The sequence below is a fragment of the Shinella zoogloeoides genome (assembly GCF_033705735.1).
GTDB classification, from domain to species: domain Bacteria; phylum Pseudomonadota; class Alphaproteobacteria; order Rhizobiales; family Rhizobiaceae; genus Shinella; species Shinella zoogloeoides_A.
In genome coordinates, this window is sequence record NZ_CP131130.1 from 3,354,040 (window position 1) to 3,406,861 (window position 52,822).

General features: G+C 65.8%; 57 protein-coding genes (2 of these 57 running past the window's edge). 27 read left to right on the forward strand and 30 right to left on the reverse strand.

Annotation, left to right across the window (positions count from 1 at the left end; all coding sequences use genetic code 11):
• Positions 1-274, reverse strand: the start of a protein-coding gene (locus ShzoTeo12_RS16495; RefSeq protein ID WP_413251106.1) for a methyl-accepting chemotaxis protein. It extends 1,289 nt beyond the left edge of the window; the window shows 274 of its 1,563 coding nt (coding positions 1-274); the start codon lies at positions 272-274; its stop codon lies beyond the left edge, outside the window.
• Between the two features lie 151 nt (positions 275-425).
• On the opposite strand from ShzoTeo12_RS16495, the gene ShzoTeo12_RS16500 reads away from it, so the two are divergent.
• Positions 426-1,151: a sulfate transporter family protein gene (locus tag ShzoTeo12_RS16500; protein WP_318910463.1), complete on the forward strand. Its 726-nt coding sequence runs from the start codon at positions 426-428 to the stop codon at positions 1,149-1,151.
• Here the strand turns inward: ShzoTeo12_RS16500 and ShzoTeo12_RS16505 are convergent.
• A complete protein-coding gene (locus ShzoTeo12_RS16505) occupies positions 1,134-1,562 on the reverse strand; it encodes a VOC family protein (RefSeq protein WP_318910464.1) in 429 nt (142 codons plus the stop codon). The two genes, ShzoTeo12_RS16500 and ShzoTeo12_RS16505, sit on opposite strands and share 18 nt — an antisense overlap.
• Positions 1,563-1,699: 137 nt before the next feature.
• Here ShzoTeo12_RS16505 and ShzoTeo12_RS16510 point away from each other — a divergent pair, with 137 nt between their 5' ends.
• Complete coding sequence (locus ShzoTeo12_RS16510) at positions 1,700-2,272, forward strand: TetR/AcrR family transcriptional regulator (protein WP_318910465.1); 573 nt, start codon at positions 1,700-1,702, stop codon at positions 2,270-2,272.
• On the opposite strand, the gene nth is transcribed toward ShzoTeo12_RS16510, so the two are convergent.
• Complete coding sequence (gene nth, locus ShzoTeo12_RS16515) at positions 2,262-3,026, reverse strand: endonuclease III (protein ID WP_318910466.1); 765 nt, start codon at positions 3,024-3,026, stop codon at positions 2,262-2,264. The genes ShzoTeo12_RS16510 and nth overlap by 11 nt on opposite strands.
• A gap of 69 nt (positions 3,027-3,095) precedes the next feature.
• Between nth and ShzoTeo12_RS16520 the strand changes: the two genes are divergently transcribed.
• Entirely contained in the window at positions 3,096-3,596 is a 501-nt protein-coding gene (locus ShzoTeo12_RS16520; protein WP_318910468.1) for a DUF2244 domain-containing protein, read from the forward strand.
• 71 nt (positions 3,597-3,667) lie between these two features.
• Positions 3,668-4,540: a bifunctional helix-turn-helix domain-containing protein/methylated-DNA--[protein]-cysteine S-methyltransferase gene (locus tag ShzoTeo12_RS16525; RefSeq protein WP_318910469.1), complete on the forward strand. Its 873-nt coding sequence runs from the start codon at positions 3,668-3,670 to the stop codon at positions 4,538-4,540.
• A 52-nt stretch (positions 4,541-4,592) separates the two neighbouring features.
• Here ShzoTeo12_RS16525 and ShzoTeo12_RS16530 read toward each other — a convergent pair whose 3' ends face one another.
• From ShzoTeo12_RS16530 to mepA, 6 genes are all read right to left on the reverse strand, one after another.
• Positions 4,593-5,228: a 2,3-bisphosphoglycerate-dependent phosphoglycerate mutase gene (locus ShzoTeo12_RS16530; protein ID WP_318910470.1), complete on the reverse strand. Its 636-nt coding sequence runs from the start codon at positions 5,226-5,228 to the stop codon at positions 4,593-4,595.
• Positions 5,229-5,252: 24 nt separating this feature from the next.
• The gene (gene dapB, locus ShzoTeo12_RS16535; RefSeq protein ID WP_318910472.1) at positions 5,253-6,071 is read right to left on the reverse strand and encodes a 4-hydroxy-tetrahydrodipicolinate reductase; all 819 of its coding nucleotides are present in this window, start codon (positions 6,069-6,071) and stop codon (positions 5,253-5,255) included.
• Between the two features lie 18 nt (positions 6,072-6,089).
• On the reverse strand, positions 6,090-7,883 hold the full coding sequence (locus tag ShzoTeo12_RS16540) for an ABC transporter ATP-binding protein (RefSeq protein WP_318910473.1): 1,794 nt from the start codon (positions 7,881-7,883) through the stop codon (positions 6,090-6,092).
• Between the two features lie 117 nt (positions 7,884-8,000).
• Positions 8,001-9,026, reverse strand: a complete 1,026-nt coding sequence (locus tag ShzoTeo12_RS16545; RefSeq protein WP_119257245.1) for a glucokinase — start codon at positions 9,024-9,026, stop codon at positions 8,001-8,003.
• Positions 9,027-9,087: 61 nt separating this feature from the next.
• On the reverse strand, positions 9,088-9,468 hold the full coding sequence (locus tag ShzoTeo12_RS16550) for a methylglyoxal synthase (protein ID WP_203317140.1): 381 nt from the start codon (positions 9,466-9,468) through the stop codon (positions 9,088-9,090).
• Between the two features lie 158 nt (positions 9,469-9,626).
• Complete coding sequence (gene mepA / locus ShzoTeo12_RS16555) at positions 9,627-10,697, reverse strand: penicillin-insensitive murein endopeptidase (RefSeq protein ID WP_318910476.1); 1,071 nt, start codon at positions 10,695-10,697, stop codon at positions 9,627-9,629.
• A 181-nt stretch (positions 10,698-10,878) separates the two neighbouring features.
• On the opposite strand from mepA, the gene ShzoTeo12_RS16560 reads away from it, so the two are divergent.
• From ShzoTeo12_RS16560 to ShzoTeo12_RS16580, 5 genes are all read left to right on the forward strand, one after another.
• Complete coding sequence (locus tag ShzoTeo12_RS16560; protein ID WP_318910478.1) at positions 10,879-12,729, forward strand: extracellular solute-binding protein; 1,851 nt, start codon at positions 10,879-10,881, stop codon at positions 12,727-12,729.
• A gap of 151 nt (positions 12,730-12,880) precedes the next feature.
• On the forward strand, positions 12,881-13,957 hold the full coding sequence (locus tag ShzoTeo12_RS16565) for a microcin C ABC transporter permease YejB (protein ID WP_119257249.1): 1,077 nt from the start codon (positions 12,881-12,883) through the stop codon (positions 13,955-13,957).
• Positions 13,957-15,096 carry an ABC transporter permease gene (locus ShzoTeo12_RS16570; RefSeq protein ID WP_318910480.1) on the forward strand — a complete coding sequence of 380 codons (1,140 nt, stop codon included), beginning with the start codon at positions 13,957-13,959 and terminating at the stop codon, positions 15,094-15,096. Before ShzoTeo12_RS16565 ends, ShzoTeo12_RS16570 begins: the two co-directional genes overlap by 1 nt.
• A complete protein-coding gene (locus ShzoTeo12_RS16575; RefSeq protein ID WP_318910482.1) occupies positions 15,093-16,727 on the forward strand; it encodes an ABC transporter ATP-binding protein in 1,635 nt (544 codons plus the stop codon). The genes ShzoTeo12_RS16570 and ShzoTeo12_RS16575 overlap by 4 nt, the downstream gene beginning before the upstream one ends.
• A gap of 14 nt (positions 16,728-16,741) precedes the next feature.
• Positions 16,742-17,701, forward strand: coding sequence for a glyoxylate/hydroxypyruvate reductase A (locus ShzoTeo12_RS16580; RefSeq protein WP_318910483.1), 960 nt, complete (start codon positions 16,742-16,744; stop codon positions 17,699-17,701).
• A gap of 228 nt (positions 17,702-17,929) precedes the next feature.
• Here ShzoTeo12_RS16580 and ShzoTeo12_RS16585 read toward each other — a convergent pair whose 3' ends face one another.
• Complete coding sequence (locus ShzoTeo12_RS16585) at positions 17,930-18,106, reverse strand: hypothetical protein (protein WP_318910485.1); 177 nt, start codon at positions 18,104-18,106, stop codon at positions 17,930-17,932.
• Between the two features lie 189 nt (positions 18,107-18,295).
• Here ShzoTeo12_RS16585 and ybaK point away from each other — a divergent pair, with 189 nt between their 5' ends.
• Entirely contained in the window at positions 18,296-18,769 is a 474-nt protein-coding gene (ybaK, locus tag ShzoTeo12_RS16590; protein ID WP_318910487.1) for a Cys-tRNA(Pro) deacylase, read from the forward strand.
• Positions 18,770-18,830: 61 nt separating this feature from the next.
• Entirely contained in the window at positions 18,831-20,069 is a 1,239-nt protein-coding gene (locus ShzoTeo12_RS16595; RefSeq protein WP_318910489.1) for an aminopeptidase, read from the forward strand.
• A gap of 79 nt (positions 20,070-20,148) precedes the next feature.
• On the opposite strand, the gene ShzoTeo12_RS16600 is transcribed toward ShzoTeo12_RS16595, so the two are convergent.
• Positions 20,149-21,045: an EamA family transporter gene (locus tag ShzoTeo12_RS16600; protein ID WP_318910490.1), complete on the reverse strand. Its 897-nt coding sequence runs from the start codon at positions 21,043-21,045 to the stop codon at positions 20,149-20,151.
• An 83-nt stretch (positions 21,046-21,128) separates the two neighbouring features.
• Between ShzoTeo12_RS16600 and ShzoTeo12_RS16605 the strand changes: the two genes are divergently transcribed.
• Positions 21,129-21,611, forward strand: a complete 483-nt coding sequence (locus ShzoTeo12_RS16605) for a MarR family transcriptional regulator (RefSeq protein ID WP_318910491.1) — start codon at positions 21,129-21,131, stop codon at positions 21,609-21,611.
• Here ShzoTeo12_RS16605 and ShzoTeo12_RS16610 read toward each other — a convergent pair whose 3' ends face one another.
• The 3 genes from ShzoTeo12_RS16610 to ShzoTeo12_RS16620 form a co-directional block, all read right to left on the reverse strand.
• Positions 21,612-22,202 carry an NAD(P)H-dependent oxidoreductase gene (locus tag ShzoTeo12_RS16610; RefSeq protein WP_318910493.1) on the reverse strand — a complete coding sequence of 197 codons (591 nt, stop codon included), beginning with the start codon at positions 22,200-22,202 and terminating at the stop codon, positions 21,612-21,614.
• Positions 22,203-22,209: 7 nt separating this feature from the next.
• Complete coding sequence (gene xseA, locus ShzoTeo12_RS16615) at positions 22,210-23,790, reverse strand: exodeoxyribonuclease VII large subunit (RefSeq protein ID WP_318910494.1); 1,581 nt, start codon at positions 23,788-23,790, stop codon at positions 22,210-22,212.
• Between the two features lie 62 nt (positions 23,791-23,852).
• The gene (locus tag ShzoTeo12_RS16620; protein WP_413251157.1) at positions 23,853-25,673 is read right to left on the reverse strand and encodes a hypothetical protein; all 1,821 of its coding nucleotides are present in this window, start codon (positions 25,671-25,673) and stop codon (positions 23,853-23,855) included.
• A gap of 126 nt (positions 25,674-25,799) precedes the next feature.
• On the opposite strand from ShzoTeo12_RS16620, the gene ShzoTeo12_RS16625 reads away from it, so the two are divergent.
• Genes ShzoTeo12_RS16625 through ShzoTeo12_RS16635 form a run of 3 tightly spaced genes read left to right on the forward strand, consistent with a single transcriptional unit; the run spans position 25,800 to position 27,885 of the window.
• The gene (locus ShzoTeo12_RS16625) at positions 25,800-26,792 is read left to right on the forward strand and encodes a glycosyltransferase (protein ID WP_318910497.1); all 993 of its coding nucleotides are present in this window, start codon (positions 25,800-25,802) and stop codon (positions 26,790-26,792) included.
• A gap of 23 nt (positions 26,793-26,815) precedes the next feature.
• On the forward strand, positions 26,816-27,523 hold the full coding sequence (locus ShzoTeo12_RS16630) for a class I SAM-dependent methyltransferase (protein WP_318910498.1): 708 nt from the start codon (positions 26,816-26,818) through the stop codon (positions 27,521-27,523).
• Positions 27,520-27,885, forward strand: coding sequence for a transporter (locus ShzoTeo12_RS16635; protein ID WP_318910499.1), 366 nt, complete (start codon positions 27,520-27,522; stop codon positions 27,883-27,885). The genes ShzoTeo12_RS16630 and ShzoTeo12_RS16635 overlap by 4 nt, the downstream gene beginning before the upstream one ends.
• Here the strand turns inward: ShzoTeo12_RS16635 and ShzoTeo12_RS16640 are convergent.
• Positions 27,875-28,660, reverse strand: a complete 786-nt coding sequence (locus ShzoTeo12_RS16640; protein WP_318910500.1) for a helix-turn-helix transcriptional regulator — start codon at positions 28,658-28,660, stop codon at positions 27,875-27,877. The genes ShzoTeo12_RS16635 and ShzoTeo12_RS16640 overlap by 11 nt on opposite strands.
• 124 nt (positions 28,661-28,784) lie before the next feature.
• On the opposite strand from ShzoTeo12_RS16640, the gene ShzoTeo12_RS16645 reads away from it, so the two are divergent.
• The 4 genes from ShzoTeo12_RS16645 (at position 28,785) to ShzoTeo12_RS16660 (ending at position 32,173) form a co-directional block, all read left to right on the forward strand.
• Positions 28,785-29,195 (forward strand): hypothetical protein, encoded by a 411-nt coding sequence (locus tag ShzoTeo12_RS16645; RefSeq protein ID WP_318910502.1) that lies wholly within the window; start codon positions 28,785-28,787, stop codon positions 29,193-29,195.
• Positions 29,196-29,324: 129 nt separating this feature from the next.
• A complete protein-coding gene (locus ShzoTeo12_RS16650; RefSeq protein ID WP_318910503.1) occupies positions 29,325-30,350 on the forward strand; it encodes a histone deacetylase family protein in 1,026 nt (341 codons plus the stop codon).
• A gap of 130 nt (positions 30,351-30,480) precedes the next feature.
• Entirely contained in the window at positions 30,481-31,356 is an 876-nt protein-coding gene (locus tag ShzoTeo12_RS16655) for an EamA family transporter (protein ID WP_318910505.1), read from the forward strand.
• 151 nt (positions 31,357-31,507) lie between these two features.
• The gene (locus tag ShzoTeo12_RS16660) at positions 31,508-32,173 is read left to right on the forward strand and encodes an OmpA family protein (RefSeq protein WP_119257264.1); all 666 of its coding nucleotides are present in this window, start codon (positions 31,508-31,510) and stop codon (positions 32,171-32,173) included.
• Positions 32,174-32,271: 98 nt separating this feature from the next.
• Here the strand turns inward: ShzoTeo12_RS16660 and ShzoTeo12_RS16665 are convergent, their stop codons facing one another.
• Positions 32,272-33,096, reverse strand: coding sequence for a lipo-like protein (locus tag ShzoTeo12_RS16665; RefSeq protein ID WP_318910506.1), 825 nt, complete (start codon positions 33,094-33,096; stop codon positions 32,272-32,274).
• A gap of 119 nt (positions 33,097-33,215) precedes the next feature.
• Here ShzoTeo12_RS16665 and mbfA point away from each other — a divergent pair, with 119 nt between their 5' ends.
• A complete protein-coding gene (gene mbfA, locus ShzoTeo12_RS16670) occupies positions 33,216-34,199 on the forward strand; it encodes an iron exporter MbfA (RefSeq protein WP_318910507.1) in 984 nt (327 codons plus the stop codon).
• A gap of 182 nt (positions 34,200-34,381) precedes the next feature.
• Here the strand turns inward: mbfA and pheT are convergent, their stop codons facing one another.
• The 6 genes from pheT to infC all read right to left on the reverse strand — a co-directional run bounded on the left by pheT (position 34,382) and on the right by infC (position 40,267).
• Entirely contained in the window at positions 34,382-36,808 is a 2,427-nt protein-coding gene (pheT, locus tag ShzoTeo12_RS16675; protein ID WP_318910509.1) for a phenylalanine--tRNA ligase subunit beta, read from the reverse strand.
• A gap of 22 nt (positions 36,809-36,830) precedes the next feature.
• Positions 36,831-37,916 (reverse strand): phenylalanine--tRNA ligase subunit alpha, encoded by a 1,086-nt coding sequence (pheS, locus tag ShzoTeo12_RS16680; protein WP_318910510.1) that lies wholly within the window; start codon positions 37,914-37,916, stop codon positions 36,831-36,833.
• Positions 37,909-38,772: a serine/threonine protein phosphatase gene (locus tag ShzoTeo12_RS16685; RefSeq protein ID WP_318910512.1), complete on the reverse strand. Its 864-nt coding sequence runs from the start codon at positions 38,770-38,772 to the stop codon at positions 37,909-37,911. The genes pheS and ShzoTeo12_RS16685 overlap by 8 nt, the downstream gene beginning before the upstream one ends.
• A gap of 85 nt (positions 38,773-38,857) precedes the next feature.
• The gene (gene rplT, locus ShzoTeo12_RS16690) at positions 38,858-39,262 is read right to left on the reverse strand and encodes a 50S ribosomal protein L20 (RefSeq protein WP_119257270.1); all 405 of its coding nucleotides are present in this window, start codon (positions 39,260-39,262) and stop codon (positions 38,858-38,860) included.
• A 38-nt stretch (positions 39,263-39,300) separates the two neighbouring features.
• On the reverse strand, positions 39,301-39,504 hold the full coding sequence (rpmI, locus tag ShzoTeo12_RS16695) for a 50S ribosomal protein L35 (protein ID WP_024270153.1): 204 nt from the start codon (positions 39,502-39,504) through the stop codon (positions 39,301-39,303).
• A gap of 226 nt (positions 39,505-39,730) precedes the next feature.
• On the reverse strand, positions 39,731-40,267 hold the full coding sequence (gene infC / locus ShzoTeo12_RS16700; protein ID WP_119257271.1) for a translation initiation factor IF-3: 537 nt from the start codon (positions 40,265-40,267) through the stop codon (positions 39,731-39,733).
• A 234-nt stretch (positions 40,268-40,501) separates the two neighbouring features.
• Here infC and ShzoTeo12_RS16705 point away from each other — a divergent pair, with 234 nt between their 5' ends.
• Both ShzoTeo12_RS16705 and ShzoTeo12_RS16710 read left to right on the forward strand, forming a co-directional pair.
• The gene (locus ShzoTeo12_RS16705) at positions 40,502-41,320 is read left to right on the forward strand and encodes an alpha/beta hydrolase (RefSeq protein WP_413251107.1); all 819 of its coding nucleotides are present in this window, start codon (positions 40,502-40,504) and stop codon (positions 41,318-41,320) included.
• A gap of 112 nt (positions 41,321-41,432) precedes the next feature.
• A complete protein-coding gene (locus ShzoTeo12_RS16710; protein ID WP_318910515.1) occupies positions 41,433-42,041 on the forward strand; it encodes a transglutaminase-like cysteine peptidase in 609 nt (202 codons plus the stop codon).
• 211 nt (positions 42,042-42,252) lie between these two features.
• Here ShzoTeo12_RS16710 and lepA read toward each other — a convergent pair whose 3' ends face one another.
• Both lepA and ShzoTeo12_RS16720 read right to left on the reverse strand, forming a co-directional pair.
• Positions 42,253-44,085: a translation elongation factor 4 gene (gene lepA / locus ShzoTeo12_RS16715; protein WP_119257273.1), complete on the reverse strand. Its 1,833-nt coding sequence runs from the start codon at positions 44,083-44,085 to the stop codon at positions 42,253-42,255.
• A gap of 61 nt (positions 44,086-44,146) precedes the next feature.
• Positions 44,147-45,394, reverse strand: a complete 1,248-nt coding sequence (locus ShzoTeo12_RS16720) for an MFS transporter (RefSeq protein WP_318910517.1) — start codon at positions 45,392-45,394, stop codon at positions 44,147-44,149.
• A 141-nt stretch (positions 45,395-45,535) separates the two neighbouring features.
• Here ShzoTeo12_RS16720 and ShzoTeo12_RS16725 point away from each other — a divergent pair, with 141 nt between their 5' ends.
• Complete coding sequence (locus tag ShzoTeo12_RS16725; RefSeq protein ID WP_318910518.1) at positions 45,536-46,114, forward strand: helix-turn-helix domain-containing protein; 579 nt, start codon at positions 45,536-45,538, stop codon at positions 46,112-46,114.
• Between the two features lie 8 nt (positions 46,115-46,122).
• Positions 46,123-46,650, forward strand: a complete 528-nt coding sequence (locus ShzoTeo12_RS16730) for a GNAT family N-acetyltransferase (protein ID WP_318910519.1) — start codon at positions 46,123-46,125, stop codon at positions 46,648-46,650.
• Here the strand turns inward: ShzoTeo12_RS16730 and ShzoTeo12_RS16735 are convergent, their stop codons facing one another.
• Positions 46,651-47,637, reverse strand: a complete 987-nt coding sequence (locus ShzoTeo12_RS16735) for a Gfo/Idh/MocA family oxidoreductase (RefSeq protein WP_318910521.1) — start codon at positions 47,635-47,637, stop codon at positions 46,651-46,653.
• A 173-nt stretch (positions 47,638-47,810) separates the two neighbouring features.
• Here ShzoTeo12_RS16735 and ShzoTeo12_RS16740 point away from each other — a divergent pair, with 173 nt between their 5' ends.
• Together ShzoTeo12_RS16740 and ShzoTeo12_RS16745 are read left to right on the forward strand one after the other, a co-directional pair.
• Positions 47,811-48,761, forward strand: coding sequence for an aldo/keto reductase (locus ShzoTeo12_RS16740; RefSeq protein WP_318910522.1), 951 nt, complete (start codon positions 47,811-47,813; stop codon positions 48,759-48,761).
• A 2-nt stretch (positions 48,762-48,763) separates the two neighbouring features.
• Positions 48,764-49,207, forward strand: a complete 444-nt coding sequence (locus ShzoTeo12_RS16745) for a GNAT family N-acetyltransferase (protein WP_318910523.1) — start codon at positions 48,764-48,766, stop codon at positions 49,205-49,207.
• Here ShzoTeo12_RS16745 and ShzoTeo12_RS16750 read toward each other — a convergent pair.
• On the reverse strand, positions 49,198-50,094 hold the full coding sequence (locus ShzoTeo12_RS16750; protein WP_318910525.1) for a LysR family transcriptional regulator: 897 nt from the start codon (positions 50,092-50,094) through the stop codon (positions 49,198-49,200). The genes ShzoTeo12_RS16745 and ShzoTeo12_RS16750 overlap by 10 nt on opposite strands.
• Entirely contained in the window at positions 50,091-50,243 is a 153-nt protein-coding gene (locus ShzoTeo12_RS16755; RefSeq protein ID WP_318910526.1) for a hypothetical protein, read from the reverse strand. The genes ShzoTeo12_RS16750 and ShzoTeo12_RS16755 overlap by 4 nt, the downstream gene beginning before the upstream one ends.
• Here ShzoTeo12_RS16755 and ShzoTeo12_RS16760 point away from each other — a divergent pair.
• Positions 50,242-51,240, forward strand: coding sequence for an aldo/keto reductase (locus ShzoTeo12_RS16760; RefSeq protein WP_318910528.1), 999 nt, complete (start codon positions 50,242-50,244; stop codon positions 51,238-51,240). The genes ShzoTeo12_RS16755 and ShzoTeo12_RS16760 overlap by 2 nt on opposite strands.
• A gap of 4 nt (positions 51,241-51,244) precedes the next feature.
• Here ShzoTeo12_RS16760 and ShzoTeo12_RS16765 read toward each other — a convergent pair whose 3' ends face one another.
• From ShzoTeo12_RS16765 to ShzoTeo12_RS16775, 3 genes are all read right to left on the reverse strand, one after another.
• The gene (locus ShzoTeo12_RS16765) at positions 51,245-51,454 is read right to left on the reverse strand and encodes a hypothetical protein (RefSeq protein ID WP_245424848.1); all 210 of its coding nucleotides are present in this window, start codon (positions 51,452-51,454) and stop codon (positions 51,245-51,247) included.
• 121 nt (positions 51,455-51,575) lie between these two features.
• Positions 51,576-52,322, reverse strand: coding sequence for a F0F1 ATP synthase subunit A (locus ShzoTeo12_RS16770; protein WP_318910530.1), 747 nt, complete (start codon positions 52,320-52,322; stop codon positions 51,576-51,578).
• Between the two features lie 278 nt (positions 52,323-52,600).
• Positions 52,601-52,822 carry the end of a pyridoxamine 5'-phosphate oxidase family protein gene (locus ShzoTeo12_RS16775; protein WP_318910531.1) on the reverse strand. It continues 501 nt past the right edge of the window, so the window shows 222 of its 723 coding nt (coding positions 502-723); its start codon lies off the right edge, out of view; it ends in the stop codon at positions 52,601-52,603.

The window sequence follows — 52,822 nt, forward strand, 5'->3', positions numbered from 1 at the left end:
CCGCCAGCGCGCCGATCTCGTCGCTCCGGTCGGCATGCGGAACGGCAGCATCCGTATCGCCTGCGGCAAGGCGCTTCGAGGCTTCGGCAAGCTCGTCGAGCGGCCTTGCGACACGGCGGTTGACGAGGACCATGCCGGCAAGGGCAAGGCCCGCACTGGCGGCGAGCAGGGCCCAGCGGGAGGCGCCGCCGTCGACGATGCCCTGCAATCCGCCCAGGACGACCATGAGGACGAAGAGCGCAGGCACGAGCCTGCCGATCCGGACATTACGCATGACGGTTCCCTGATTTGTCGCGCACGGCTGCGTGCGGGTGCGCGGGAGTCTAGGAGCGGTCCTTTAACGGGGTCTTAATGGAGGCTCTGCACGCGCGCCTTGCCGGGGGCTTTTCCACACCCTACATGCGAAGGCCGAACAGGAGTTTTCGATGATCTTCGACGCCGTCCGGCTTTCGCTCGCCAATCTCTTCGCGCCCGAGACGCGCAGCGTCTTCTGGAAGGTCCTCGGGCTCACCGTCCTGGCGCTCGTCGTGATCTGGTTCGGGCTGCGGGAGACCTTCATCGCCTTCGCCTGGCCCTGGTTCGAAGGCGCGATGATGCCGAACCTGCCGGATTGGGCGGGCTGGCTCACCTTCGTCTTCGGCGTCGTCGCCAGTCTCGGCCTTGCGCTCGGCCTCGCTCTGCTGCTCGCCCCGGTGACGGCGATCATCGCCGGCTTCTTCCTCGACGATGTCGCCGAGGTCATCGAGACGCGCGATTATCCGGGCGAGGCCCAGGGCACGGCGCTGCCGCTCGGCCAGGCCATCGCGGGATCGATCAAGTTCCTCGGCGTGGTCATCCTCGGCAACCTGATCGCCCTGTTCCTCCTGTTCATTCCGGGCGTGAACCTCGTCGCCTTCTTCCTCGTCAACGGCTACCTGCTCGGCCGGGAATTCTTCGAATTCGCCGCCATGCGCTATCGCGCGCCTGCCGAGGCGCGGCTGTTCCGCGCCAAGCATGCCTCCACGGTCCTCCTCGCCGGCTTCGTCATCGCCGCCTTCCTGGCGATCCCCATCGTCAACCTGATGACACCGCTCTTCGCGGCCGGCCTGATGGTGCACCTCCACAAGGCGCTGAGCCGCAAGGACCGGGACTTCTCACTGCGGCAGGGCTGATGCGTCGTACATTGCCGCATAGTCGGCGCTCGGCGGGATCGGCGTGATCACGTCGATCATCACGCCGTTCGGATCGGCGGTGATGAAATGGCGCTGGCCGAAATCCTCGTTCTTGATGGCAACAAGGATCGGCAGGCCGGCGGCGCGCACGGCGTCATGCACGGCGTCGACATCCTCCACCTCGAAATTGAGGAGAAGGCCGGAGACCGTTTTGCGCCGGCCGGCGGCCGGAATGGTCTCGTGGTTGCGGTCGAGCACGGCGAGGGTCACCTTCTCGTCCTCGCGGGACTGGAGATGGATGTACCAGTCGCTGGTGAAGAGCGCCTCGAAGCGGAAATGCGCCGTGTAGAAGGCGGCGGTGCCGGCGACGTCATCCGTCATGATCACGGGATAGTAGCTGGTCGTCTTCATCTCTTTACCCTTTCTGCCTGGCGCAATTCCGGACGAAAGCCGCTGCACGCTTTTGCTGGATTTGCCTTTGGAAAAAACATACAGTCTACATGTTTCTATTAATTAACATACATGCAGATTGTATGTAAAGAGGCGACATGGCACGCAGCAACAAGGAACGCACCGAGGCGACGCGCCTCGCCCTGATCGAGGCCGCCCGGCGGCTTTTCGTGGAGAAGGGCTATGCGGAAACGGCGACGCCCGACATCGTTGCGGAAGCAGGAGTGACGCGCGGTGCGCTCTACCACCATTTCGAGGACAAGAAGGCGCTGTTCCGCGCCGTGCTGGAGCACGAAGCGCAAGCCGTGGCGGCGCGGATCGAGACGGTCTCGCTGCCGGCCGGCTCGCCGCGCGAAGCGCTGCTTTTCGGCGCGTCAGCCTATTTCGACGCGATGGCCGAGCCCGGTCGCACGCGTCTCCTGCTGCTCGAAGCACCTGCCGTGCTGGGCTTTTCGGGCGCTGGCGCAATCGACCGGGACAATGCCGAGGATACGCTGAAAGAGGGGCTGTCCGCCCTGCTCGGGCCGGATATCGAAGCCGCAAGGCTTGCGGCGCTGACCGGCCTGCTCTCCGCCGCCTTCGACCGCGCGGCCATCGCCATCGAGGCCGGCGGCGATCGCAAGGTCTACGAGGCGGCGATCGCCGATCTCCTCGACGGGCTCAGGGCGTAGGGCCGAACAGCTGCGGGGGAAGCTCGACCAGCGGGGCGGGCACATCGCAGGTCTTTTCCGGCGACTTGCAGAGATCGGCGATGACGCAGTGCTCGCATTCGGGCCTGCGCGCCTTGCAACAGTACCGCCCGTGCAGGATCAGCCAGTGGTGGGCGTGGTAGAGATATTCGTCCGGGATGATGCGCATCAGCTTGTCCTCCACCTCGTCCGGCGTCTTGCCGGGGGCGAGGCGGATCCGGTTGGCGATGCGGAAGATATGCGTGTCGACCGCCATCGTCGCCTGGCCGAAGGCCATGGAGAGCACGACATTGGCCGTCTTGCGGCCGACGCCGGGCAGCATCACCAGCTCCTCGCGGGTGCGCGGCACCTCGCTGTTGAAGCGGTCGACGAGCATGCGGCTGAGCGCGATGACGTTCTTCGCCTTGTTGCGGTAGAGCCCGATGGTCTTGATGTACTCCCGCACCTTCTCCTCGCCGAGCGCCAGCATCTTCTCCGGCGTGTCGGCGACCTTGAAGAGGGCGCGCGTCGCCTTGTTGACGCCGGCATCGGTCGCCTGTGCGGAAAGCGCGACGGCGACGACGAGCGTGAACGGGTTCACATGCTCCAACTCGCCCTTCGGCTCCGGCCGCTGGATGGAGAAGCGGCGGAAGATCTCCTTCAGCTCGGCCTGCGAATAGAGGTTCTTCACCGGCGCGGACGCCTTGCGGCGCGGCGGCGCCGAGGGCGCTTTCTTCCGGGTCTTCACGCTGTCCATGATGCCTCCGATGCGAGCCCCCGCAAAACCGCTACACAGTCCCGCGCGGCTTGCTTATAATCAAGCGTCATGACCCAAGGCAACGCCGACATCACGATGAACGACCTGCCGGTCTTCTCCGCCGAGCTGCATCCCTATCGCTCGCTGGGGCGGAACGGGCATCGTATCTTCTTCCTCATCGCGGGCGCGCTCAGCGTCGCCCACATGGCCGTCTTCATGATCTCCGGCGCCTGGCCGGTGGTCATGTTCTTCGGGGCGGATTTCCTCATCCTCTTCGGCGCCTTCTGGCTGAACAACCGGGCGGCCAGGGCAAAAGAGATCGTTTCTCTCTCGCGCACCAGCATCTCGATCCGCAAGATCACGCCGTCCGGCAAGGAAACGGAATATGCCTTCAATCCGTTCTGGGCGCGCTTCCTCGTCTCGCGCAAGGCGAAGATCGGCATCACCGCCATGCATGTGCGCGGCAACGGCCGGGAGACCGACGTCGGCACCTTCCTGCCGCTCGACGATCGCGAGCGCTTCGCCTCCGCCTTTTCCGGCGCGCTGGCCCGGGTAAAGCGCGGCTACTAAGCTAAGTCCCGCAGGAAACGGGTGGCCGGCACGCCGGGGGCGTGCTTTTGTGGCGGCACAGGAGAAAAGCGATGAACATTGCCGCGACTTTGCAAACCGACATCACGCCCGAGGGCGGCGACTACACGACCGTCCGCCGGGTCATCGAGATGATCACCGAGGATTACCGCGAGCAGCCGGGGCTGGAGGACATTGCTGGCCGCCTCGGCCAGTCGCCGACGCAGTTGCAGAAGACCTTCACCCGCTGGGCCGGCCTCTCGCCGAAGGCGTTCCTGCAGGCCGTGACGCTCGACCATGCCAAGCGCCTGCTGCGGCAGGAGGAACTGCCGCTGCTCGAAACCAGCTTCGAGGTCGGCCTTTCCGGTCCCGGCCGGCTGCACGACCTCTTCGTCACGCACGAGGCCATGTCGCCCGGCGAGTGGAAGGCGCGCGGGGCAGGGCTCACCATCCGCTATGGCCTCCATCCCTCGCCCTTCGGCGGGGCGTTGGTCATGATCACCGACCGGGGCCTTGCCGGCCTTGCCTTCACCGACGAGGCCGACGGCATGGATGCCTTCGAGGACATGTCCTCGCGTTGGCCGAACGCGCATTATGTCGAGGACCGGGAAGCGACGGCCGCCTATGCCGAGCGCATCTTCGACCCGAAGCGCTGGGACCCGACGGCGCCGCTGCGCGTGGTGCTGATCGGCTCGGATTTCCAGGTCCGCGTCTGGCAGGCGCTGCTGCGCATCCCCATGGGCTGCGCCGTCACCTATTCCTCGATCGCTGAGGGGCTTGGCCAGCCGACCGCCTCGCGCGCCGTCGGCGCCGCCGTCGGCCGCAACCCCATCTCCTTCGTGGTGCCCTGCCACCGCGCGCTCGGCAAGAGCGGCGCGCTGACGGGATACCACTGGGGCCTGACGCGCAAGCGCGCCATGCTGGGCTGGGAATCGGGCAAGGCCTGAAATGCAAAAGGCCGGCGAATGCCGGCCTTTTTCTTATGGGAAGGGACAGCGCTCAATGCGCGCCCGACATGTCCCCGAGCACGTCCTTCGACTTCACCGTCGAATCGGCGTTGAGCGTGTAGACCATCGGCACGCCGGTCGCCAGGTTGAGCTTCAGGATCTCTTCCTTCGTCAGCTTGTCGAGCACCATGACCAGCGAGCGCAGCGAGTTGCCGTGGGCGGCGACCAGTACCTTTTCGCCGCGCAGCACGCGGGGCAGGATCTCCGTGAGATAGTACGGCCAGACACGCGCGCCGGTGTCACGCAGGCTTTCGCCGCCCGGCGGCGGCACGTCGTAGGAGCGGCGCCAGATATGGACCTGTTCCTCGCCCCACTTGGCGCGGGCATCGTCCTTGTTGAGGCCAGAAAGGTCGCCGTAGTCGCGCTCGTTGAGCGCCTGGTCGCGGATCGTCTCGAGACCCGGCTGGCCGATCTCGTCGAGGATGATCTTCAGCGTCTTCTGGGCGCGGGAAAGGTCTGAGGTGAAGGCGATGTCGAACTTGATGCCCGTGTCGGCGAGCGCCTTGCCGCCGGCCCTGGCCTCTTCGACGCCGAGTTCGGTGAGGTCGGGGTCGCGCCAGCCGGTGAAGAGGTTTTTCAGGTTCCATTCGCTCTGGCCGTGGCGAACGAGGACGAGGGTTCCGCTCATATGGTCTGTCTCCTGAGGCTGACTTTAATTGAGCCCGAGCACGTCGAGCATGGAATAGAGGCCGGGCTTCTTCTCGCGCGCCCAGAGCGCCGCCTTGACGGCGCCGCGGGCGAAGATCGAGCGGTCCGTCGCGCTGTGCGACAGCGTCACCGTCTCGCCCTCGCCGGCGAGCAGCACGGAATGTTCGCCGATGACCGAGCCGCCGCGCAGCGTGGCAAAGCCGATCGTGCCCATGGGCCGCGGGCCGGTATGGCCGTCGCGCACGCGTACGGAATTCTCCGCCAGCGAAATGCCGCGGCCCTTCGCGGCGGCGTTGCCGAGCAGCAGCGCGGTGCCGGAGGGAGCATCGACCTTGTGCTTGTGGTGCATTTCCAGCACCTCGATGTCCCAGTCGTCGGGGCCGAGCGCGCGGGCGGCCGTCTCGGTCAGCACGCCGAGCAGGTTGACGCCGAGGCTCATATTGCCGGACTTCACGACGCGGGCATGGCGGGCGGCGGCCTTGATCTTCTCGTCGTCGGCGGCCGAGCAGCCGGTGGTGCCGACGACATGCACGATGCGCGCCTGCGCGGCGAGGCCGGCGAACTCGATGGTGGCGGCGGGTGCGGTGAAATCGAGCACGCCCTCGGCCGCCACGAAGGCCTCCAGCGGCTTGTCGGTGACGGGAACGCCGATCGGGCCGAGGCCGGCAAGCTCCCCCGCGTCACGGCCGACGAAGGGCGAGCCCTCGCGCTCGACGGCGGCGAAGACCTCCGCGCCGTCGATGGCGTGGATGGTGCGGATCAGCGTCTGGCCCATGCGGCCCGCGGCGCCGACGACGACCAGCTTCATTGGGTTGCCGCTCATGTCTTCCGTCCTTGCTGTCTATTTGCCCGTGAGGCCGGCAGGCGCCTGGAGGTTGTTGAGGCGAGCGTAGAGACCGTTCTCGCGCGCCGCAAGGTCCTCGTGCGTGCCTTCCTCGATGACCATGCCGTCCTGCATGGCAATGATCTTGTCGGCGCGCACCACCGTCGAGAGGCGGTGCGCGATGACCACCACGGTGCGCCCGCTCATCGCCTCGTCCAGCGCCTTCTGCACGGCCTGTTCCGACTCGGTGTCGAGCGCGGAGGTCGCCTCGTCGAGCAGGAGGATCGGCGCGTTGCGCACCAGCGCGCGGGCGATGGAAAGCCGCTGGCGCTGGCCGCCGGACAGCGTCACGCCGTTCTCGCCGACGGGCGTGTCGTAGCCGAGCGGCTGGGCGAGGATGAAGTCATGCGCATAGGCATGCCGCGCGGCTTCCTCGATCTCGGCATCCGTCGCATCCGGGCGGCCGTAGCGGATGTTGTCGCGGATCGTGCCCTCGAAGAGATAGGGCTGCTGGGAGACATAGGCGATGGCATTGCGCAGCGACTGCTTGGTCACATGCGCGATGTCCTGCCCGTCGATCAGGATCTCGCCGTCCGCCGGATCGTAGAAGCGCGGAATGAGGCTGATGATGGTGGACTTGCCCGCCCCGGAGGGGCCGACGAGCGCCGTCGTCCTGCCGCCCTCGGCGGTGAAGCTGACGCCCTTGAGGATCGTCTCGCTTTCGGAATAGCCGAAGCGCACGTTGCGGAAGGTGATGGCCGCATCGGTGATCGCGAGCGGCTGGGCATCGGCGCGGTCGGCCTGGCGCGGTTTGAGGTCAAGGATCTCGTAGATCATGCGGGCATTGACAGCCGCGCGCTCGAGCGAGACCTGCAGGCGGGCAAGGCGCTTGGCCGGGTCGTAGGCCATCAGCAGCGCCGTCACGAAGGAGAAGAACGCGCCCGGCAGGATGCCGCCGTAGATTGAGCGGAAGGCGGCATAGGCAAGGACGCCCGCAATGGTGAAGCCGGCGAAGGATTCGGACATCGGCGCCGTGCGCTCGGTAAGCCGCGCGATGCGGTTCGACCGGTTCTCCGCCCGCTCGATGATGCTCTCGACCTTCTCCTTGAGCTGGTTTTCCATCGTGAAGGCCTTCACGATGGTGATGCCCTGCACCGTCTCCTGCATCGCACCGAGTACGTGGCTGTTCAGCTCGACAGATTCGCGCGTCGCGGCGCGCAGCCGCTTCGAGACGTAGCGCAGGCCAAGAAGAAGCGGTGGAGCGACGGCGAAGACGATGAGCGTCAGCAGCCAGTCCTTCGAGAGCATGACACCGACGAGGGCGAGCAGCGTGAGGAGGTCGCGCGCGAGCGACGTCACCGTCATGTTCAGGACGTCGCGGATGCCGGAGATGTTCTGGTTGATCTTGGCGGCGAGATAGGCCGAGCGCGACTCGTTGAAATAGCTGACGCTGAGCGCCATCAGGTGGGAGAAGAGCCGACGCTGGTAGCGGGCGACGATGTTGTTGCCGATCTTCGACAGGATGACGGCCTGGAAATAGGTCGCAAAGCCGCGCAACACGAAGGCGGCGAAGATCGAGCCGCAGATGATGAGGACGAGGTCGGCGCGCTTGTTGGCGAAGGCCTCGTTGACAACCGATTCCATGATCCATGCGGCGTAGGCGGTGGTGCCGGCGATGATGCCGAGGCACAGGATCGCCAGCAGGTACCCGCGAATATATTCGCGGCCGTTTTCGGCGATGACGCGCTTGAGCACGCTGGTGATGGTATCGGAGCTGACAGATGGGTGCTCGGTTCGACTTTTATCGGTCAATAAACTGACTTTCCTGCACGGTCTCGACGGCGGCCGGCGAACCGGCCCGTGGCCGCTCTATAGGGTGTCGGCCCGCTTTTGGCGAGTCCGCGGCACGGCGCGGGCCCGCCGGAGCGCTCACCTTTTCCAGCGGCGTCCCTCCGTTGCAACACCGAAGCGGTCCGGCATGCGGGCGAAGGCGGCAAGGCCGGCAAGGGCGGCGACGGGGTGGGTGACCACATAGGTGGGGATCGAACCGAGAAGCGCGCTATGCGGCGCCTTGTCCTCGAAGGCGGCGCGGAATTCGGGCCCGCGCAGCGCCGGCAGGATCTTCTGCGAGATGCCGCCGGCCAGGAAAACGCCGCCCTTGGCCATGAAGATCATCGCCATGTCGCCGGCGACGCGCCCGAGATAGGTGGAAAACAGTGAGACGGTCTCGACCGCCGCACGGTCTTCGTGAGCAAGCGCCTTGGCGGTAACGTCGGCGGGTGTCGCAAGCGTCGCGTCGATACCGTCGGTGGCGCAGATAGCATGATAGATGTTCATGATGCCGCGCCCGCACAGGAGCTGTTCGGCGGAAATGCGGCCCTCGATGGGTTCGAGGAACGGCCAGATCTGGTAGTCGCGCTCGCTGCGCGGGCCGACATCGACATGGCCGCCTTCGCCCGGAACCGGAATCCAGCTGTGGCGGGTATGGACGAGGCCGGCGACGCCGAGGCCGGTGCCCGGGCCGAGCACGGCGCGCGAGGCCGAATGCCGCTCCACGCCGGGGCCGATCTTCTCGCGGTCCTCGTCGCCGAGCGAGGCGACGGCAAGCGCCTGCGCCTCGAAATCGTTGACCAGCAGCACATCCTCGAAGCCGAGATTGGCGATCATGTCGCGCGGGCGCACCACCCAGGGGCAATTGGTCAGCGGCACCTCGTCGCCCTCGATAGGCCCGGCAAGCGCCAGGATCGCCGAGCGCGGCTGCACGGAGGTCGTATCGAGGATGCAGCGTTGCAGCGCGTCGTCGATATTGGCGAAATCGGCGGTCTGGACGATGGGAAAATGCTTCGGCTCGGCGAAGGCGTCGACCAGCAGCGCGAAGCGCGCATTGGTGCCGCCGATATCGCCGATCAGGATGGGGAAGGGAAAGTTCGTGTCGTTGTCGCCCGGCCGTGCCATCAAGCTGTCCCGTTCTTTATGGTGGATGGTCCGCTTTCGCTATCTGCGGCGAAGGTTGCCGTCAATCGGCGGCAAAGTCGAGAAGCTGTTCGGCGGTCGCCCGGTTCAGCGCCATCGGAATGTCATAGACGATCGCAAGCCGCATCAGCGCCTTCACGTCGACATCGTGCGGCATGGGCGTCAGCGGGTCGACGAAGAAGATCAGCACGTCCACCTCGCCCGTGGCGATCAGCGCGCCGATCTGCTGGTCGCCGCCGAGCGGGCCGCTTTTTAGCCGGGTCACGTCGAGGCCGGGACAGGCGTCCAGCACCCGGCCGCCGGTGGTGCCGGTCGCGACGATCCGTGCCTGCGCAAGAACCTTCTCGTTCTTCAGCGCGAAGGCCGCCATGTCGTCCTTCTTCTCGTCATGCGCGATGAGTGCGATGCATTTCCGGCGCGACATGGGCATTCCTCGGCGATTTTAAATCGATTTGAACGCCTTATACAAAAGCGGCGGGGCGTTGAAAAGCCCCGCAGCCTCCCTCTGTCTGCCGGTATCTCCACACAAAGGAGGACGAAAACAGGAGGTTTGCTGGCGAGAGGGTAGGGAGGGCCCTTGGCCTACTGGAACGGCCGCGGAATCGGGATCGGCACGATCGCCGGCAGCGCCGTATCGGAGGCGATCACCGATTCGATGGTCGCGCTGGCACCGCCCCCGGCGCTTGCGGAGAAGGCGAGCGCGGTCGAGGCGCCGCCATTGCCGTGATAGGTCACTTCCTGCTCGGAAGAAGGCGAGGCGCTCGCCAGGACCGTGCCGCAGGCTTTCGGCAGGTCCGACATCTTGACATACCAGGGCTTGACCGGCTTGGCGTCCTTCTTCGGCTTGGGCTTTTCCCAGGGCTCCTTGGTGAACCACCAGGCGAGCGATTGATCGCAGCCGTCGCCGGCCGGCACGCGCGCCTGCGGCTTGCAGCCGGGTGCGCCCTCCGGGCACTTGATGCGGATGTGGAAATGCTCGTCGTGGCCGTAGATCGGTCGCACCTTGCCGAGCAGCGAGCGGTCGCCCTGCCAGGTTTCGCAGAGCTTCTTCTTGATCGCCGGGTTGACGAAGACGCGCTCGACCTGCGGGTAGCTCGCCGCCTTCATGACGAGCCGGGCATGGGTCGGCGTCCAGCGGCGCGAATCGACCGTCAGGAACTTGCTCTTGTCGAGCATGGAGGTGAAGGGCAGCTTTTCCCGCTCCTCGGCGGACAGGCGGTGGTCCGGCATGGGCGTGAACCAGATATCGGCATCAAGGCCGACCTGGTGCGAGGCGTGGCCAGACAGCATCGGCCCGCCGCGCGGCTGTGAAATGTCACCGAGCAGCAGCCCCGGCCAGCCGATTTCGCGGGCGTCCTGCGAAAACTGCTCCAGCAGCGCGATCATGTTCGGATGGCCCCAGCGGCGGTTGCGCGACAGGCGCATCGCCTGCCAGGCCGGGCCGTCCGTCGGGATGGCCACCGCGCCGGCGATGCAGCCCTTGGCATAGGACCCGTAGGGGCTCGTCGCCATCATCGCCGGCAGGCGCTTGGCGCCGAACAGCTCCTTGGCCGGCCGCTCCTCGGCCGCAAGCGGCGAGGCGAGCGCGGTCAGCGCAAGGCCGGCGGCGAGAAGGCGGGTGGTCAGGCGGGAAAGCAGGAAATGGGCTGGCATCGTCCGGTCTCGAAAGTCGCAATGGTTGCGAAAGGTTAAACGACCATCCTTTCGCAGAAGTGAATCCCTTCCCGTGATAGGCATGGCAAAAACCGCCGCTTTCATGGCGGGCCTGTCATTTGCCCGGATTTTGCCTATTCTCTCCCGCATGCTTCGGCAAAGGATACGAAAGGGAATTGGCATGCAGGCAGCCTTCGGGAGAAACGTGTTCACGGTCGCTCTGGCCCTGTCTTTGGGGGCTGCGACCGGCGCCTTCGCGCAAGACGCCAAGGAACCTGTCTGGCACAGCGGTCTTTCCACCATCGGCGAACTGAAGCACCCGAACGGCTTTGCCCATTTCGACTATGTCGATCCCGAAGCGCCGAAGGGCGGCGAGTTGAAGCTCTCCGAAACCGGCACGTACGACACCTTCAACCCCATCCTCTCCAAGGGTGAGGCCGCCTCGGGCGTTTCCTCCCTCGTCTTCGACACGCTGCTGAAATCCGCCGAGGACGAGATCACCACCGCCTATGGCCTGCTGGCCGAGGGCGTGTCCTTCCCGGACGACATTTCCTCCGCCACCTTCCGCCTGAGAGCCGAAGCCAAGTGGGCGGACGGCCAGCCGGTGACGCCGGAGGACGTGGTCTTCTCCTTCGAAAAGTCGAAGGAGCACAATCCGCTGCTCGCCAACTACTACAAGCACGTCGTCTCGGCGGAGAAGACCGGCGAGCGCGACGTCACCTTCCGCTTCGACGAGAAGAACAACCGCGAGCTTCCCAACATCCTCGGCCAGTTCCAGATCGTGCCGAAGCACTGGTGGGAGGGGACGGACGCCAAGGGCAACAAGCGCGACATAGGCCGCACGACGCTGGAGCCCGTCATGGGCTCCGGCCCCTACAGGATCGCCTCCTTCCAGGCCGGCGGCTCCATCCGCTTCGAGCGTCGCGACGACTATTGGGGCAAGGATCTCAACGTGAATGTCGGCCAGAACAATTTCGGCGCGATCACCTATACGTTCTTCGGCGACAGGAACGTGGAATTCGAGGCCTTCCGCGCCGGCAATGTCGATTTTTACCGCGACAATTCGTCCAGCCACTGGATGACGGCCTATGACTTTCCGGCCGCCAAGGACGGCCGCATCGTGCGCGAGGAGATCGAAAATCCGCTGCGCGCCACCGGCATCATGCAGGCCTTCGTGCCGAACATGCGCCGGGAGAAATTCAGGGATCAGCGGGTGCGCGAGGCGCTGAACTACGCCTATGACTTCGAAAGCCTCAACCGCAACCTCGCCTATGGTCGCCTCAACCGCATCGACAGTTATTTCTGGGGCACGGAGCTTGCCTCTTCGGGCCTGCCGGAGGGCCGCGAGAAGGAAATCCTGGAGGAGCTGAAGGACAAGATCCCGTCCGAAGTCTTCACGACGCCCTATACCAATCCCGTCTCCGGCGATCCGAAGGCGGCGCGTGAGAACCTGCGCAAGGCGCTGATGCTCTTCAAGGAAGCGGGCTACGAACTGAAGAACCGCAAGCTGGTGAACGTGAAGACGGGCGAGCCCTTCGGCATCGAGATCCTGCTGTCCAATCCCTCGCAGGAGCGCACGGTCCTGCCCTATGTGAAGAGCCTCACCGATATCGGCGTCGACGCGCGCATCCGCACGGTCGACAGTTCGCAATACACCAACCGCGTCCGCAGCTTCGACTACGACATGCTCTACGGCATCTGGGCGCAGACCTTGGTGCCGGGCAACGAGCAGGTCGACTACTGGGGTTCCTCCTCGGTCGACCAGCAGGGCTCGCGCAACTATGCCGGCATCGCCGATCCCGCCATAGACGAGCTGATCCGCCGGATCATCTTCGCGCCGAACCGCGCCGAGCTCGTCGCCACCGTCAAGGCGATGGACCGCGTGCTGCTCGCCCATCACTATCTTGTGCCGATGTTCTATTCCAAGTCGGTACAGGTCGCCTACTGGAACCACCTCGCCCGGCCGAAGGAACTGCCCTATTACGGCCTCGGCTTCCCGGATGTCTGGTGGTCGAAGAACGCAGCCAGGTGAGGCGGGGCAAATGAGCCGGGGCTTGCACAGGCGGTCCGGCTGGGCTCCATATAGCGATGACGAATCACCGGCCGCGCGGCGGCGGAAGAACGGAAGGATCGGGCTTGGACGGCTGGACATCGACGCGGCGCAATCGGGCGGGTAATCGCTGATGGGCGCCTATATCCTGCGCCGCATCCTGCTGATGATCCCGACGATCTTCGGCATCATGGCGATCTCGTTCGCGATCGTGCAGTTCGCGCCCGGCGGCCCGGTCGAGCAGGTCATCGCGGATCTGACGAGCCAGAGCGGCGGCGATCGCCTGTCCGGCGGGGGCGGCGACATGCTGCAGGTCGGGCAGGACAGCGCCTATCGCGGCGCGCGCGGCCTCGATCCAGAATTCATCGCCAAGCTGGAAAAGCAGTTCGGCTTCGACAAGCCTCCGCTCGAGCGCTTCTTCACGATGATGTGGGACTACATGCGCTTCGACTTCGGCGAGAGCTTCTTCCGCAACGTCTCCGTCGTCGACCTCATCGCGCAGAAGATGCCGGTCTCCATCTCGCTCGGCGTTTGGATTCTTATCTTCTCCTATGCCATCTCCATCCCGCTCGGCATCCACAAGGCGGTGAAGGACGGCTCGGCCTTCGACGTCTGGACATCAGGCATCATTATCATCGGCTATGCGGTGCCGAGCTTCCTCTTCGGTATCCTGCTCATCGTCGTCTTCGCCGGCGGCTCTTTCCTCGACTGGTTCCCGCTGCGCGGCATCGTCTCGGACAATTTCAGCAGCCTCGCCTGGTGGCAGAAGCCGCTCGACTACATGTGGCACATGACGCTGCCGCTGATCACGCTGCTGCTCTCCGCCTTCGCCACGACGACGCTCCTGACGAAGAACTCCTTCATCGACGAGATCAAGAAGCAATATGTCACGACGGCCCGCGCCAAGGGCCTGACCGAGGGGCAGGTGCTCTACGGCCACGTCTTCCGCAATGCCATGCTGATCATCATCGCCGGCTTCCCCGGCGCCTTCATCTCGGCTTTCTTCACGGGCTCGCTCCTCATCGAATATATCTTCTCGCTCGACGGCCTCGGCCGCCTCGGCTACGATTCCATCGTCCGGCGCGACTATCCCATCGTCTTCGCGACGCTCTTCATCTTCTCGCTGATGGGCCTCGTCGTCTCCCTCGTCTCCGACCTCATCTATACCTGGGTCGATCCGCGCATCGATTTCGAGCGGAGGGACGTCTGATGACCGCCGTGACGGATACGACCCCGATCGCTCCACCAAGGAAGGGCCTGCTCTCGCCGACGAACAAGCGGCGCTGGGAGAACTTCAAGGCGAATCGGCGCGGCTACTGGTCGCTCTGGATCTTCCTCGTCATCTTCGTGCTCAGCCTCTTTGCCGAATGCATCGTCAACGACCGGCCGATCCTCGCCTCCTACAAGGGCGAGCTGCTCTTCCCCGTCGTGATCGATTACCCGGAGGAGAAATTCGGCGGTTTCCTCGCCGAGACGGACTACCGCTCCGATTTCATCACCGAGGAGATCGAGGCGAACGGCTGGATGATCTGGCCGCCGATCCGCTATTCCTATAGCAACACCAATTCCAACATCCCGCATTCCGCGCCGACCAAGCCCTTCTGGCTGATGTCGAAGGAGGAGCGCTGCTCCGGCTATCCGGACGGCGCGGCGGACGTGAACTGCAACTGGCACAATCTCAACTGGCTCGGCACGGACGACCAGGCGCGCGACGTGCTCGCCCGCGTCATCTACGGCTTCCGCATCTCCGTGCTCTTCGGCCTCGCGCTGACGATCTGCTCGGCCGTGGTCGGCGTGACGGCCGGTGCCATACAGGGCTATTTCGGCGGCTGGACGGACCTTCTGATGCAGCGCTTCATCGAGATCTGGTCCTCGATGCCGGTGCTCTATATCCTGCTCATCATCGCCGCCATCCTGCCGCCCGGCTTCTGGATCCTGCTCGGCATCATGCTGCTCTTCTCCTGGGTCGGCTTCGTCGGCGTGGTGCGCGCCGAGTTCCTGCGCGCCCGCAATTTCGAATATGTCCGGGCCGCCCGTGCGCTCGGCGTCGGCAATGCGACGATCATGGCGCGGCACCTCCTGCCCAACGCGATGGTCGCGACGCTCACCTTCCTGCCCTTCATCCTGTCGGGCTCGATCACCACGCTCACCTCGCTCGATTTCCTGGGCTTCGGCATGCCGCCGGGCTCGCCCTCGCTCGGCGAACTGATCGCGCAGGGCAAGGAGAACCTTCAGGCGCCGTGGCTCGGCCTCACCGCCTTCGTCGTCATGTCCGTCATGCTGTCGCTGCTGATCTTCGTCGGCGAAGCGACGCGCGACGCCTTCGATCCGAGGAAGACCTTCCGGTGAGCGCTCCCGAAACCATTCTTTCCGTCCGCGACCTGTCGGTGGCCTTCCACCAGGGCGGCAACACCTCGCTCGCCGTCGACCGCGTCTCCTTCGAGATCCACCGCGGCGAGGTCGTCGCCCTCGTCGGCGAATCCGGCTCCGGCAAGTCGGTGACGGCGAACTCGGTCCTGAGGCTGCTGCCCTATCCCGCCGCAAGCCATCCGTCCGGCGAGATTGTCTTCAAGGGCAAGGACCTCCTGAAAGCGTCGGATGCGGCGCTGCGCAATGTGCGCGGCAACGACATCACCATGATCTTCCAGGAGCCGATGACCTCGCTCAATCCGCTCCATTCCATCGAGCGGCAGATCGGCGAGATCCTGAAGCTGCACCAGGATATCGAAGGCCCCGCCGCGCGCGCGAAAATCCTCGAACTCCTCAATCAGGTCGGCATCCGCGAGCCGGAAAAGCGCCTCGCCGCCTATCCGCACGAACTTTCCGGCGGCCAGCGCCAGCGCGTCATGATCGCCATGGCGCTCGCCAACCGCCCGGAACTCCTGATCGCCGACGAGCCGACCACCGCGCTCGACGTCACCGTGCAGGCGCAGATCCTCGAGCTCCTGAAGAACCTCAAGGAAGAGCACGGCATGTCCATGCTCTTCATCACCCACGACCTCGGCATCGTGCGCAAGTTCGCCGACCGGGTCTGCGTGATGACGAAGGGCAAGATCGTCGAGACCGGCCCTGTCGAAGAGATATTCTCCAACCCGCAGCACGCCTATACCCGTCACCTGCTCGCCTCCGAGCCGCGGGGCGAGCCGCGTCCGGCCGACGACAGCCAGCCTGTCGTCGTGGAGGCGGAGGACGTCAAGGTCTGGTTCCCGATCAAGGCCGGCTTCATGCGTCGCGTGGTGGACCACGTGAAGGCCGTCGACGGCATCGACCTGAAACTGCGCGCCGGCCACACGCTCGGCGTCGTCGGCGAATCCGGCTCCGGCAAGACGACGCTCGGCCTCGCGCTGACGCGCCTTATCTCCTCGAAAGGCCGCATCGCCTTCGTCGGGCAGGATATTGCCAGTCGCACCTTCGCCGAGATGCGGCCGCTGCGCCGGCGCATGCAGATCGTCTTCCAGGACCCCTTCGGCTCGCTCTCGCCGCGCATGTCGGTCGCCGATATCGTGGCTGAAGGCCTGAAGATCCACGAGCCCTCGCTTTCCGAAGCCGAGCGCGACCATCGCGTCGCCTCTGCACTGGAGGAAACCGGCCTCGACCCCACGACCCGCTGGCGCTACCCGCACGAATTTTCCGGCGGCCAGCGCCAGCGCATCGCGATCGCCCGCGCCATGGTGCTGAAACCCGAATTCGTCATGCTGGACGAGCCGACCTCCGCGCTCGACATGAGCGTGCAGGCGCAGGTGGTCGAACTCTTGCGCGATCTTCAGGCGAAGCACAATCTCGCCTATCTCTTCATCAGCCACGACCTCAAGGTCGTGCGTGCGCTCGCCAACGACATCATCGTCATGCGCGGCGGGCGCGTGGTGGAAAAGGGCCGGGCGAAGGATATCATCGAGCGGCCGGGCGAGGCCTATACCAAGGCCCTCATGGCCGCCGCCTTCAACCTCGAAGCCGTCCGCAGCGAGACGATAAGCCAGTAGCAGCAGGAAGCAGCATGTCGACGAAAAGCCCGGTCATCATCGATCTGAAATTCGACCAGGAAGAGGTCGCCGCCGCGCTCAAGGGCGCTTTTCCCGAACGCGAGGTCATCAACCTGCTGCATCCGGCAAACCGCAACCGCGACCTTTCCGGCATCGACTACGCGGTGGTCTGGAGGCCAAGCGCCGATCTCTTCTCCCGCGCGAAGGATCTCAAGGTCGTCTTCTCCGGCGGTGCCGGCGTCGACCATGTGCTGACGCTGCCTGGCCTGCCGGACGTGCCGCTCGTCCGCTTCGTCGACGACACGCTGACGACCCGCATGAGCGAATGGATCGTCATGCAATGCCTCATGCACCTGCGCCAGCACCAGGCCTATGAGGCGCTGCGGCAAAAGCGCATCTGGCGCGAGCTTCCCCAGCCCGAGGCGAAGGACATCACCGTCGGCATCATGGGCTTCGGCGTACTCGGGCAGGATTCGGCGCAAAAGCTGAGGGCGCTCGGCTTCAACGTCATCGGCTGGTCGAAGAGCGGCCGCAAGGCCGAGGACTTCGAGACCTATGACGAGAAGGGCCTCGACGCCTTCCTCGGCAGGACCGATTTCCTCGTCGGCCTGCTGCCGCTGACGCCGGATACGCGCGATATCTACAATACCGGCCTCTTCACCCGCCTCAGCCGCAAGGGCCCGTTCGGCGCCCCGGTCTTCATCAATGGCGGCCGCGGCGGCAGCCAGGTCGAGGCCGACATCGTCGCCTCCGTCAACGACGGCACGCTGCGCGGCGCCTCGCTCGACGTCTTCCAGCAGGAGCCGCTGCCGCTCGAAAGCCCGTTCTGGTCGATGGACAAGGTCTTCATGACCCCCCACGCCGCGGCCGCCTCCGACGTCGCCGCCCTCTTCCGCCACGTCGCCCACCAGATCGGGCGGCTGGAAAGCGGCAAGCCGCTGGAGCATCTGGTGGATCGCAGCGCCGGCTATTGAGCGTGCCGTGCCGCTCCTCGGGTCGAGCCCGAGGATGACGGAGGGGAGGGCATGTTTCCGCTTCCCTTGAACGCTGCGGCATGCGGGCCGGCTGGTAGATGCGCCATACTTCCCTTCTGTCGTCATCCTCGGGCTCGACCCGAGGGTCCACGCATCCGCACCGCCGGACAACGAAAGACCCGGATGCAGGGAACATCCGGGCCTTCGGGGAGGTCAGTGAGGGGTCGCTCAGCGGCAGACCCTGATCTTCCTGACGATCACATTGCCGTAATAGTCGTAGGTCTTCACCTTCTTGACGAAGCAATAGGGCTCGTAGCCGTAGCTGTAGTAGCCGGCCTGCGAGGGGGCGGCGAAGGAGATGGCGGCGACGAGGGCGATGGTGGCGGAAATGATGATCTTGCGCATGGGTCTCTCTCCTGATCGGTGGGGATGAGCCTCTCTCATCCGGTGATCAGAAGGTCTCACATCCCTCCGCCGTCCGCTGTTCCCGCGGGAACAGGCGCGCCGTCGCTCACTGGCGCCCCGACCGCATTGACATGCCGGCTCCTCTCCTGCACCCATGCGGACCGATCGATTTCTCATTGATGGCCCGCCATGTCCAAGACCACCCGCGCCACCCAGGCCCTCGCCAAGGCCGGCGTTTCCTTCACCGTCCACACCTACGACTACGACCCGACCGCCGACCGCGTCGGCATCCAGGCCGCCGAAGCGTTGGGGGAGGATCCAGCGCGTGTCCTCAAGACGCTGATGGCGGAGGTGGACGGCAAGCCGGTCTGCGTCATCGTGCCCTCGGATCGCGAGGTCAGCATGAAAAAGCTGGCAAGTGCCTTCAAGGGCAAGTCCGCCAACATGATGAAGCCGGCGGATGCCGAGCGGCTGACCGGCTTCGTCGTCGGCGGCATCAGCCCCTTCGGCCAGAAGAAGCAGGTGCCGGCCGCCATAGAGGAGGAGGCGCTGGCGCATGAGGCCGTCTACATGAACGGCGGCCAGCGCGGCCTCCAGGTACGCCTTGCGCCGCGCGACGTGGTGATGGCGCTGAAGGCGATTGCCGCGCCCGTCGTCGCCTGACCTTCTCATTGCCGCTTTGGCGCACTACGTTTCCCGCATCGATTCCAGAAAGCAGGCTGCCATGACCAATCCTTCCGTCGATCCGCAAAAGCTCGAAAAACTCGCCGAAGTCGCCGTGCGCGTCGGCCTCCAGCTCCAGAAGGGGCAGGACCTCGTGATGACCGCGCCGATCGCCGCGCTGCCGCTCGTCCGCCTCATCACCAAGCATGCCTATATGGCCGGCGCAGGCCTCGTCAGTACCTTCTATGCCGACGAGGAGGCGACGCTCGCCCGCTACCGCCATGCGCCGGACGAGAGCTTCGACCGCGCGACGGACTGGCTCTACGAGGGCATGGCCAAGGCTTACGCCAACGGCGCGGCGCGCCTCGCCATCGCCGGCGACAATCCGATGCTGCTTTCGGCCGAGGATCCGGCCAAGGTCGCCCGCGCCAACAAGGCCAATTCCACCGCCTACAAGCCGGCGCTGGAGAAGATCGCCAATTTCGACATCAACTGGAACATCGTCTCCTATCCGAACCCGTCCTGGGCGAAGCAGGTCTTCCCGAACGACCCGGAAAACGTGGCGGTCGAGAAACTCGCCAATGCCATCTTCGCCGCCTCGCGCGTCGACGTTGCCGATCCGGTCGCGGCCTGGGCGGCGCATAATGCGAACCTTGCCAAGCGCTCGGCCTGGCTGAATGGCGAGCGCTTCTCCGCCCTGCATTTCAAGGGTCCGGGCACGGACCTCACGGTCGGCCTTGCCGATGGTCACGAATGGCACGGCGGCGCCTCCACGGCGAAGAACGGCATCACCTGCAATCCCAACATCCCGACGGAAGAGGTCTTCACCACGCCCCATGCGCTGCGCGTCGAAGGCCACGTCTCCTCTACCAAGCCGCTTTCCCACCAGGGCACGCTGATCGACGATATCCAGGTGCGCTTCGAGGGCGGCCGCATCGTCGAGGCGAAGGCGTCGAAGGGCGAGGCTGTGCTGAACAAGGTGCTGGACACGGACGAGGGCGCGCGCCGGCTTGGCGAAGTGGCGCTGGTGCCGCATTCCTCGCCGATCTCGGCAAGCGGCATCCTCTTCTACAACACGCTGTTCGACGAGAACGCCTCCTGCCACATCGCGCTCGGCCAGTGCTATTCCAAGTGCTTCCTCGACGGCGCAAGCCTTTCACCGGAGCAGATCCGCGCGCAGGGCGGCAATGAAAGCCTGATCCACATCGACTGGATGATCGGCTCCGACAAGGTGGATATCGACGGCATCCGCGCCGATGGAAGCCGCACCCCGGTCATGCGCGCCGGCGAGTGGGCGTGAGCTTTCGCATCCCATTCCTCCGGCACGCTCATCCCCGGGTTTGACCCGGGGATGATGGCTGCGGGCGGGATGAAAATCGTCAGCGAGCGGCTGACGATACGGCCTTTCCGCCGGCGGCAGGCTGCGCCACTGTCGCCTGCGCCCGCTGGCTGAGCCACACGCTGCCCAGCACGACGACCATGCCGCCGATCTGCAGCAGGCTGAGATCCTGCCCGAGCAGCGCCCAGCCGAGCACGACGGCGACAAGCGGGCTGAGGAAGCCGAGCGGCGAGATCGTTGCCGGATCGAGCCGCGCAAGGCCGCGGAACCAGACGATATAGGTGAGCGCCCCGCCGATCACGCCGAGATAGAGGAAGCCGACGAGGTTTTCCGTTGTCGGCATCGGCAAGGCCGGCTCGAAGACCAGTGCGACGGGCACCAGCAGTAGGCCGCCGGCGGTGAGTTGCCAGGCGGTGAAGGTCAACGGCGGCACGGGCGGCTGCCAGTGGCGTGAGAGCACGGTGCCGAAGGCCATGGAGACCGCGCCGGCAAGGCCCGCGGCGATGCCGACCGGGTCGAGCGCCGCGGCCGGCGTCAGCACCAGCAGCGCGACGCCGCCGATGCCGGCAAGGCCGGCGAGAACCGAGAGCGGCCGCACGACCGTTCCCATCACCGCACGCGACAGGCCGAGCACGATCAGCGGCTGGATGGCCCCGACCGTTGCCGCGACACCGCCCGGCAGCCGGTAGGCCGAAACGAAGAGCATTGCCCAGAAGAAGGAGAAGTTCAGCGCGCCGAGCAGGAAGGTGCGCGGCCACCAGATGCCGCTGGGCAGCTGGCGAACAAGCGCCAGCAGGAGAAGCCCGGCGGGCAGGGCGCGCAGCATGGCGACGGTCAGGGGATAGCCGGCCGGCAGAAGCTCGGTCGTGACGATATAGGTGCTGCCCCAGACGGCGGGCGCGATGGCGGTGAGGAGAAGGTCGGAAGCGCGGGACATGGAATGTCTCCATATAAAGAATCTTGATCTCAAGATATATTGGTTTATCTTGACGTCAAGATAATTTCTGCTTTAGTCGAGCCATGGATCACGTCGACAGAATTCTTGAACAGTGGAACCGCGAACGGCCGGACCTCGACGTCGCGCCGATGGGCCTCTTCGGCCGGCTGGCGCGGCTGCGCATCCATGTCGCCCGCGAGATCGAGAAGACGCTCCTGGCGCATGGGCTCAATTCGGCGAGCTTCGACGTGCTGGCGACGCTGCGTCGTTCCGGCCCGCCCTACCGGCTTTCGCCCGGCGATCTCATCGCGACGACCATGGTCAGCTCCGGCACGATGACCAACCGGCTCGACCAGCTGGAAAAGGCCGCGCTGATCGAGCGCTCGCACAATCCGGACGACCGGCGCGGCGTCATCATCGCGCTGACGCCGAAGGGTCTTGCGCTGGTGGACGAGGCGGTGACGGCCCATGTCGAAAACGAGCATCGGCTGCTCGAAAGCCTGGACGCGGGCGAGCGGGCGGCGCTCGATAGCCTCCTGCGAAAATTCCTCAAGGATTTCGAATAGTCAGATCCGGTCGACGAGTTTTTCGACCCGTGCGAGATGCGCCTTGCGCTTCGCATCGTCGATGCGGTCCATGTCGTAGAGATTGACCATCTTGAAATCGAGCCCCTTGGCGCAGAAGGCGGCGATGCCGCGCTTCAGCAGGCGCCGCACCGGGTTGCCCATATAGAGGTTGACCACCCACCAGGGCGAGCCCGTCGTGGTGAAGGCCCAGAAGAGATGGATATTGCCGAGCCGCGGCTGGATGCGCCCGCCGTCCGGATCGTTCTCGAAGGCGACGCCCGGTGCGAAGACCCGGTCGAAGAACCCCTTGAGGATGGCCGGAAAATTGAACCACCATTGCGGAAATACCAGCACCAGCCCATCCGCCTGCTTCAGCCGGGAGACGAAGGGCCCGGCCTCGGATGGGTCGTAAGCCGGCTCGAAATAGCGCGAGCGTTCCGAATGGCTGAGCCGCGGGTCGAAGTCCTCGCGGTAGAGATCGAGCAGGTCGACAGTGTGGCCGTTGGCGATCAGCTTCCGGCGTACCGTTTCAGTGACGCTTGCGGCAAAACTTTCCTCCAGCGGATGGGCGAGCACGAGAAGGATGCGCATGGCGGCCTCAGAACAGCGAGCCCTGGCGGGTCGCGGGCTTCTCCGCTTCCGCCTTCGCCGGCTTCTTTCTTGGCGTCCCGCCGCCCGATCCGGTGACGGCATCCACCGTGCCGTCGGCGAACTCGATGGCGATGGCACGGCCGGGGCCAAGCTCGGCGGCGCCCTTGACCGGCACGCCGTCCTCGTCGCGCACCAGCGCATAGCCGCGCTTCAGCACATTGCGATAGGAGAGGGACTGCAGCATGCGATCCTGCGCCAGAAGCAGGGCGCGCCGCCTGGAAAGGTCGCCGGAAAGCGCGCTCTCCGCCCGAAGAGCAAGGCCGTTCAGCCGGTCGCGCGCGCGTTCGGTCTGTGCCGTGATGCGGGCGGGCGTCGCGCGCAGCGATACGTCGAAGGCCGAGAGGCGCGCGCGGAGCTGGTCGAGCCGGCGCTCCACGATGCGCTCGGCCCGGAGCAGCCGGTCGGCGACACGCTGGCGGCGCTCGCCAATGCGGGTCAGCAGCATGTCGGACCGCAGATGCGCCGCCGTGCGCTCGAAGGCGCGGCGCTTGTTCACCGTGTTCATCTGCAGGCCGCGCCCGAGCCCGGCCGATGCCTCGTCGAAGCGGCGGCGCGGCAGGGCGAGAAGCTGGTCGAGCGAGGGAAGCGCGCGGGCAAGCGCGCGAACACCCTGCCGGCGGTTGTCCATCTGGCGGGCCGTCGCCCCGCGCAGCCGCGCGGCGAGCGAGGCGATCTCCGCATCGAGATCGGCCTTCACTGGCACGGCCATTTCGGCCGCGCCCGTGGGCGTCGGCGCGCGGCGGTCGGCCGCGTGGTCGATCAGCGTCCAGTCCGTCTCGTGGCCGACGGCGGAGATCAGCGGGATCCGCGAGGCGGCTGCGGCACGTACCACGATCTCGTCGTTGAAGCTCCAGAGGTCTTCGAGGCTGCCGCCGCCGCGCGCGACGATCAGCACGTCCGGCCGCCGGATCGGCCCGAGCGGGTCCAGCGTGTTGAAGCCCTCGATGGCCGCCGCGACCTCCTGCCCCGAGCCTTCGCCCTGCACCTTCACCGGCCATACCACGACATGGACCGGGAAACGGTCGGCGATGCGGTGGAGGATATCGCGGATGACCGCGCCGGTGGGCGAGGTCACGACCCCGATGACCTTGGGCAGGAAGGGCAGCGGCTTCTTGCGATCCGTATCGAACAGCCCTTCGGCGGCAAGCTTGCGGCGGCGCTCTTCCAGCAGCGCCATCAGCGCGCCGGCGCCGGCCGGCTCCAGCGTCTCGATGACGATCTGGTATTTCGAGGAGCCCGGGAAGGTGGTGATCTTGCCGGTCGCGATCACCTCCATGCCCTCTTCCGGCTTGAAGCGAAGGCGCGAGAAGCTGCCCTTCCAGATCACCGCGTCGATGCGCGCCTTGTCGTCCTTCAGCGAGAAATAGGCATGTCCCGAGGAATGCGGGCCGCGATAGCCGGAAATCTCGCCGCGCACGCGCACCTGGTCGAAGGCCTGCTCGACGGTGCGCTTGATGGAGCCGGACAGCTCCGACACCGAATATTCGGCAAGGTTGCTGGGCGAATCGTTTTCGGAAAAGAAGCTCATGCCGGCAAGTGTAGTGCGTTTTCCCGCCGATGGCACGGCAGGGCACACCGGCATCCCCAGCCCTATTCCGGCCGCATCCGGTAGAGCTGCAAGGCGGCGTTTTCCGTGCCGGCAACCGGCTCCAGATAGGCCGGCACCCTGCCCTTGAGGAGATCGGCGTAAAGGCCGCCGGGCTCCGCTTCGGCGATGTCGCGGGTCTGCGTATCCGCCCCGCAGAAGGCGAGCAGCGTCACATGCGCGCCGCGCAGGAAGGCTTCCGCCTGGTGCGGGTTGGAAAGGCCGATATGCAGTTCCGTCAGCATGCCGCCCTGGTTGCGGTGATAGGGCGCGGAAAGAACGCGGTGGCCGGTATAGCGCAGGATCGGCGAACCGAGATTGGAGGCGCCGGCCACCACGCCGACGGGCTCGGCGGCGAGCGGGGCGATCGATGCCTCGGCGGTGCAGGAGGGGCGCTCGGCGGCGGTGCTGGAGAGCCCGGCGCGCAGCGTGTCCTGCGAGCGGCCGGGCAGCAGCGCGCCCGCAAGCGCCCAGCTCGCGGGCACGGAGGCGAGCGTCATGGCGATGAAGGCGAGCCCGAGCTTGAGGTTCTTCGGGGCGGCGTTGGAGGCTTTCCTGAGATCAGCGATGGCAAGGCCGAGCGGCAGCGCCGAGAGCATGTTGGAGAAGATCGCGCCGCGGATCTGGATCAGCGAGACGGCGAAGGCGACCGCCAGCAGGCTGAGGACGACGAGATGCCCCTCGGCGGCTTCCCTCCGCCGGATGCGCCAGAGGCAGACCAGCATGGCGAGAAGGCCGGGTGCATAGAAGCTGCCGACCGATCCCGGATCGAGCCTGAACTGCGCGACGGCCGATTGCGCCTCAATGACGCCGGAGAGCCAGAAGGTCTTCAACAGCGGATCGAGCGTGTCGAGCGGGTTGGCAAGGCAGCCGGGCGCGATGATCAGCACCGAGGCCGCAAGGATCGCGCCGCCGCCGGCAAGCGCCGCAAGCCTTCCGCCGAACGACCGGCCGCTGGCGAGCGAGGCCACCAGGAACAGCACGCCGCCGCCGAGCGTCGCCAGCGCATAGAAGCCATAGGAAAGGCTGTCGCAGGTCACCTGCGTGTAGCGCGCGGATGCGACCGTCGCGAAGAAGGCGACGGTGATCGTCAGCGCCAGCGACAGGCCGAAGGCGGCCGCCGCCTCGCGGAAGGCTTCTCCGTGCCACACCCAGCGCAGCGCGACGACAAGGCAGACGGCGCCGATCAGCGGCGTCGTCTCCGCGCCGATGGCGATGGCAAGGCCGGCAAGCAGGCCGGCCACCGCATGGTCGCGCGCCCGCCTGCCGGGATCGAGCAGCATGGCCGATATGCAGGCGATAAGCGCGAGCTGGACATTGTGATGATCGATGGCGCCCGGCTGGAAGCGATTGAGCGCGACGACAAAGACGGTGGTCAGCACCAGCGTCGCATGCATGGCGGCCTTGCCGCCGAGCCGGTAGCCCGCAAGCCCCATGCCGTACAGCACCGGCACGACGAGGGATGTCGGCCAGACGGCGAGCGCGATGGCCTCGGCATGCCGCGCATCGGTGAACAGCGAGAAGAAGCTGATGAGATTGGCGATCGGCAGGTCGATGAAGCGCGACCAGTGCATCAGCGTGCCCCCCGCAAGGCCAAGGCGGTATTGCGTCGTGTCGAACCAGCTCTGGCCGGCCAGCAGGTCGCGCACCACGACGAGTCGCATCGTGTCGTCATTGTCGGCGCCGACATAGTCCGTGGCGAAGGGCAGTGAAACGACAAGCACGAGGGAAATCGCCACGAGCGCATAGAGGGCGAGCACCTGCAGCGTCATGCCCTGACGCGGCGCGGATGTGCCCGCTGGTGCGAGCGGGAGAGCCGCAGGCATGGTTTTCGACACGGGAAGCCCTTTCCGACGCCATGGGAAGCCTGCCGAAACCTAGCCTTAACCTTCTCAAGAAATAGTAAAACCTGAGGTCGCATGAGCCGGCCTGCCTCGGGAGATCGCGCCGCCATGACGCATGCCTTGCTGGAAGACCTCGATATCGCCGTGCTGCTGCCCTGCTACAACGAGGCGCAGACGATAGGCGAGGTCGTGACCGGGTTCCGCGCCGCGCTGCCGACGGCCCGCATCTATGTCTACGACAACAATTCCACCGATTCGACGGCGCTGCGCGCCGCGCTGGCCGGCGCGACGGTGGTGCGCGAGCGCCGCCAGGGCAAGGGCAATGTGGTGCGCCGCATGTTCTCCGACATCGATGCGGATATCTATGTCATGGCCGACGGCGACGGCACCTATGCCGCCCCGGATGCGCCGGAGCTGATCCGCACGCTGATCACCGAGGGCGCCGACATGGTCGTCGGCACGCGCCGCGGCGTGCGTGCCGATGCCGGCCGCCAGGGCCACGCCTTCGGCAACCGCATCTTCAACACGCTCTACCGCTCGCTCTTCGGCAACGATTTCTCCGATATCTTCTCCGGCTACCGTGCCTTCTCCCGCCGGTTCGCCAAGAGCTTCCCGGCCGTTTCCGGCGGCTTCGAGATCGAGACGGAGATGTCGGTGCATGCCTCGCGCCTGCGCCTGCCGGTCGCCGAGCTGGAGCTCGACTACGGCCGCCGCCCCGAGGGCTCGCATTCCAAGCTCTCGACCTTCCGCGACGGCGCGAGGATCCTCTGGATGTTCGCCATGCTGATGAAGGAGACACGCCCCTTCACCTTCTTCGGCGCGATCAGCGGCGGCTTCATGGGCCTCAGCCTCGTCTTCATGGCGCCGGTCCTGATGGCCTATTTCCGCACCGGCCTCGTCGACCGCATGCCGACCTGGGTCTTCTCGCTGGTGCTGATGATGATCTCCTTCCTCGTCTTTTCCGTCGGCCTCATCCTCGATTCACTCGCCCGCGCCCGGGCCGAGCAGCTGCGCATCCACTACATGAACCTGCCCGCCGGCCGGCACGTCCGGTCCGCCCGAAATGCTGGAGACAAAGCCGTACGCCATCTCGCTGCCTGAGCCCAATCGTTGAGAACAGCCACATGAACCGGGAAACTACCAACCGCATCCGCTTCGTGATCGAGGACGTGCTGCCGCCGATCCTGCGCGATTCCGCGCTGTTCAGGCAGGCCGCCAGCCTCGTCTGGGGCAAACACATCACCAAGCTGGCAAGGTTCCGCGAGCGCGCGCCGTTCCTTACCGCCGGGGAGTACGAGGACCTGTATCGCGAGCATCCACGCGTCCACGCCGGCACGGACAATTCGCAGGCCTGCATCGATCGGATCGTCGCCTCCATCGTCGGCAAGAGCGTCTGCGACGTCGGCTGTGGCACCGGCGCGCTGCTGAGCCACATCAAAGTGGGTAATCCATGCCTGGAGCGGCTGACGGGCGTCGATTTCGTGATAGAGGATGCTGCCGGTATCGATGGCGTCGAATATGTCGCGGCGATGATCGAATCACTGCCCTTTTCGGACGGCGAGTTCGATACGGTCGTCTGCACCCATGTCATCGAGCATGTTCTGGAATACCGCCAGGCGATCGCCGAACTGCGCCGCATCGCGCGCCGCCGGTTGATCATCGTCGTGCCGCGCGAGCGGGAATACCGTTATAGCTTCAATCCGCATTTCAACTTCTTCCCCTACACGCATTCCTTCCTGAGGGCGGTGCATCCGGTCCCGGAGCATCATTTGTGCATCGATATCGGCCGCGACATCCTTTACATGGAAGACCGGCCGGAGCCGATCGCGTGACGACGGGCGGCCATAGCCCTGCCATTTGGGCCGGCCTCGTCGGCACGCCGCTCATGATCGCGGCAGGACAGGTCCTTTTCAAGCTGACGAGCGGTACGACAGGCGATTTCGGCGTCAAGGGCCTCGCCGCGCTGATGGTCAACCCGCTGTTGCTGGTCGCGCTCGCCATTTACGGTGCCGGCACGATTATCTGGATATTCGTGCTGAAGGCAGTGCCGCTGACGATCGGCTATTCCTTCATGGCGCTGACCTTCTGCTTCGTGCCTGTCCTGGCAAGTATCTTCCTCGGCGAGGCGCTGACGCTGCGCTACGCTCTCGGCGCCGCCCTCATCATCGGCGGCATGGTCGTCATCAACGGTTGATCGCGCCCTCGAAGTGAGCCCGCGTCTCGGCATCGGCCGGGAAGAAGCTCTCGATCAGCACGCCCTGCACCAGCGCATCCTGCGCCGAGCCGAAGGAGGTGAGCGTGGTGATCCAGTTGAAGCGCTTTACGCCGATCTTCATCTCGATGGGCAGGACCGGCAGCCGCTCGCTTTCCGGAAAGGCTTCCAGCGCCGCGCGGATTTCTTCCGCCGCCGCCAGCCGCTCGATGCGTTTTGAAAGCGGGCTGCGCGGCCCCTGCAGCCAGGCCTCGGCACGGATGCGGTGGACGAGATCGGCCGCCGACTGCGCCCAGTTGACGATGATGGAGCGCAGCGGCGTCGCGCCGAGATAGGCGTCGAGGAAATTGTCGCCCGGCGAAACCGTAATCCCCGCCATGCCGGCAAGGCCGAGAAAGGCCTGGTTGGCGGTCAGCACATTGTATTCATGGTCGAAGACGACGCCCGGATAGGGATCGTGGCGGGCGAGGATGAGGCCGATGGCCTCGGCCACCGCCGGTGGAAAGGTCGAAAGGCCGGCCGCCGGCGCAGTGGTAAAGCGCGGCCGGAAGCCGGCGGCGGAGAAAAGCAGGCCCTGGTCGCGCGCCGGAATGTCGAGCACGGCGGAAAGCCGCAGGATCATGCCTTCCGAGGGGCGCGAGCGGCCGGTCTCCAGGAAGGAGAGATGGCGGGCCGAAATGCCCGCCTCGCTCGCCAGCTCCAGTTGGCTGAAGCGCCGATGGCTGCGCCATTCCCTGAGATGTTCGCCGAATTCCATGTCCGCCTCCATGCCTGTCTGTAATAGACAGGAGCGGCGCCGGAATTTCCATTACCTCCAAGGTAATTGGTTTGCCTCCCTCGCCGCGACAGGATGGCCCCATCGACAACGAAAGGAGCCCATCATGTTCGCAGCCCTCAACCGCAACCTTCTGAAATCCGTCATGCTCGCCGACGGCGTCTTCTCTCTCGCCGCGGGCATCGCCCTCTTTCTCTTTGTCGACCCGATCGGCGGCCTCGTCGGCCCGCATGCGACACCCGCCGTCCTCACCGGCCTTGCCGCCTTCTTCGTCCTCTGGGGTGCCTTCCACCTCGCCGTCGGTCGGCAGGATCGGCCGTCGCCCGCCGCCGTGCGCGTCGCCGTCACGGGAGATGCTCTCTGGGTGATCGGCAGCGTCGCCGTTCTCCTCCTTGCCCGCGGCGGCCTGACGCTGACCGGCACGGGGCTCGTCGCGGTTGCCGCCGTGGCGGTCGCCGACATCCTGCTCCTCAAGCAGATCGGCCTTGCCCGTCAGCAGCGCGCTGCCGTCGCCTGATCCCGACCGGGCCGCACCCTTCGCTCCGCCGCCCGCGGGGCGAAGGGGCCTTCCCTACCCCGCGGGAGAGATTTCCCTTCCGGCGAAAATGCACTACCGTCGCGCCGAATGAAAAACGGGGAACCCTTCATGCGCGTCATCTTTTCCGAGGACCACAAGCTCAGGAACGCTCGCAGCGAGCTTTACGGCGGCGAACTGGTGCCGCCCTTCGAGGCGCCGTTCCGGGCGGAATGGATCCTCGCCGCGGCCAAGGACGCCGGCTTCACCGACATCGCCGCGCCCGATCAGTACGGTCTGGAAACCGCGCTGAAGGTGCATGACGCCGGCTATCTTTCCTTCCTGGAAACCGCCTGGGACCAGTGGAAGGCCGCCGGCTACAAGGGCGAAGCCATCGCCACGTCCTTCCCCGTACGCCGTACCTCACCGCGCATTCCGACCCAGATCGACGGCCTGCTCGGCTATTACTGCAACGCCGCCGAGACGGCGATCTCGCCCGGCACCTGGGAAGCGGCGCTTTCCTCCATGCGCACGGCCCTGACGGCGGCCGATATCGTCGCAGACGGCGCGAAGGCCGCCTTCGCGCTCTGCCGCCCGCCGGGCCACCATGCCGGCATCGACAGCTTCGGCGGCTACTGCTTCATCAACAATGCTGCGGTCGCTGCCCAGCGTCTCCTCGACAAGGGCGCGAGGAAGGTCGCGATCCTCGACGTCGACTTCCACCACGGCAACGGCACGCAGGATATCTTCTACGAGCGCGGCGACGTCTATTTCGCCTCGCTGCACGGCGATCCCGCCGAGGCCTTCCCGCATTTCCTCGGCTATGCGGAGGAGACCGGCAAGGGCGCGGGCGCGGGCACGACGCAGAACTATCCCATGGCGCCGGGAACGCCCTATTCCGTCTGGGAGGCGGCGCTTCTCGATGCCCTGAAGCGCATCGCCGCCTTCGGCGCGGAGGCCATCGTCCTCTCGCTCGGCGTCGATACGTTCGAAAAGGACCCGATCTCCTTCTTCAAGCTCACCTCGCCGGACTATGTGACGATGGGCCGGGCGGTCGCGGCGAGCGGCGTGCCGGTGCTCGTCGTCATGGAGGGCGGCTACGGCGTGCCGGAGATCGGCCTCAACGTCGCCAATACACTGAAGGGCGTGGCGGGCTGAGCCCCATCAATTTTGCTGAAGCAAGCCGTCATAAATATCAATTTGCCGGATGGCAGGCCCTCCGTTAGAGCAGTGCCAGCAAACATGCCCCATGCGCAAGCCCGGGCACAACGGGCCGGGAGGGCCTTTCATGGCGGATCAGCAGGCAATGCCGCGTCCCGGCAATACGGGGCTTCTTTCGGGCGTGCTGCTCTGTCTTGCCTCCATGTCGAGCATCCAGTTCGGCTCGGCGTTTTCCGCGACGGCGATTTCCGCCTACGGGCCTTCCACCACCACCTTCTTTCGCCTCATCATGGCGGCGCTCGTGCTGGCGCTCGTCGTTCGCCCGCCGATGCGCTCCTACAGCCGCGAGCAATGGCTGAGCGCGCTGTCGCTCGGCGCCACCATGGCGGCGATGACGCTCTGCTTCTTCGCCGCCATCGACCGCATTCCGCTCGGCCTTGCCGTGGCGATCGAGTTCCTCGGCCCGCTCGCTGTGGCCACCTGGTCGCTCGGCGGCGGCTGGCGGCTGGTCTGGCCGCTCGCGGCCTTTGCCGGCGTCGTGCTTCTGTCCCATGATGGCGCGGGCTGGGTCGGCGATCCCGTCGGCGTGCTCTTCGCCTGCGGCGCGGGCATCGGCTGGGGCACCTACATCATCCTCATGAAGAAGACGGGCAGGATGTTCCGGGGGCTGGAGGGCCTTTCGATGTCGCTGCTGGTCGCCGCCGTCGCCGCCGCTCCCTTCGGCCTGCCGCGGGCCGCCGAGGCGTTCAACCCCGAAGGCCTCGGCATGATGCTCGGCCTTGCCGTCCTCGTGCCCCTGCTTCCCTATGCGCTGGAGATGATCGCGCTGCGCCGCATGCCGACCTCGGCCTTCGGCATCCTGATGAGCCTCGAGCCGGCGCTCGGCGCGCTTGCCGGCTTCCTCGTCCTCGGCCAGCCGATGACGCCCTTCCAGATGCTCGGAACGGCGCTCGTCGTCGCGGCAAGCGCCGGGGTGACGTCGGGCGGAGACGACGAAAGCTAGAGCAGTCCCGGCCCGTTGCACTGCGGCTTGCATCCGGAAAGCCGCAAAACGAAAATGCTTCGGGGGAAAGGCCGGGCGGAAGGGTCTCTTTCATGTTCCTGCCGCAATCGCTAGGTTGAAGCAGAATCATCGAAACCTCCGGGGACCCTCAATGTACAAGAAATGCGCGATTGTCGCGGTTGCCGCGGCCTTTCTTTCTGCCTGCACGACGACCGATCCCTATACGGGCGAACAGAAGGTCTCCAACACGGCCGGCGGCGCGGCCATCGGCGCGGGCATGGGCGCGGTCGCCGGCCTCCTCATCGGCAACAATCCCGTCCAGCGCCGCAACGCGGCCCTGATCGGCGCTGGCGTCGGCGCGCTTGCCGGCGGCGCCATCGGCAACTACATGGACAATCAGGAAGCCGAGCTGCGCGCGCAGCTCCAGGGCACCGGCGTCTCGGTGACGCGCAACGGCGACCGCATCATCCTCAACATGCCTTCGAACATCACCTTTGCGACCGACCAGGACCGGGTGATCCCGCCCTTCTACGAGACGCTCGATTCCGTCGCCATCGTGCTGCGCAAGTTCGACAAGACGCTGATCGACGTCGACGGCCATACCGACTCGGTCGGCAATGCCGGCTACAACCAGGATCTTTCCGAGCGCCGCGCCAACTCGGTCGCCAATTACCTCGCCTCGCGCGGCATCGACCCGCGGCGCATGTCGGCGATGGGCTACGGCCTGGAGCGCCCGATCGCCTCCAATGCCTCGGAAGCCGGCCGCGCGCAGAACCGCCGCGTCGAGATCTCCATCTCGCCGCTGCGTCAGGGATAGAGCATTTCCAGCAAAAGTGCGCAGCGGTTTTGCGTCCGGAAATGCGCCGAAACGCTCCGAGCTCCCGCCACATTGCTGCAAATCTTCGAAGGGCCGTTCTACGGCCCTTCTCTGTCAGGGCCCCATTCCAGCCGCTTGTAGTCGAAGCCGTATTTGAGCGTCGGCTTGACGATCTCGAAATAGGGCGAGAGGTCGAAGTCGCGCGGCGTGTAGAGCGAATGGTGCCGGATGTGCAGGATCTCCTGCCGCGAATAGGGCGAGGTCGCCGCCGCGTGGCCGGGCGCGCGCGTCACGTCCGGCAGGATCGGGTAGCGGATCGCCTCGAAGGCTTCCGCGATCAGCGTCGAGCAGATCGCCCGCGTCGGATCGCCCGAGCCGAAGGCGATCATGCGCCGCCGCCAGCGCACCGGAATGGGCGGTGTCGGCAGGAAATAGCGCAGCATGTCCGTGATGTTCTTCATGTCGTATTTCAGGCCGAGCCGCGAGATCATGAAGGCGATCAGCGTATCCCGATCCTCCGGCGTCAGGCCGATAGGGCGGCAGATGCGCGTATTGTAGGTGCGGTATTTGGTGAGCGGCACGGCGACGCACCCCTCGCCGAGATTGACCTCGACGAGCTGCGGCCGCTCGGTGGCCGGCAGGGCCGCCTGGTCCAGCGTCAGCGGCACCGCGTCGCCCACGAAGAGCGCGGCATGGGACCAGGTCGACTGCGTGAGATACTTGATCGCCGCCGAGACCTTCTGGTTGCCCTCCACCAGCAGGATATCGCCGGGCCGCAGCGTGCGCGCCAGCGTCTCGGGATCGGAGGGCGTATAGGGCTCGTAGCCGGAAGTCTGGCTTTGCAGCCGGTCGGCGACCAGGCGGCCGAGACGGTCGAGCAGCGTGTCGCGGCTTGTGGAAAGCGGCTTCAATGCACCGGTCACGTCTCGTCCCTTACAGTCTCTGCGAAGGCCAATCTAGCCTCATGCATCGCACGCTGTCGAGGTTGACCGGGGCACTCTTTCTCCTATATTTAGAATAGTTCTAAACTGGATGACCGCAGATGTTCTCCCGCCTTCTCAGTTCCGGCAAGCGCAGCCTCGAATCGCTCAGCGAGCAGGAAATCCTCGCCCTCGCCATCTCCTCCGAGGAGGATGACGGCCGCATCTATCTTGCCTATGCGGATGAGCTGCAGGATGCCTATCCCAATTCCGCGCGCATCTTCGAGGAGATGGCGGAGGAGGAGAGCCACCACCGCCAGATGCTGATCGACCGGCATATCGAGCGCTTCGGCGACCGCATTCCGCTGGTCCGCCGCGAATATGTCCGCGATTTCCCGGAGCGGAAGCCCGACTGGCTGATCCGCAACATGCCGCTCGACAGGATCCGCGAGCAGGCCGAGGCCATGGAGGAGGCGGCGCACCGCTTCTACCTGACGGCCGCCGCGCGCACGCAGGACGCCCCGACGCGAAAGCTGCTCGGCGATCTGGCGCTCGCGGAGAAGTCGCACGAATCGCTCGCCCATCGGCTGGGCGAGGAGCACACGCCGCAGGACGTGCGGGCGGAGGAGGACCAGACGGCGCGGCGGCAATTCGTGCTGACCTATGTGCAGCCCGGCCTTGCCGGCCTGATGGACGGCTCGGTCTCGACGCTCGCGCCGATCTTCGCCGCCGCCTTCGCCACGCAGGATACCTGGCAGACCTTCCTCGTCGGCCTCTCGGCCTCCGTCGGTGCGGGCATCTCCATGGGCTTCACGGAAGCCGCCCATGACGACGGCAAGCTCTCCGGCCGCGGCTCGCCGGTGAGGCGCGGCCTTGCTTCGGGCATCATGACGGCGCTCGGCGGCCTCGGCCACGCGCTGCCCTATCTCATCCCGAATTTCATGCTGGCGACCACCATCGCCGTCTTCGTCGTCTTCATCGAGCTCTGGGCCATCGCCTTCATCCAGAACCGCTACATGGAAACGCCGTTCTTCCGCGCCGTGCTGCAGGTCGTGCTCGGCGGCAGCCTCGTGCTGGCGGCGGGGGTGCTGATCGGCAACGCGTGAGGGTTGGGGCGTGGCGATGGCCCCTCATCCCGCTGTCGCGACCTTCTCCCCGCAGGCGGGGAGAAGGAGGCTGTGGCGAGCCTTGCCTCAATGAAAGGAAGCGGTGCGGCAACGTCCCTTCTCCCCGCTTGCGGGGAGAAGGTGCCGGCAGGCGGATGAGGGGCTATCGCCCCTCGCCAATTTTACGCCCGCAGCGTGCCGCCGGTGGTCTTCACCACATTGCCGACGATCTTGGCCGTCACGGCCTCGAAGTCCTCGTCGGTCAGCGTCTTGTCGGTCGGCTGGAAGACGACCTCGATGGCGATGGACTTCTTGCCCTCGCCGACCGATGCGCCCTCGAATACGTCGAAGACGTTGACGGCCGCGATCAGCTTGCGGTCGGCGCCGGTGGCCGCGCGCACGATGGCGGCGGCTTCCACCGTCTTGTCGACCACGAAGGCGAAGTCGCGCTTCACCGCCTGGAAGGGCGAGAGGTCGAGCGCCGGCTTGGTGCGGGTCGCCTTCTTCTTCGGTTCCGGCATGGCGTCGACGAAGATCTCGAAGCCGCAGAGCGCGCCGGATACGTCGAGCGCGCCGAGCGCCTTCGGGTGGAACTCGCCGAAATAGCCGAGAACGATCTTCGGACCCATCTTGATCGTGCCGGAGCGGCCCGGATGGTACCAGGAGGGCGCACCCGGTTCGATCTGCACATTGCCCATCGGCAGGCCGCAGGCCTCGATCACGGCGAGCGCATCGGCCTTGGCGTCATAGACGTCGACCGGCTTGCCGCCGCCCTTGGCCGCGTTCGACCAGAGACGGCCGGAACCCGAAAGCGAGGCCGTGCCGCGGCGAACGCCGCCGGCAACGCGGCGCTGTCCCTCGGGGCGGTCGTTCTCATAGGTGCCGGAGACTTCGAAGATTGCCACGTCCCCATAGCCCTTGTCGGCATTGCGCTGGGCGGCCGCCAGGAGGCCCGGCAGCAGCGAGGGGCGCATGTCGGACATGTCTGCCGCGATCGGGTTCGACAGCGCCAGCGAGGCCGCGCCGCCGCCGAAGAGCTCGGCATGCGCCTTCGGGATGAAGGACCAGGTGACGGCTTCCATCATGCCGCGCGAGGCGAGCGCACGCCGGGCCAGCCGCGAGCGGATCTGCAGCGTGGTCAGGATGCGGCCGTTGACCGAGCCGTGGCTTTCTAGCGGCGCCGGCTTGATATTGTCGACGCCGTGGATGCGCATGACCTCTTCCACGAGGTCCGCCTTGCCGTCCACATCGGGACGCCAGGAGGGAACCGCGACGGAGACGCGCTCGCCCGAACCCGTGACGGTGAAGCCAAGGCGGGTCAGGATGTTCGTGCTCTCGGCTTCGGAGACATCGACGCCCGTCAGGCGGCGGACTTCCGAGAACGGGAAATCGACGACCTTTGCGGTAAAGCCCTTGTAGCCGACGACGTCGGTCTTGGCCGGCGTGCCACCGCAAAGCTCCAGCACCAGTTCCGTGGCGCGCTCAAGGCCCGCAACCATGTATTCCGGGTCCACGCCACGCTCGAAGCGATAGCGCGCATCGGTGATGATGCCGTGCGAGCGGCCGGTCTTGGCGACGTTCATCGGATCCCAGAGCGCCGATTCGATCAGCACATCGACGGTGTTCTCGTCGCAGCCCGAATGTTCGCCGCCCATGATGCCGCCGATGGATTCGACGCCGTTATCGTCTGAAATGACGACATTGGCAGGGTTGAGCGTATATTCGCGCGTATCGAGCGCCAGCACCTTCTCGCCCTCGGCCGCGCGGCGCACGACGAGATTGCCCTTCACCTTGGCCGCGTCGAAGACGTGCAGCGGACGGCCCTGGTCGAAGGTCATGTAGTTGGTGATGTCGACGAGCGCGTTGATCGGGCGAAGGCCGATGGCCAGAAGCCGCTGCTGCATCCAGCGCGGGCTCGGGCCGTTCTTGACGCCGCGCACGAGGCGGAGCGCAAAGCCCGGGCACAGATGATCGTCGTCGCCAAGCTCCAGCTTCACCTTGACCGGCGTCTCGCCTTCCACCGTGAAGGACGGGGCCTTCGGGGTCTTCAGCGTGCCGAGGCCGGAGGCCGCGAGGTCGCGGGCAATGCCGTAGATGCTCGTGCAGTCCGGACGGTTCGGCGTCAGGTTGATCTCGATGACCGGGTCGTCGATGCCGGCATAGGCCGCATAGCTCGTGCCGACCGGCGCATCGGCCGGAAGGTCGATGATGCCGTCATGGTTGTCGGAGATCTCGAGTTCCTTCTCCGAGCACATCATGCCGCGGCTCTCGACGCCGCGGATCGTGCCGATGGCGAGCGTCACATCGATGCCGGGCACGTAGGTGCCGGGTGCGGCAAACGCGCCGACAAGGCCGGCGCGCGCATTCGGGGCGCCGCAGACGACCTGGATCGGGTCGCCCTTGCCGGTATCGACCATCAGCACGCGCAGCTTGTCGGCGTTCGGATGCTGCTCGGCGGAAACCACCTTGGCGATGACGAAGGGCTTGAAGGCCGCCTTGTCGTCGACCTCTTCCACTTCAAGGCCGATCGCCGTCAGCTTCGCGCAGATTTCCTCCAGCGAGGCGTCGGTGTCGAGGTGATCCTTCAGCCAGGAGAGCGTGAATTTCATTGTCTTTCTCCTTGGATGCCGGTTACGCGCTGAGGCCGCCGAACAGGGTCGGCATGTCGAGCGGGCGGAAGCCGTAGTGGCTCAGCCAGCGGACGTCGGCGTTGAAGAAGTCGCGCAGGTCCGGCATGCCGTATTTCAGCATGGCGATGCGGTCGAGGCCCATGCCCCAGGCAAAGCCCTGGTATTCGTCCGGGTCGAGGCCGCCGGCGCGCAGCACGTTCGGGTGGACCATGCCGCAGCCGAGGATTTCCATCCAGTCCGTGCCTTCGCCGAACTTGACGATCGGGCCCGACGAGCGGTCGCACTGGATGTCGACCTCGAAGGACGGCTCGGTGAAGGGGAAGAAGGACGGGCGGAAGCGCATGGTGACGCTGTCGACCTCGAAGAAGGCCTTGCAGAACTCTTCCAGCACCCAGCGCATGTTCGCGACATTCGCGGTCTTGTCGACCACGAGGCCTTCCACCTGGTGGAACATCGGCGAATGGGTCGCGTCGCTGTCCTGCCGGTAGGTCTTGCCGGGGATGATGATGCGGATCGGCGGGCTCGAGGCTTCCATGGTGCGCACCTGCACGGGCGAGGTGTGCGTGCGCAGCACCTTGCGCTCGCCGTTCTCGTCCGCCGGGAAGAAGAACGTGTCGTGCATCTCGCGGGCCGGATGACCCTCGGGGAAGTTCAGCGCCGTGAAGTTGTAGTAGTCCGTCTCGACGTCTGGGCCTTCGGCAATCGAGAAGCCCATGTCGCCGAAGATCGCGGTGATCTCGTCGACGATCTGGCTGATCGGATGGATGCGGCCGCGCTCGGCGGGCGAGGAGCGGACCGGCAGGCTGACATCGACCGTCTCGGCCGCAAGGCGGGCCTCGATGGCGGCGTCGCGCAGCGCGCTCTTGCGCTCGCCGATCGCGTCGGTCACGCGTGTCTTCATGGCGTTGATCGCCGCGCCGCGCGTCTGGCGCTCTTCCGGCGACATGGTGCCGAGCGTCTTCAGGAGTTCCGAGACGGAGCCCTTCTTGCCGAGCGCACCCACGCGCACGGCTTCGATCGCCGCCTCGTCGGAGGCCGCGGCAATGTCGGAAAGGAGCTGCTGTTCCAGTGTGTCGAGTTCAGTCATCTTTACCTGCTTTGCTTGCGTCGGCCGGGCGGGGAGAGAGAAGAACCCCCTGGAGATAGCGGGTTGCGGCGAGGAAGCGTCGCAGATCACTACTCATGTGCACGCGCCCGATCAATCGGGGGAGCCATAAAAACTTGCAGAGGAACCGGAGCATCGTCTTGAGTTCCGTCTCGGCGGCGGAAGGTGCTGTGGCGCGCCAGGCCGCATAGGCCTTTTCGGCGGTTTCCGTGCCGAAGGCCGCGCGGTCGACGAGCTGGAGGAAGAGCAGCCAGAGGTCGCGCGCCTGGGCCGTCGCCAGCGGCATGGCGGCCTCCGGCTCCTCCTCGAAATCCATGAAGCCGATGCGGTTCCCGGCAAGGAAGAAGTCGCGCGGATGCGGCCTTCCGTGGCAGAGGCCCTTGCCATGGAGAGCACCGAGCTCGGCGGCGCAGGCGACAAGCAGGTCGTCATGGGCGGCGGGCTCGGCCTTGCGCAGCGCCGAGAGGCGGGCCGTCACGGTCGGCGCGACGTCGGAAAGCACGAGCGCGCTGCCGGAGGAATAGAGCACCCTTGGCACGGGCACGTCCTTTCCGGCGAAGGTCTCGATGCGGCGAACCTCGCGGTCGATCATGCCCTTGCTGTCGAGGTAGGGCGAGGGGCGTAGGAACGGCTGGCGAAGGAGCGCGGCGAGCGCCCCCTGCGCCTTCGTCCAGACCGGCGGGCGTTCCGTGCCGTAGCGCTTGATCCAGACGGCGCCGAAGGACATCTCCACACGCTCGACACGGCGCGCGCCGCGGGCAAGGGTCACGAGAAGCGTCTCGATATCCTTGGCGGTCGCATCCGGGATCGTGTCGAGCTGGGTCGGCTTGCCGTCCATGGTTCCTTCCGAAATCAAACAAAAACCCGCACCGGTTCCCCGGCGCGGGTTTCACAACGAAGCGAAGATTTGTTGTGAGCGCCGGTTAGTTGACGGCGGTCTCAAACTCGTTCTTCGTGCCGGCGTCCTTGAGGTATTCCAGAGCCTTCTTGGCGGCTGCGACGAGCGCGCCGAAAGCTGCGGTCTCATGGATCGCCATGTCCGAAAGCACCTTGCGGTCAACTTCGATGCCAGCCTTGTTCAGGCCGTCGATGAAGCGGCCGTAGGTCAGGCCGTGCTCGCGGACGGCAGCGTTGATGCGCTGGATCCAGAGAGCGCGGAAGTTGCGCTTGTTGACCTTGCGGTCGCGGTAGGCGAACTGCTTGGAACGATCAACCGCAGCCTTGGCGGCGCGGATGGTGTTCTTGCGGCGGCCGTAGAAACCCTTGGCTGCCTTCAGCGTCTTCTTGTGCTTGGCGTGGGAAGTAACGCCGCGTTTTACACGTGCCATGTCATGATCTCCTTAACGTATCAAATGCGCGATGAGTCTCAGAGACCGTTCGGCAGGTAGTTCTTGATGACCTTCTTGCCATCGGGCTCGGCCAGCACCATGGTGCCGCGGGCGTCGCGAATGAACTTGTTGGTACGCTTGATCATGCCGTGGCGCTTGCCGGCAGCGGCAGCGACGACCTTGCCGGTCGCGGTGATCTTGAACCGCTTCTTGGCAGACGACTTCGTCTTCATCTTGGGCATTTTGCTACTCCATTCTTCTTGAATTCGAGAGGCACTGACGAAGGCGCCCCTCCAGCGTAAAGAACGGCCACGGCATGCCCTGCCGGACCGTTCGGACGGCGGCTTGTAACCGATGTCCCCGAAAAGCGCAACCGGATTCCTCGGAAAGCGTGGATTCCGGCCGAAATGGAAAAGCCGCCCCGGAGGGCGGCTCGATCCGTTCAGCGCGTGGCGCCGGCGACGGGGCTCACTTGGGAGCGAGCACCATCATCATCTGGCGGCCTTCGAGCTTCGGCTCGGCTTCGACCTTGGCGATGGTCAGGGTGTCTTCCTTGACCTGCAGGAGAAGCTTCATGCCGAGTTCCTGGTGAGCCATCTCGCGGCCACGGAACTTCAGCGTCACCTTGACCTTGTCGCCTTCCTCGAAGAAGCGGTTCATGGCCTTCATCTTCACGTCATAGTCATGCGTGTCGATGTTCGGGCGCATCTTGATTTCCTTGATCTCGACGATCTTCTGCTTCTTGCGCGCTTCGGCCGCCTTCTTCTGGTTGGCGTATTTCAGCTTGCCAAGGTCAAGGATCTTGCAGACAGGCGGTTCGGAGTTCGGTGCGATCTCCACGAGATCGAGGCCGGCTTCTTCGGCCATGCGAAGTGCCTGATCTGTCGGAACGGTGCCGTGGTTGTTGCCTTCGGCATCGATGAGCTGGACGCGGGGAATCCGGATTTCCCTGTTGGAACGCGGGCCGTCTTTGACGGGTGCTTCCGCTTTGAAAGGTCTGCGAATGGTCGTGGTCTCCTCGACTGTTTCGACGGGTATGAATCTGTGCGACGATCGGGCCGTTTCGCCCGAAATGCGGCGTTTGTCGGCAATGTGTTGATCGCGCTTGGGAAGTCAATAGCATGCCGCGCGGAAAAAATCACCACCTGTCCTTGCGAGGACGAATCTGGTCTAGCTCTCGACAAAAGACCTGGTGGCGAGCGGTTTTCCGCGATCGGGCAGCATGAAAAGGAGATAGGTATGACGATGGCGAACGGCAATGGCGCGGCGGCGGATTTCATCACGGTCGGCGAGAGGGATGACGCGCGGCGCATCGCCGTCGCGCTCCAGTCGCCGGCATCCGGCAACACGCTTGCCCATTTCGTCTGGCTCGGCGGCTACCGCTCCGACATGTCCGGCACCAAGGCGGTGGAGCTTGCCGCGCTCGCCGTCCGCCTCGGCACCGGCTGCGTGCGCTTCGACTATTCCGGCCACGGCGCCTCGGGCGGGGCCTTCACCGACGGCACGATCTCGCGCTGGCTGGAAGAGTCGCTCGCCGTCATCGACCATGCCGCCAAAACCCTCGGTTCGCGCCGCCTGGTTCTCGTCGGCTCCTCCATGGGCGGCTGGATCGCGCTGCGCGCCGTCGCCGAGCTTGCTGCGCGCAGGGATATCGAGGTCGCAGGTCTCGTCCTCATCGCCCCGGCGCCGGACTTCACCTCGGAACTCATCGAGCCGAACCTGACGGAGGCCGAGCGCACGGCCCTTGCCGAGTGTGGTCAGTTCGAGGAGCCGACGCCCTACGGTCCCGACCCGAACATCTATACGCTGAAGCTCATCGAGGACGGGCGAAAGAACCGCGTGCTCGACGGCGTCATCGAGACGGGCTGCCCCGTGCATATCCTGCAGGGCATGGCCGACCCGGACGTGCCTCATGCCCATGCCGTGCGCCTGATGGAGCATCTTTCCGGCGACGACGTGGTGCTGACGATGATCCGCGACGGCGACCACCGTCTGTCGCGCCCGCAGGATATCGCCAAGATCCTCGACGCCGCGGAAGTCCTCGCCCGCGGCGACTGAGGGCGAGCATCGGCGATGCGCATTTTAACCATAATACAGCATCGCCAATTCTGATGATTGACGAGATGGCCCTCTCACCGTTAACTCTTTGTTAACGATTAGGGGACGTTTCATGGCACGAATGATTGGTGCGAAGGCTGGGGCTGCAGCGGTTCTCGCTCTCCTCGTTTCTTCTTCCTCGGCTTTCACGGCACCGGCGCTCTCCATGAAGACGGGCGGCGTGACCTCGCAGCCCATCGGTCACTACGAATTCTGCCAGACCCACAAGTCCGAATGCGGTCCCGGCGCGCGCACCGCGCCCGCCAAGGTGACGGAATTCGGCTGGTCGGTGATCCGTGAGATCAATGTTCGCGTCAACCGCGACATCACCCCGATGACGGACAAGGAACTCTACGGCAAGGACGAGGTCTGGGCCTATCCGGACAATGCCGGCGACTGCGAGGATTTCGTGCTCCTCAAGCGCAGGATGCTGATGCAGAAGGGCTTTGCTGCCGGCGATCTCCTCATCACCGTCGTGCGCAAGCCGGACGGCGAAGGCCATGCCGTGCTGACGCTGCGCACCGCCCAGGGCGACTACATCCTCGACAACCTCAACAACGAGGTGAAGCTCTGGACGAAGACGCCCTACCGCTATCTCAAGCGCCAAGCCTCCTTCCACGCCGGCCGCTGGGTCTCGATCGAAAACGGCGACGCCGTCATGGTGTCCTCGGTCGGCCAGTAAGCAGGCTGCATCACGGATATGAAAAGGCCGCGGAGCGATCCGCGGCCTTTTCATTATGAAGATTGCTCTCTCGTGTTGGGCCTCGCCCCACCCATTGCCGTCATCCTCGGGCTTGGCCCGAGGATGGCGAAAGAGAAGTAACCTGCTGTCTTCAAAGCAAAAAGGCCGTGGATCGCTCCACGGCCTTCGTCGACTGCAATGGGAAGCGTCCCTATTCGTCGCTCATCTTGAGCGCCGCGATGAAGGCTTCCTGCGGGATCTCCACCTTGCCGAACTGGCGCATGCGCTTCTTGCCGGCCTTCTGCTTGTCGAGCAGCTTGCGCTTGCGGGTGGCGTCGCCGCCGTAGCACTTGGCGGTCACGTCCTTGCGCAGCGCCGAGATCGTCTCGCGGGCGATCACGTTGCCGCCGATGGCGGCCTGGATGGGGATCTTGAACATGTGCTTCGGGATCAGCTCCTTGAGCTTCTCGCACATGTCGCGGCCACGCTTTTCGGCGGCCATGCGGTGCACCATCATGGAAAGCGCATCGACCGGCTCGCCGTTCACCAGGATCGACATCTTCACCAGATGGCCTTCCTTGTGGTCGGTGATCTGGTAGTCGAAGGAGGCGTAGCCCTTGGAGATCGACTTCAGGCGGTCGTAGAAGTCGAAGACGACTTCGTTGAGCGGCAGGTCATAGGTCAGCATGGCGCGCGTGCCGACATAAGTCAGCTCGATCTGGATGCCGCGGCGGTCCTGGCAAAGCTTCAGGATGCCGCCGAGATAGTCGTCCGGCGTCAGGATCGTCGCGCGAATCCACGGCTCGTGGATTTCCGAGATCTTCACGACGTCGGGCATGTCGGCCGGGTTGTGCAGCTCGCGCATCGACCCGTCGGTCATGTAGAGCTGATAGACGACCGACGGCGCGGTCGCGATCAGGTCGAGGTCGAATTCGCGCTCCAGGCGCTCCTGGATGATTTCGAGATGCAACAGGCCGAGGAAGCCGCAGCGGAAGCCGAAGCCGAGCGCCGCCGAGCTTTCCATTTCGAAGGAGAACGAGGCGTCGTTGAGGCGCAGCTTGCCCATCGCCGAGCGCAGGTCCTCGAAATCGGCCGCATCGACCGGGAAGAGGCCGCAGAAGACGACCGGCTGGGCCGGCTTGAAGCCCGGCAGGGCCTTGGCCGTCGGGCGCTTGTCCTCGGTGATGGTGTCGCCGACGCGGGTGTCGGCCACTTCCTTGATCGAGGCGGTGATGAAGCCGATCTCGCCCGGGCCGAGCGAATCCATCGCCACCATCTTCGGCGTCAGCACGCCGACGCGCTCGACGGTGTATTTCGCATCCGTACCCATCATGCGCACGGTCTGGCCCTTGGAAAGCCGGCCCTCGATGACGCGCACGAGAACCATGACGCCGAGATAGGTATCGTACCAGCTGTCGACCAGCAGCGCCTTCAGCGGGGCCTTCTCGCCGCCCTCGCTCTTCGGCGCGGGCAGGCGCTTGACGATGGCTTCCAGCACGTCGGGAATGCCGAGGCCCGTCTTGGCCGAGATGAGCACGGCGTCGGAGGCGTCGATGCCGATCACTTCCTCGATCTGTTCCTTGATGCGGTCGGGCTCGGCCGCCGGCAGGTCGATCTTGTTGAGGACGGTGACGAGCTCGTGGTTGTTGTCGATCGCCTGGTAGACGTTGGCGAGCGTCTGGGCTTCCACGCCCTGGGAAGCGTCGACGACCAGCAGCGAGCCCTCGCAGGCCGACAGCGAGCGCGAGACCTCGTAGGCGAAGTCGACATGGCCGGGCGTGTCGATGAGGTTCAGCACATAGGTCTCGCCGTCGTTCGCCTTGTAGTGCAGGCGCACCGTCTGGGCCTTGATGGTGATGCCGCGCTCGCGCTCGATCTCCATGTTGTCGAGGACCTGTTCCGACATCTCGCGGTCGGCAAGGCCGCCGGTCGACTGGATCAGCCGGTCGGCCAGCGTCGATTTGCCGTGGTCGATATGGGCCACGATCGAGAAATTGCGGATATGGTCGAGGGGCGTCGAATTATTGGTGCTCATGCGCGCCATATAGCAGCGAGCAGGATTCCCGCAAAGCGGTAAATGAAGGGTTTCGGCTCGGCAAGCGCCGCTATTCCGGGGCTTTCTCGCCTTCCACCAGCGCACCGGCGTTCGGCACCTGCGCGCTCAGCAGCTCGAAATTTTCCCGCGCCTCGGGCGGCACCGTCTCGCGCAGCCTCAGCCGCTGGGCGACGAAAGCGGCATAGGCGAGCGCGACACCCATCGCGGCATAGATGAAGGTCTGCGGGCCGAAGACCGGCGTCAGCGCCGTCACGCCGAGCGGAACGAGGGTCGCCGAGGTCGACCAGGCGACGAGCAGCGTCGAGGCGAGCGGCACGAAATCCTCCGGATCCGTGCGGTCGTTGGCATGGGCATTGGCGATGGAATAGACGCTCTCGACCGCACCGGCCCAGAGCGCGAAGACGATCATCAACAGGACGAAGGCGCTGAACGAGACGAAGAGCGCGGCGATGGCCGCGCCGGTGATCAGCAGGCAGGTGACGACCAGCACGACGCGCCGGTCGATCCGGTCGGAAAGCGTGCCGAGCGGATATTGCACGAAGATCAGGCCGAACTGCATGACGAACATCAGCAGCGCCACGTCGGCCTGCCCGACATTGTTGGTGGCGGCATAGATCGGCGTGAAGCCCTGCACGACCATGGAAAGCCCGCCGGAGGCGAGCACGCCGATGAGCGCGACCGGCGAATTGCGCCAGGCCATGGGGAAATCGAGGCTGACGCGGGCGGGCGCCGGCGGCGTCGGCAGCTTGGTGAGGCCGATCGGCAGGAGCGCGACGGTGGAAACGAAGATGGTGACGAGCGGGGCGAGGTTGCCGTCGGCCGGCATGCGGCCGAAGATCCAGGCGCCCACGCCGAGCCCCAGCACATAGGTCATGTAGAAGAAGGACATGGCCTTGCCGCGCCAGCGGTTGTCGGCCGCATGGTTCAGCCAGCTCTGGGCGATGATGAAGTTGCAGTTGCCGGCAATGCCGTAGATGCCGCGCGCTAGCACCCAGACGAGCGGATGCATGCCGAGCGCGACGAGGAAGGCGGCGATGATGACGAGCGCTAGCGAGCAGGAGAAGGCGCGCGCATGGCCGACGCGGCGGATGACCGGCCCGGCGATGACGCAGCCGATCAGCCCGCCGAAGGCGATGGCGGTGACGGCCGCGCCGGGCGTCCACGACGGCGCGCCGGCATGCGACAGCACATAGGGCACATAGGCGAGCATGATGCCGTTGCCGATGGCGACGAAGGTCATGGAAACGACGATGGCGGTGATGGAAAAGAGCGACGATGCCCGCTGTGTGCCGCCCATGATCCGTCCCCTCCGACTCTCCGGCGCAACCATAGCGAAACCGCCGATGTCGCATTGTCGCCGGAGCGGCATGGCGGCGAATTATTTTGCGATGGGATGATGCGTGTTGACTCCATTATAAAGGATAATTATTCCACGATAATGGAAAACGGTATCGATCCCCTCGAAAGTGCCATCGGCGACCGGCTGCGGCTGCTCAGAACGGCGCGCAACCAGACCCTCGAGGACCTTGCGGCCGCCTCGGGCGTCAGCCGCGCCATGATCTCGCGCATCGAGCGCGGCGAGGCCAGTCCCACCGCGCAGCTCCTCTCCCGCCTCTGCGCCGCGCTGGACCTCACGCTCTCCGCCTTCTTCGCCTTTTCCGGGAGCGAGGGCGATCCGCTGTCGCGGCGCGAGGCGCAGACCGTCTGGCGCGATCCGGAAACCGGCTACCAGCGCCGCGCCGTCTCGGCGCCCGACACCGCTTCGCGTGTCGATGTCGTGGAAGTCGAGTTCCCCGCCGGCGGGCGCATCGCCTATCCGCCGGAAACCGGCCGGGCCGGCATGACGCAGCATGTCTGGCTGTTTTCCGGCACGCTACGCATGACGGTCGGCGGAACCGTGCACGATCTTCGCCCCGGCGACTGCCTCTACATGAGCATCACCGAAGGCCATGTCTTCGAAAATCCCGGTGACACGCCGGCCCGTTATGCCGTGGTGCTGGACCGCGGCCGTTCCTGAGAGGACAGATGCGCGATATCAGGCTGCTCGACGAGAGCGAGACCCGCGCCCGCATGGGCGAACTGGCAGAGGTGCTGGCCGATTGCGTTGCCGGCGGGGCCTCCATCGGCTTCATGGCGCCCTATGGGCCGGCCGATGCGCTGCCCTTCTGGGGCGTCGTCGCGGCAGCGGTCGGGGAGGGTGCGACGCTGCTCTTCGCCGCGGAGCGGGCGGGCCGCATCGTCGGCACGGTGCAGGTCGGCATCCGCCAGATGCCGAACCAGCCGCACCGGGCGGACGTGAAGAAGCTGCTCGTCATGGAAAGCGAGCGCGGCCGAGGCCTTGCCCGTGCGCTGATGACGGCTGCCGAAGCGGAGGCGGCCCGGCACGGCAAGACGCTGCTGGTGCTCGACACCGCCACCGGCAGCCCCGCCGAGACGGTCTACGAACGCCTCGGCTGGCAGCGCGCCGGGGTCATTCCCGACTATGCGCTCTATCCGGACGGGCGCTTCTGCGCGACGACGTTTTTTTACAAGAAGATCGGGGCAAAGCGGTGATCACACCGCCTCCCAGCCGTCCTTCTCGCTGGCGCGGTAGATGGCGTCGATGACCTTCTGGTTGTTCACCGAACTTTCCAGCGTCACGATCTCCTCCTTCTCGCCGCGCGCGGCCCGGCTGAAGGCCTCGGCCTCGCGCCGGTACTGGCGGGCGTCCTGGAAGCGGAAAATCTGGCTCTCGCCATGGTTCTGGTTGGTGAGCTCGACCTCCTCCACGCCGTAGCGGTCGGCATTGAAAGGCGACTTCACCTCGATGAAGCCCTTGTCGCCGTGGAAGACCATGATCTGGCGCTGGGCGAGCTGGGTGGAGATGTAGAAGGACAGTTCGAAATCGCCGAAATCGGCGCGCACGCTCGAATAGATGTCGGTGCCGAAATCCGGGTCGCGGTCGGTGCTCGCCTGCACGCGGACCGGCTCCTTGCCCGTGGCGAAGCGCGTGGTGATCGTCGGGTAGACGCCGATATCCGGCAGGCCGCCGCCGCCGAGTTCCGGCACGTTGCGCATGTTGCCCGGATCGCGGTTGAAATAGGTGAAGGCGCCCTGCACATGGCGCAGCCGGCCGATCGCGCCCTCGGCGAGAAGCGCGCGCACCTTGCGCCAGACAGGGCTGTAGGTGACCATGTAGGCCTCGGAGATCAGCACCTTGTTGCGGTCGCGCGCCTTGATCAGCGCGTCGATCTCGCCGGCATTGAGCGCGATCGGCTTCTCGCAGAGCACGTGCTTGCCGGCATCGGCCGCCTTGATCGACCATTCCACATGCTGCGCGGTCGGCAGCGGGATATAGACCGCGTCGATCGTGTCGGAGGCGAGCATCTCCTCGTAGGAGCCGAAGGCATGCGGTACGGAGAAGCGGTCGGCCATGGCGCGCGCCTTGGCCTTGTCGCGGCTCGCGACGGCGGTGACGACGCAGTTCTCCGCATCCTGGATGGCCGGCACGACGAGTTCGCGGCCGATCTTGGCCGTCGACAGGATTCCGAAACGCAGCATGATGATCTCTCCTCGATTGTGCGGGCCCTGATTGCGCCGGGAAGACTAGTCACGAGGTACGTTCCTCGCAAGCGCAGGACGCCCAAAAATCGACGGCGGGCCACGTGCAAAGCGCCGGGCCGCGCCCTATGTTGGCGAAAAGCCTTTTCAGCACGAACCCCTTGGAGGACCCCATGCAGTTTCGCTCCCTCGGCAGGACCGGCCTTTCCATCGCGCCGCTCGTCTTCGGCGGCAATGTCTTCGGCTGGACGGCCGACGAGAAGACTTCCTTCGATCTCCTCGATGCCTTCACCGGCGCGGGCTTCAACGCCATCGACACGGCGGATGTCTATTCCCGCTGGGTGCCGGGCAATGAGGGGGGCGAGTCCGAGGCGATCATCGGCAAGTGGCTGAAGCGCTCGGGCATCGCCCGCGACAGGGTGGTGATCGTCACCAAGGTCGGCTCCGACATGGGCCAGGGACGGCGGGACCTGCGCAAGTCGTGGATCGTCGAGGCGGTCGAGAAGTCGCTGAAGCGGCTGCAGACCGACCATATCGACCTCTATCTCTCCCACTGGCCGGACGCCGACACCCCTTACGAGGAGACGTTGGAAGCCCATGCGAGCCTCGTGAAGGCCGGCAAGGTGCGCGCCTTCGGCGCGTCGAACCTCGATGCCGGCCAGCTGCAGGCCTCGTTCGAGGCCGCCGACAAGGCGGGCCTGCCGCGCTATGCGGCGCTCCAGCCTGAATACAACCTCTATGACCGCGGCAGCTTCGAGGGGCCGCTCGCCGACCTTTGCCGCAAGGAGGATATCGGCGTCATCACCTATTACAGCCTCGCCTCCGGTTTCCTCACCGGCAAGTACCGCTCGAAGGCCGATACCGAGGGCAAGGCGCGCGGCGAGGGCGTCGCGCATTATCTCGACGGCAAGGGCCAGCGCATCCTTGCGGCACTCGACAAGGTCGCGGCCGAGACCGGCGCCAAGCCGGCGGAAATCGCGCTCGCCTGGCTGATGGCCAAGCCGGCGGTCACCGCGCCCATCGCCAGCGCCACGAGCCTTGCCCAGCTCGACAGCCTGACGAAGGCCGCCGATCTTTCGCTGTCATCCGAACAGATGGCGGCGCTCGACAAGGCGGGGGCCTGACCATGGCGCTCATCCTCCGCGATGCGGCCGAAGGCGACGAGACGGCCTGGAGAAGGCTCTGGGCCGGCTATCTCGCCTTCTACAGGACCGAGGTGCGGGAGGAGGTGACGGCCTTCACCTGGGCGCGCGTGCTCGATCCCGGCTCGCGCGTCTCGATGCGCGTCGCGGAGGAGGATGGGACGGTGGTGGGCTTCGCCATCCACCATTACCATGATTCCACCTGGGACATCGCGCCGGAGGGCTATCTCGAAGACCTCTTCGTCGACGACACGGTCCGCGGCAGGGGCGTCGGCCGGGCGCTGATCGACGACCTGATCGCCATTTCCAAGCGGCATGGCTGGCGTGGCATCTACTGGCACACCAGCCACGACAACGACCGGGCAAGGAAGCTCTACGACAGCTATGTCGAGACCGACGGGCACATCCGCTACCGTCTTCAGACCTGACCGCGATAGCGGAAGAAATCGACGAAGGCGCGTAGCGCCGGGCGCATCTGCCGGCGCGTCGGATAGTAGATCGAAAAGCCGTCGAAGGCGGGGCACCAGTCCTCCAGCACCGCGACGAGGCGCCCCGCCGCGATGTCCTCGGCGACGCGCTGGTCGAAGACAAAGGCAAGGCCCGCGCCGTCCATCGCCGCCGCCCGCATCAGCCGCTGGTCCGAGACGATGAGGGGGCCGGTGACGTCGACCGTCACCTGCCGCCCGTCCTTCTCCAGCTCCCAGCGATAGATGCGCCCGCTCGAAAAGCGCCGGCGGATGCAGCGATGCTGCATGAGGTCGCGCGGCTGAAGCGGCTTCGGGTGCGTTTTGAAATAGGCGGGCGCGCCGACCACGAGGCCGCGCCACGGCCCGCTCGCCCGCACGGCGACCATGTCCGCCTCCAGGTGCTCGCCGAGCCGGAGGCCGGCATCGAAGCCCTTCTCGACGATATCCTCGAAGCGATCATCGGTCCGCAGCTCCAGCTCGATATCGGGATAGGCGAGAAGGAAGGCTCCGAGCCGGGGCATGACGATGTCCTCCGCGGCGATGAGGGGCATCGTGACGCGCAGCGGCCCGGCGGGCCGGCCCTGCCGGTCGGCGAGTGCCTCCATGACATTGCCGATGTCGGACAGGGCCGGCGCCAGCGTGTCGAGCAGCATGCGGCCTTCTTCGGTCGGCGAGACGGAGCGGGTGGTGCGGGCGAGGAGCCGCACGCCGAGGCTCGCTTCCAGCGCCGCGACGGCATGGCTGACGGCCGAGGGCGCGATGCCGAGCTCGGCGGCGGCCTTGCGGAAGGAGCGCGTCTCGGCGACGATGGCGAGCACGGCGAGTTGCGAGAGCGGGGTGCGGTTCATTGTTCCAACAGATAGAACAAGCCGTTGGCTTTTGCAGCAATTTTCAGATGAAGCGCCGCGCCGTAGATTGCGCCTTGCCGGATGAGGGCGGGTGAGCCGCCGCCCGGCGCATCGACCGCCTCCCGGTCGCAAGCAAAGGATCCTGTCATGAAACACAGACAACTCGGCACCCTCGACGTCTCCGCTCTCGGCCTCGGCTGCATGGGCATGAGCCACGCCTACGGCCCTTCGAGCGACGAGACGGCGGCGATCAGGACGCTGCATCGCGCCGTCGATCTCGGCGTCACCCTCTTCGATACGGCCGAGGTCTACGGGCCCTACCGGAACGAGATCCTCGTCGGCAAGGCGCTGAAGCCGGTGCGCGACAAGGTGGTAATCGCCACGAAATTCGGCTTCCGCATCGACGACACGAAGCCCTCCGCAGAAATGATCACGGGCACGGACAGCCGCCCGGAAAATGTCAGGGCGGTCGCCGAGGCGTCGCTGAAGCGGCTCGGCGTCGAGGTCATCGACCTCTACTACCAGCATCGCGTCGATCCGGCCGTGCCGATCGAGGAGACGGTGGGCGCGATGGCGGAGCTGGTGCGCGAAGGCAAGGTGAAGGCGCTCGGCCTGTCGGAAGCCGGCGCCGAGACGATCCGCCGGGCGCATGGCGTGCACCCGATATCCGCCGTGCAGAGCGAATATTCGCTGTGGACCCGCGACCCGGAGGAGAACGGCGTTCTGGAAACCTGCCGGGAGCTCGGCATCGGCTTCGTGCCCTTCAGCCCGCTCGGCCGTGGCGTGCTCACCGGCGCGCTGAAGAAGCTCGACGGCCTCTCCGCCGACGATTTCCGCCGTTCGCTGCCGCGCTTCGAGGCGGAGAACTTCGATGCCAACCTGGCGCTGGTGGCGCTCCTGGAGGAGATGGCGAAGGAAAAGGGCGTGGCCCCCGCGCAGCTTGCGCTTGCCTGGGTGCTGGCGCAGGGCGATTTCATCGTGCCGATCCCCGGGGCCAGCAAGGTGCCGCATCTCGAGCAGAACGCCGCCGCCGCCGATGTCGCGCTGACGAAGGAAGAGGCCGCGCGGCTCGGCGAGCTGCTGTCGCCGGCGCGGGTCGCCGGCGGGCGCTATCCGCAGCGCATGGCCTCGATGGCGAACCGGTAGAGGATCAGTCGCGCTTGATCGTGGCAAGGACCTGCCAGAGGTCCGCGCCCGTCTCGAAGACGGCGGCATTCGCACGAAAGCCGATCCCGGCGGAGATCATGTCCAGCATGCTCTCTGCCGGGTCATCGGCCCCGGCCGGTGCCTCCGCGATCGTCTGCGCTGCCCGGTCGAGGCGCGCCGTCTCGCCCGCCATGCCCCGGAGGGCCGTGTTCATGATGCCGGCTATCTGCATGGGATGGCCCCGTTGTGATCCATCCTCCCTTTACCGCACGCCCCTTTCGATTGCGTGAACGGCGATGGCGCGGCCCTGTGCATTTTCGGCACAGGGCGGGTTGTCAGTGGCTCGGATGCAGCGCGTCGTTGAGATACATGCAGGTCAGCATGGCGAAGACGTAGGCCTGGATGACAGCCATCAGGATTTCCAGCGCCGTCAGCGCCACCGTCATGGCGAAGGGCAGGATGGCGCCCAGCACGCCGAGCGTTCCCAGCCCCGTCATCGAGGCGACGAAGCCGGCAAAGACCTTCAGCGTGATATGGCCGGCGAGCATGACGGCGAAGAGACGGACGGAGTGGCTGACGGGCCGCGAGAAATAGGACATCACCTCGATCGGCACGATGATCGGCGTCAGGACCAGCGGAACGCCGGACGGTACGAAGAGGCGGAGGAACCCCGCGCCATGCCGGAAGAGGCCGTAGAGCGTGACGGTCGTAAAGACCGTGATGGCGAGCGCGAAGGTGACGATGAGCTGGCTCGTCACGGTGAAGGCATAGGGAAACATGCCGATGAGATTCGCGACGAGGATGAACATGAAGAGCGAGAAGACCAGCGGGAAGAAGCGCATGCCCTGCTCGCCCGCATTGGAGCGCAGCGTCCTGGCGATGAAATCGTAGACGAGTTCGGCGCTCATCTGCCAGCGGCCGGGAACCAGGCTGCCCCGCCGGGTCGCCAGCAGCAGGAAGCCCGTCGCCGTCGCCACCGTCAGCACCATATAGGCTGAGGCATTGGTGAAGCTGAGGTCCACCCCGCCGATTTCGAGGGGAATGAGCGGCTTGATCTCGAATTGCTGAATGGGGCCGGCCATGATCTATCCTCGCAAAGACATGAGTGTACACGCGGATCCGCCGGGCCGCGACCCGCAAAGTCGACATGCGGCGCGGGGAGGCGCGAGACGGGTTTTCAGGGAAAAAGGGTGAGCGGGGTTCAACAGGCCATCCTCGTCTCGACTGCGAGAAAAGGGGCCGTCCCCGGAACGAACAAAGGCGCGGGCCGTCCCGCGCCGGATCTGTCTACCCGCTGCGCCTGAAAATGGCAAGGACGGACCCCGACAGGGCCGGAGGTCCGTCGCGAGGATCAGGTGGTTCAGCCGCCGTCGTAAAGGCGCTGGCCGGTCAGAAGCGAATCGTCCAGCCGGCCGCCCTCGGGGAAGAGGGAGAGCGTTTCCGGCCTGTCGATGCCCGGCACCAGCCGGTGGCAGGGCTCGACGGCGCCGAGCACGGTGGTGACGGGAATGACGCCGGCCCAGATGGGGAGGGCGAAATCCTCCTCGTCGTCACCGACCCCCTTCGCCCGCACCTTGGCGAC

What these genes read in the sequence shown, in the direction of transcription:
- ShzoTeo12_RS16500 (WP_318910463.1), top strand. Translation starts at nt 426, where the DNA reads ATGATCTTCGACGCCGTCCGGCTTTCGCTCGCCAATCTCTTCGCGCCC.
- ShzoTeo12_RS16505 (WP_318910464.1), bottom strand. Translation starts at nt 1,562, where the DNA reads ATGAAGACGACCAGCTACTATCCCGTGATCATGACGGATGACGTCGCC.
- ShzoTeo12_RS16510 (WP_318910465.1), top strand. Translation starts at nt 1,700, where the DNA reads ATGGCACGCAGCAACAAGGAACGCACCGAGGCGACGCGCCTCGCCCTG.
- nth (WP_318910466.1), bottom strand. Translation starts at nt 3,026, where the DNA reads ATGGACAGCGTGAAGACCCGGAAGAAAGCGCCCTCGGCGCCGCCGCGC.
- ShzoTeo12_RS16520 (WP_318910468.1), top strand. Translation starts at nt 3,096, where the DNA reads ATGACCCAAGGCAACGCCGACATCACGATGAACGACCTGCCGGTCTTC.
- ShzoTeo12_RS16525 (WP_318910469.1), top strand. Translation starts at nt 3,668, where the DNA reads ATGAACATTGCCGCGACTTTGCAAACCGACATCACGCCCGAGGGCGGC.
- ShzoTeo12_RS16530 (WP_318910470.1), bottom strand. Translation starts at nt 5,228, where the DNA reads ATGAGCGGAACCCTCGTCCTCGTTCGCCACGGCCAGAGCGAATGGAAC.
- dapB (WP_318910472.1), bottom strand. Translation starts at nt 6,071, where the DNA reads ATGAGCGGCAACCCAATGAAGCTGGTCGTCGTCGGCGCCGCGGGCCGC.
- ShzoTeo12_RS16545 (WP_119257245.1), bottom strand. Translation starts at nt 9,026, where the DNA reads ATGGCACGGCCGGGCGACAACGACACGAACTTTCCCTTCCCCATCCTG.
- ShzoTeo12_RS16550 (WP_203317140.1), bottom strand. Translation starts at nt 9,468, where the DNA reads ATGTCGCGCCGGAAATGCATCGCACTCATCGCGCATGACGAGAAGAAG.
- mepA (WP_318910476.1), bottom strand. Translation starts at nt 10,697, where the DNA reads ATGCCAGCCCATTTCCTGCTTTCCCGCCTGACCACCCGCCTTCTCGCC.
- ShzoTeo12_RS16560 (WP_318910478.1), top strand. Translation starts at nt 10,879, where the DNA reads ATGCAGGCAGCCTTCGGGAGAAACGTGTTCACGGTCGCTCTGGCCCTG.
- ShzoTeo12_RS16565 (WP_119257249.1), top strand. Translation starts at nt 12,881, where the DNA reads ATGGGCGCCTATATCCTGCGCCGCATCCTGCTGATGATCCCGACGATC.
- ShzoTeo12_RS16570 (WP_318910480.1), top strand. Translation starts at nt 13,957, where the DNA reads ATGACCGCCGTGACGGATACGACCCCGATCGCTCCACCAAGGAAGGGC.
- ShzoTeo12_RS16580 (WP_318910483.1), top strand. Translation starts at nt 16,742, where the DNA reads ATGTCGACGAAAAGCCCGGTCATCATCGATCTGAAATTCGACCAGGAA.
- ShzoTeo12_RS16585 (WP_318910485.1), bottom strand. Translation starts at nt 18,106, where the DNA reads ATGCGCAAGATCATCATTTCCGCCACCATCGCCCTCGTCGCCGCCATC.
- ybaK (WP_318910487.1), top strand. Translation starts at nt 18,296, where the DNA reads ATGTCCAAGACCACCCGCGCCACCCAGGCCCTCGCCAAGGCCGGCGTT.
- ShzoTeo12_RS16595 (WP_318910489.1), top strand. Translation starts at nt 18,831, where the DNA reads ATGACCAATCCTTCCGTCGATCCGCAAAAGCTCGAAAAACTCGCCGAA.
- ShzoTeo12_RS16600 (WP_318910490.1), bottom strand. Translation starts at nt 21,045, where the DNA reads ATGTCCCGCGCTTCCGACCTTCTCCTCACCGCCATCGCGCCCGCCGTC.
- ShzoTeo12_RS16605 (WP_318910491.1), top strand. Translation starts at nt 21,129, where the DNA reads ATGGATCACGTCGACAGAATTCTTGAACAGTGGAACCGCGAACGGCCG.
- ShzoTeo12_RS16610 (WP_318910493.1), bottom strand. Translation starts at nt 22,202, where the DNA reads ATGCGCATCCTTCTCGTGCTCGCCCATCCGCTGGAGGAAAGTTTTGCC.
- xseA (WP_318910494.1), bottom strand. Translation starts at nt 23,790, where the DNA reads ATGAGCTTCTTTTCCGAAAACGATTCGCCCAGCAACCTTGCCGAATAT.
- ShzoTeo12_RS16620 (WP_413251157.1), bottom strand. Translation starts at nt 25,673, where the DNA reads ATGCCTGCGGCTCTCCCGCTCGCACCAGCGGGCACATCCGCGCCGCGT.
- ShzoTeo12_RS16625 (WP_318910497.1), top strand. Translation starts at nt 25,800, where the DNA reads ATGACGCATGCCTTGCTGGAAGACCTCGATATCGCCGTGCTGCTGCCC.
- ShzoTeo12_RS16630 (WP_318910498.1), top strand. Translation starts at nt 26,816, where the DNA reads ATGAACCGGGAAACTACCAACCGCATCCGCTTCGTGATCGAGGACGTG.
- ShzoTeo12_RS16640 (WP_318910500.1), bottom strand. Translation starts at nt 28,660, where the DNA reads ATGGAATTCGGCGAACATCTCAGGGAATGGCGCAGCCATCGGCGCTTC.
- ShzoTeo12_RS16645 (WP_318910502.1), top strand. Translation starts at nt 28,785, where the DNA reads ATGTTCGCAGCCCTCAACCGCAACCTTCTGAAATCCGTCATGCTCGCC.
- ShzoTeo12_RS16650 (WP_318910503.1), top strand. Translation starts at nt 29,325, where the DNA reads ATGCGCGTCATCTTTTCCGAGGACCACAAGCTCAGGAACGCTCGCAGC.
- ShzoTeo12_RS16655 (WP_318910505.1), top strand. Translation starts at nt 30,481, where the DNA reads ATGGCGGATCAGCAGGCAATGCCGCGTCCCGGCAATACGGGGCTTCTT.
- ShzoTeo12_RS16660 (WP_119257264.1), top strand. Translation starts at nt 31,508, where the DNA reads ATGTACAAGAAATGCGCGATTGTCGCGGTTGCCGCGGCCTTTCTTTCT.
- mbfA (WP_318910507.1), top strand. Translation starts at nt 33,216, where the DNA reads ATGTTCTCCCGCCTTCTCAGTTCCGGCAAGCGCAGCCTCGAATCGCTC.
- pheT (WP_318910509.1), bottom strand. Translation starts at nt 36,808, where the DNA reads ATGAAATTCACGCTCTCCTGGCTGAAGGATCACCTCGACACCGACGCC.
- pheS (WP_318910510.1), bottom strand. Translation starts at nt 37,916, where the DNA reads ATGACTGAACTCGACACACTGGAACAGCAGCTCCTTTCCGACATTGCC.
- ShzoTeo12_RS16685 (WP_318910512.1), bottom strand. Translation starts at nt 38,772, where the DNA reads ATGGACGGCAAGCCGACCCAGCTCGACACGATCCCGGATGCGACCGCC.
- rplT (WP_119257270.1), bottom strand. Translation starts at nt 39,262, where the DNA reads ATGGCACGTGTAAAACGCGGCGTTACTTCCCACGCCAAGCACAAGAAG.
- rpmI (WP_024270153.1), bottom strand. Translation starts at nt 39,504, where the DNA reads ATGCCCAAGATGAAGACGAAGTCGTCTGCCAAGAAGCGGTTCAAGATC.
- ShzoTeo12_RS16705 (WP_413251107.1), top strand. Translation starts at nt 40,502, where the DNA reads ATGACGATGGCGAACGGCAATGGCGCGGCGGCGGATTTCATCACGGTC.
- ShzoTeo12_RS16710 (WP_318910515.1), top strand. Translation starts at nt 41,433, where the DNA reads ATGGCACGAATGATTGGTGCGAAGGCTGGGGCTGCAGCGGTTCTCGCT.
- lepA (WP_119257273.1), bottom strand. Translation starts at nt 44,085, where the DNA reads ATGGCGCGCATGAGCACCAATAATTCGACGCCCCTCGACCATATCCGC.
- ShzoTeo12_RS16720 (WP_318910517.1), bottom strand. Translation starts at nt 45,394, where the DNA reads ATGGGCGGCACACAGCGGGCATCGTCGCTCTTTTCCATCACCGCCATC.
- ShzoTeo12_RS16725 (WP_318910518.1), top strand. Translation starts at nt 45,536, where the DNA reads ATGGAAAACGGTATCGATCCCCTCGAAAGTGCCATCGGCGACCGGCTG.
- ShzoTeo12_RS16730 (WP_318910519.1), top strand. Translation starts at nt 46,123, where the DNA reads ATGCGCGATATCAGGCTGCTCGACGAGAGCGAGACCCGCGCCCGCATG.
- ShzoTeo12_RS16735 (WP_318910521.1), bottom strand. Translation starts at nt 47,637, where the DNA reads ATGCTGCGTTTCGGAATCCTGTCGACGGCCAAGATCGGCCGCGAACTC.
- ShzoTeo12_RS16740 (WP_318910522.1), top strand. Translation starts at nt 47,811, where the DNA reads ATGCAGTTTCGCTCCCTCGGCAGGACCGGCCTTTCCATCGCGCCGCTC.
- ShzoTeo12_RS16745 (WP_318910523.1), top strand. Translation starts at nt 48,764, where the DNA reads ATGGCGCTCATCCTCCGCGATGCGGCCGAAGGCGACGAGACGGCCTGG.
- ShzoTeo12_RS16750 (WP_318910525.1), bottom strand. Translation starts at nt 50,094, where the DNA reads ATGAACCGCACCCCGCTCTCGCAACTCGCCGTGCTCGCCATCGTCGCC.
- ShzoTeo12_RS16760 (WP_318910528.1), top strand. Translation starts at nt 50,242, where the DNA reads ATGAAACACAGACAACTCGGCACCCTCGACGTCTCCGCTCTCGGCCTC.
- ShzoTeo12_RS16755 (WP_318910526.1), bottom strand. Translation starts at nt 50,243, where the DNA reads ATGACAGGATCCTTTGCTTGCGACCGGGAGGCGGTCGATGCGCCGGGC.
- ShzoTeo12_RS16765 (WP_245424848.1), bottom strand. Translation starts at nt 51,454, where the DNA reads ATGAACACGGCCCTCCGGGGCATGGCGGGCGAGACGGCGCGCCTCGAC.
- ShzoTeo12_RS16770 (WP_318910530.1), bottom strand. Translation starts at nt 52,322, where the DNA reads ATGGCCGGCCCCATTCAGCAATTCGAGATCAAGCCGCTCATTCCCCTC.